Source organism: Deinococcus marmoris, assembly GCF_001949125.1.
Taxonomy (GTDB): domain Bacteria; phylum Deinococcota; class Deinococci; order Deinococcales; family Deinococcaceae; genus Deinococcus; species Deinococcus marmoris_A.
Window position 1 is genome coordinate 1 of sequence record NZ_MSTI01000151.1, and the last position, 46198, is coordinate 46198.

The window sequence follows — 46198 nt, forward strand, 5'->3', positions numbered from 1 at the left end:
GTGGGTGAGTTCAGCGGTCTGCTTGAAGCTGTTCCCGCGCGTCACGTGCTCCACGATGCTCTCCACCCGCTCCCAGGGGAGTTTCACGTTCCACAGGGCAGTGCCTTTGAGTTCACTAAATTCCCGGGTGCAGGTCGAGCAGCGGAGCAACCGGCGTGGCCCCGAGCGCGTGTTGTACCACTTGCGGTGACGAATATTCCCGAGACCTGACTGTCCAGCGGCTGGACAGGCGGGGTTAAGGCAGCGGAAACTGTCGAGTGAGGGTGATTGCATACGTCCGGGGATACGCCCCGGACGCCCCTCATGTCAGGCATGTCGGTTATGATTCCAGCCTTCTACTCGGGGCAGGTAGAGGTACAGTAGAGGTACTTAGCATGGGAACACCACGCTCTCCTCAACCCGCATCGTCGGGCCTCCTCCAGTCCCGAACTGGGCCTCTTGCCTACCTGGTCATGACAGCGTACGCGTCATTGTCGGGCGTCATCCGAGACAATGGAAAGCGATGAATTCGGGGTGGGTAGCCCACAACTCTTCTGTCAGGCGCTGCCTTCATTATTCCTTGAGTGGAGCTTCAGCGGATGCTCAGCGGGGCAAGTTGTGACATGCCTGGAATCAGGTCCTGATTAGCCTGGATCCATGGGAAAAGTTCCAGTCCGCAAGTTCACCTACCTGGACTACGAAATAGAGATCATCAGGGAACGAAGAAATCTACCACCCATCTCGAAGTTCGAACCCCGGCTGGGCATCGAAGTCCGCTACGGCCTGAAGTTCGGCGGTCAGATGACGGATTGGAGCGAGTTCGTCGAAGCCACGAATGATGAGGTGTCCGCGAACAGCCTGGTAGAGATAGGGCTGTGGCGGGCGCGGGAACTGAGGAAGAAAGCAGCGAGTGTCGTCTCACCCGCAGCCTGAGCAACCCGTCCTGGCCCACCGAATCATTGGCTTGCCCAAGCCGGGCAGTTGCCGAAGCCCTGACAGCGCAGGCCCAGCCCGTGCAGGCACATCGGTCCGCGCACCTTCGGACGGGTCTGTAGTGGCGGTGGACCAGGCCAGTTACGCCCGAATCTGCTGACAGCGGCGGCGGTGCTTTGAAGCTTCCTTCGGCACCGCTGCCACACCGAGCCAAAGAAAAAGCCCCACGCATTGTGGGGCGGTATTCCTGCCATCACGCGGGCAGGTCCTGCTGTTGGCAGCAAGTTAGCCCGCCCGGTGTCACAGAAGCATGACGTTCGTTCCCCGCATGAAGAATTGTTTTATGTGCTGCCCAGACATTGAAAATGCCCCGGAGGACGGCAGTTCAGTCGGCTCTTTCTCGGAACGCCAGCAAGACTGGGCCACCCTCAGCGTCCGAAGCGCGCTGGCCTCCGTTTTCTTCGGCCACACGCCGAAATCCGTCCAACACGCTGCGGTCAGAATCTACCTCCACACCTGACTCGTCCTCTGACCTGCACACCGCGACTGCTTTGCAGTGTGACATGGCAACGAGCAAAGGTGGATGCTTGTCCTCGCCTGCCCGTCGGATGCGGCATCCTGCGGGCATGACCGATCCCTCCATGCCCTCGCCAGGGGGGGCCAGTTCCTTCTGGAAAGGCCTGCGCGCCTTCTTGCCGCTGGTTCCGGGCGTCATGCCCTTCGGCATGGTCGCGGGAATCGCGGCGGTGCAGGCCGGATTCACGCCCCTTCAGTCCATGGCTTTTTCGCTGATCGGCTACGCGGGATCGGCGCAACTGGTCGCTTCACAGATGTTCGGCCAAACGCCTGTCCTCTTGATCGTCCTGGCCACCCTGATCGTGAACCTCCGCTTCGCCATGTACTCGGCCTCAATGTTGCCTCTCTTTGACGGTGTGCCGCTTGCACGCCGCTGGCTCCTCGCCTACGGCCTGACCGATCAGAGCTACGCGGTGACGATGGGGCGGCCCACTGCAGAGCCTGACCCGGTGGCGTACTACACGGGAGCAACCGCGCTGATGTGGCTCACCTGGCAGGTTGGGACGTCTGTCGGCGCGCTGCTCGGCGCGAAGATTCCCGCCAGTTGGCCGCTGGAGTTTGCCGTGCCGCTGAGTTTTATCGCGCTGCTCATTCCGGTGCTGAGAAGCAGACCACAGGTGCTTGCGGCAGGAATCTCCGCTGTGGTTGCGGTGGCCGCCCACAGCTTGCCGTTCCGCCTGAATCTGATTCTCGGGGCGGTGTGCGGCATTGCTGCGGGCCTGCTCGCCCAACGTTGGATGGGGCGGCAGCGATGAACACCTGGTTGTTGATCCTCGGCGTCGGTGTCGGCAGCGTTATGCTGCGCGCGTCGTTTCTGGTGTTGCTGCGTGACCGCAAGCTGCCAGAGAGTCTCACGCTGTCTCTGGGGCTGGTGCCTGCGGCGGTACTGGCGGCCCTGATCGCGCCGGAACTGCTGTATGCCAGGGGAACAGGTGTCTTCGATCCTTTCAGTCCACGTCTGGCGGCGGGTCTGCTGGCCGCAGCGGTGGCCTGGAAAACCCGGAATCTCCTGTTGACGCTGATCGTGGGCCTGGGTCTGCTCGTGGTCATGGGCTGACCCGCCCGCCTGGGGTTTTCGGTGGCCGGCCATGACGCGGTCAGGATTCGGCTGTACACCTTGATCTCGCCCTGCATGTCTCCCCATATGGAAGGACACCTGTCCGCTGGAGCGTTTACCAGCGTCTGCGGTACAGCAGTCGGCCAGCCACACCCGGGTCTACCAGGGAACACACGCTCACCTTGCCGCTCTCCAGCGCGTTGTGGCGGCTCATGGGCGTCACCGACTTGACGATCATGCGCCACATACCGTTGAACAGCGCCTCACCGACGTAGCCTTCCGGCGAGGCGCGCTGATTTGCGCCGCCGGGCGAGGTGTTCGGGGCCGCGTCGGTTCCCAGCTTCAGAATGCTGCCGGCCAGGCTGCTGGGAATCCCCAGTGTTTCGGGGGCCGGGAGCGGCAGATGTATGTGCCGCATCACGGCGACGGCTTTGGCTGGAGCAGGTTACCCGTCGTCCCCCAGCGAACAGCTCTGGGCGGCGGTTGCGGGAGTGAGGACGAGGGCGAGGAGTAGAAACAAGGCAACGGGTCTGCCGTCCAGGGGATAAAAGCCTCCCTGACGGCTTCTGCTCTAATTTTTCAATTTTATCAACAGTGTCCAGAACAGTGTTTTCCTCGAAATCTCGTTGTGGGGCCTGGAGAGAATATGGCCCACTACGGGGTGGGCGGAGGTACCTGGCCCAGGTGATCGACACTGCTGGGGCCGGGGGAATGCGCGGATACCAGAGGACTTGCCCATGTGGTCTGGCAAACCAGCACCAGGATCCCGAACTGACGGAATGCGGGTCGGGCTGCCACGCACTCAAGCTCCGCATACGCAAGCGTGTAGAGGCAGTCGAGGACAGGATTCCCCGGCGATTCCGGCTCGGCGTGCGCGACAAGCTACAACGGCATGATCGGATACGATCACATATATGGTTGCTTCTGATCGAATCAGGTGCTAAAGTTTTCTCAACCGATCAGTTCGATTACTCAAATCCTCCCTCTTTGAATGGCCTTCTCTCTGGCCAGGGGTACCCCATGCAGTCAGACCGCATCAACAAGATCCAGCACCACCTCTACAGCGCGGGCTTTGCCAACGTGCAGGAACTGGCCGAGGCGACGGGTGCCTCCATCGTGACCATCCGGCGCGATCTTCAGCGGCTGGAGGAAAACGGCATCGTCACGCGCACCCACGGCGGCGCGCGGCTGGCCGAGGCAGCGGGGCCGGAAATGGCCTTCCAGTCGCGCGTACAGGAAAATCTGGAAGCCAAGAGGGCCATCGGCGAGGTGGCCTACGGACTGCTCCAGCCGCACACCACCGTCTTTCTGGATGCCGGCACCACCGTGCTGCAACTGGCGCGGCGGCTGCGGGTCGAGCCAATTCCGCTGACCATCTTCACCAACGGGCTGGCCGTCGCGCAGGACCTCGTGAACGTGGATGGCCTGAGCGTCAACCTGCTGGGCGGCCAACTGCGCAACGAGAACCTGAGCATGGTCGGCCCCTACGCCGAGCGGCTGCTGGGCGAGTTCTGGTTCGATCAACTGTACCTGGGCACCAGCGCCGTGCGCGGCGACGCCCAGATGTACACCCTGAATCCCGCCGAGGCCAGCCTGAACCGGGCCATGATCGCCCGCACCTCGCAGACCATCCTGCTGGCCGATGCCAGCAAGTTCGAAAGCAGCGCGCCCTACGCGGTGGCCCCCATTTCCGACATCCAGACCGTGATCACCGACAGCGGGCTGGACGCGGCCTGGAAGGCCCGTCTGGCCAAACTCAAGATCGACACCACCCTCGTTTCCCTTGGGAGAAAATGATGAAAAATACAGTGAAATCCGCCGCCAAACGCACTGCCATGACCCTGGCCCTCACCCTCCTGACCGTCGGGCTGGCCCAGAGCGCCAGCAAGGGCGGCGTGCCCGAAACCAGCGTGGCGCAGGCGGTCAAGCGCACCATCACGCTGGGCGGTGACCTGAAGCAGTGGGACGGCCTGCCGCAGTACAAGGTAATCCTCAGCAACGGCGTGCCCAGCGTGCCCGTCAGCAACAGCGGCTATTACAGCGTGGCCTACGACGACCAGAACCTGTACGTGCTGGGCGTCTTCGATCAGCCCAAGGACACCGTGAAAGCCGTGCTGAAGACCGATGCGGGCGAGTGGTGGAACGACGACGTGATGGAGCTGTTCATCCGCACGCAGCCCTTCGTGAGCGCGCCGCAGGAGGCCCACTTTTCCATCAACCCGGCAGGCACGCGTTTCAAGGCTTACAACGCCACCACCGACTACAAGAGCGTGGGCCGCATCGAGGACAAGCGCTGGGTGCTGGAGCTGGCGATTCCGCTGAACACCGCCATTCTGCCTGCCGCGAAAGCCGGGGATATCTGGGCGCTGAAGGTGGGCCGCGAACACCAGAAGGCCGCCGAGTACCCGATCTGGCCAGTGGGCGGCGATTTCAACTCGCCCAACAATTACGGCTATCTGGCCTTTACCGAGAAGCCCGCCGAACCCAGCGCCCTGGCCACCGCCGTGACCGAGAAGCTGGGCAAGTCCCCGGCGGGAACGCCGCTGGAAAGTCGCGTGTCGGACATCGGCTCGTATGGGGTGTATTACGGCAAGAAGGCCGCCGACGTGCAGAAGCTGCTGAACTATGACCTCGCCATCGTGCAGCCCGGCACCGTGACTGCCGCACAACTCAAGATGCTGCACGACAACGGCACCCGCGTCGTCGCGTACATGACCATCGGCGAACTGGACCGCAACAGCGCCGCCGCGCCCACGGTGGACCCGAGCTGGATTCTGGGCGAGAACAAGAATTGGGGGTCCAAATTCATCGACGCCTCGCAGCCCGGCTGGCAGAAGATCGTGGCGGATCAGGCCGCAAGCCTGAAGAAGCAGGGCTTCGACGGTTTCTTCCTGGACACGCTGGACACCGCCGACGTGTACCCCAAAGTCGCGCCGGGCCTGGTCAAGATCGTGCAGGACCTGCGCGCCGCCTATCCCGACGCGGTGATCGTGCAGAACCGGGGATTTGCGCTGCTCAACCAGACTGCGCCCAGCATCGACGCGGTGATGTTCGAGAACTTTTCGAGCATGTACAGCTTCGACAAGAAGACCTACGGCAGCGTCAACGGCGATCCCAGCTTCGTGGAGTCGCTGTCCAAGCGCGGTCTGAAGGTGCTGACGATGGATTACGCCCTGCCCAACCAGCAGGACCTGATCACCCGTGATTACCAGCGCGCCAAGTCGTTCGGCTTCGTGCCTTACGTGTCCACCATCGGACTGGATCAGATCTACGAGGCCAACCCTTGAGGCGGGCCAGGATCAGCCATCAACTCCTGATCGTCACCGCGCTGATCAGTCTGGCGTCGTGCTCCTCAGGTCCGTCGTCACCTGTGGTACAGGGCCGAAGCGGGGCGGCGACGGTGTCCGCACAGGCCGTCAGCAAGGCCCCCTCACGCCTGCGTTACGGCGACGGCACCTCCAAAGTCGCCAGCTTCGCCACCTACTACCGCGTGCCCGACAACACCACGCTGACCGCACTGGGCCAGAAGGACTTCAACATCGTCCAGCCGGATATCACCGCAGACCAGCTCAGTGCCATCCAGAACATCAGTTACGGCGCGGTATACCTGGCGATTGGCGAGCTGGGCAACAACAACACCTACTACGAGAACGGCGTGGCCAGGACTGGCCAGACCATCTACGACGCCCACAAAAACGACAGCCCCAAGTGGTTTCTGGGCGTCAACGGCAACTTCGGCGCGTACATCCTGAACCTGACCAACCCTGCCGTGCGCGCTTTCGTGGCGCAGCAGGCCGACGCGCTGCTGGACCGGGGCTTCGACGGCCTGTTTCTGGACACTGCCGACGACGCCGAGTTCTTCAGCAATGCGGATATTGCCGGGAGCACGTCGCAGGTCTACGTGGAGGGCGCCGTCTCGCTGGACGCGGGCCGCCCGGACTACCCCACCATGCGCCGGGCCTACATCGACACCATCAAGGCGCTGCGCGGCGTGGCTGGAAACGCCCTGCTGGTGCAGAACGGCGGCTTTGACCTGCTGTTGGACCGCCAGAACGCGGGCGACGGCACGCAGGGCTACATAGATGCGTTAATGCACGAGGTGGCAATCACCAAATCCAACAAGCCGCTCCCGGTCGGTGGCGTTGCAGCCGACGACGCGGTCTGGCCCTTCCAGCCACAGAACTACGAAACCTGGGAGAAGTTCTACGAACGGAATCAAGCTGCAAATCCCAAACAAACCGACGCTGACCGGGCTTTCCGTGCCAACCGGGATGCCGTAGCACTGGAATACTTCAAGTATGGCGACGGCGTGGTCTTCCAGCAGGACTTCGGCCACCCGGAGAATTACGCAGTGCAGTGCGCGTCGTACAACTTTGCCCGCGATCTGCGCGCCACGCAACACAAGGACGGCTGGATTGCGGCCTACTCGGACGCGGCCTTCAACCGGGTCTACGACTATGCCGACAGCACGCCGCAGATCAGGGCCATTCCTGGCTGCGAAACCTACGACAAGGTGACAGCCCCGGATTTCACCACCACCTTCTCGCCGCCCTCGCTGAATACCGGCGTGGGCCGCAGCGCCACCGCCACGCTGAACCTTGCTGCCGTCAGCGGATACTCGGGCAAGGTCAACCTGAGCCTCGGCAACCTGCCTGCCGGAATCACCGCCACGCTGAGTCAGACGCGCGTGACGCCCGGTCCGCAGACCCAGGTGACGCTGACGCTGAATGTCGCGGCCTCGGCGGCGGCCAGCACGTACATCATCCCGGTTCGGGCGCAGAGCCAGGGCGAGAGCATGCGTTATGACCTGCGCCTGAAGACCTGGAAGACCACAGGTGACAGCGTGTTCGTCGCGCAGGCCGGGCTGGGCAAGGTGCTGGCCTTCGATTCCAGCGCGTCATTGACGTCCAACACCGCCCCGGCGCGCAGTCTGCCCACCGCCAGCGTGCAGCAGGCGTGGAACGTGGCGCTGGACTCGGCGGGCAACCAGTACGTCGTAGACAACGTGGCGGCGGGCAAGGTGACCCGCTTCCCATCGTTCAGCCTGAACAGCGGCGCGGGCGTCTCACAGATCCGCAACCTGAGCTATCCCACCGGTCTGGCTGTAGACGCGCAAAGTCACCTGTGGGTGGTGCAGAGCGGCAGCACGCCGGGCGGCGCAGCAGTCACGACGCCGCATGTCGGGCGCTACGACAACGGCTCGACCACCGAGAGCCTGGGCTTTAACGTGGACCGCGCCCTGGGCCTGGGCTTTCCGCAGATGCTGGCCCTGGACGGCAACACGCTGTGGCTGAACACCAACTTCGGCCTGATCCTGAAATACAACGTGACAGGTACGCCCGTTCTGAGCGGCGTGTACACCTTCCCTGGCACGCTCGACGATCTGGGCGGCGGCACCCTGACCGTGCAAAACGGAACGCTGTGGATCAGTGGCAAGAATGCGGGCGTCAGCAGCGTGATGGCCGTCAACATCGCCGCGCTTCCCGCCGCCAACGGCCCCTACTCGGTCAACGGGGATGCCGCCGTGACTAGGACCATCACCGCCGGCCTGTATGACCCGGCGGGGCTGGCCTTCGACAGCGCGGGCAACCTGTGGGTGGTCAATAAGACTGGCGCAGCGGGCGTGGCCGGGACCAATCCGAATGACCCCGGCTCGCTGATTCGTTTTTCCGCCGCCTCTCTTGCCACCAGCACGCCTGCTCCCAGCCTGAACATCGGCCTGGGCAGCCGCTACCCCGTCGGTCTGGCCGTCGGTAAGCCTTAAGGAGCCAAGCATGCAAAACGCCGCTCCACTCGCCACCCTGGCCGCCCGCAAGCGGCGTGTCTCGCCCATGCGGCGGCAGGAAACGCTGCTGGCAGCGCTGCTGATCCTGCCCAGCACCCTGGGAATTCTGGCCTTCGCGGTGCTGCCCATCGCGGCCTCGCTGGGCATCTCGCTCACCGACTGGGGCGGCCTGAGCAAACCCAACTTCGTGGGCCTCCAGAACTACGCCACCGCGCTGCAAGACCCCCGCGCCACCTCGGCCCTGTCGCACACGCTGATCTATGTGCTGCTGGCGGTCCCCACCGGACTGGCGATCTCGCTGACGCTGGCGGTGTGGATCAACAACCTGAAGGCGGGCTGGCTGCGAACCGTGTTCCGCACGGTGTATTACCTGCCAATGGTTACCATTGGCGTGGCCGTGGCGCTGCTGTGGCAGGTGCTGCTGGCCCCGCAGGGGCTGGTCAACCTGATCCTGGGCTGGCTGGGTGTCCACGGTCCCAACTGGCTGGGTTCGCCGTCCTGGGTGCTGCCCGCCGTGGCCGTATTCAGCGTCTGGCAGGGTTCGGGGCAGGGAATCATCCTGTTCCTGGCCTCGCTGGCAAGCGTGCCGAAAGACCTGTACGAGGCGGCGCAACTGGACGGTGCCAAACCCTTTGAAGCCTTCCGCTACATCACCCTGCCGATGATCAGCCCCACCGTCTTCCTGGTGCTGGTGCTGAGCCTGATCGGGGCCTTGCAGGTGTTCGAGGCCGTGCTGGTGCTGTCCAATGGCGGCCCCGGCGACAGCAGCACCACGGTGGCGCTGTACATCTACAAGACCGCCTTCACCTTCTTCAAGATGGGCTACGCCTCGGCGCTGGCCTGGCTGCTGGCCATCATTCTGATCGGCCTGATGGTGGTGCAGTGGCGCAACCAGAGCAAATGGGTGAACTATGACCAGGTCTGAACCTCTCCCGGAAGTCATGACCCGCCGCGACGCCTCACTGAAGGCGCGGGCACGGGGATCGCAGGCGGCGTTGGTGGGCCTGTTGACCCTGGGGTCCATCGCCATCCTGCTGCCCTTCGCGTGGATGATCCTGACCGCCTTCAAGACCCCCGCCGAGGCGTACACCTGGCCGCCGGTGTGGCTGCCCGCCAAATGGAGCCTGGCAAACTTCACGCAACTGTTCGACACCATTCCCTTCGCCCGGATGTTCTTCAACTCGGTGTGGACCAGCGTGCTGATCGCCAGCCTGAACATCCTGTCTGCCGCTCCTGCCGCCTACGCCTTTGCCCGGCTGCGCTTTCCGGGGCAGGGGCTATGGTTCGGCTCGCATCTGCTCTCGCTGATGATTCCCTGGCAGGTCACCATCATCCCGGTCTTCCTGCTGGTGCGCTATCTGGGCTGGTACGACAGCTTCACGGCCCTGATCGTTCCCAGCATCGCCAGCGGCTTCACCGTGTTCCTGCTGTTCCAGTTCTTCCGCTCGCTGCCCCGTTCGCTGGAAGAAAGCGTGCTGATCGACGGCGGCTCGTGGTTCACGGCGCTGAGGCATGTGGCGCTGCCTGCCGCCAAGGGCGCCATCGCGGCGGCGTGGCTGTTTTCCTTCCTGGGCAACTGGCAGTCCTTTATCTGGCCGCTGATCGTGTTGCAGAGCAGCGAGAAGATGCTGCTGCCAGTGGGGCTGCTGAGCCTGCAAAACCAGTATTCCGTCAACATCCCGGTGCTGATGGCGGGGGCCACCCTGTCCACGCTGCCCACCGTCATCGCCTACATGTTCGTCCAGCGCTACCTGACCGACGCCGCGATCACCAGCGGCCTGAAGGGGTAATCCAGCCATGCCGACTTTCGCTCTCTCCACTCCCGTTTCCAGCGTCCGAACCCTTTTCCGCCCTCTCACCCGTTCTGGAGGCACCACCATGAAAAAGACCCTGCTCCTGCTCGCCGCCCTGAGTCTGTCCACCGCTGCCACTGCCGTCAACATCGACTACGCCACCTGGGACGGCACCCGCCAGAAGGCCGACGAGGCGCTGATCGCCGCCTTCAACAAATCGCACCCCGACATCACGGTCAAGTACAACCTCGTTCCCTGGGGCGTGTACTGGCAAAAGGCCGCCGCGATGGTGGCCGGCGGCAGCACCTACGACGTGATGTGGATGAACCTGGACAACTTCCCCTTCTACCAGTCGCAGGGCGCGCTCTCGCCGATCAAGCTGAACGCCAAGACGACGGCGGCGCTGCCCAACGTGCGAACCGCGCCGTACAAGGTGGGTGGGCAACTGTACGGCGTGCCGCTGGGGCCGCAGCCGGTCACGGTCTACATCAACCGCGCGCTGTTCAAGGAACGCGGCGTCCCGATTCCCACCGCGAGCTGGACCTTTGACCAGATGGTGGCCGCCGCCAAGAAACTGACCTTTACCAAGGACGGCAAGCAGATCTACGGCATCAACGGCGCGGACCTCCAGTCGGATCTGGAATACGGCATGAGCTTTTACTACGGCGCAGGCGGCACGGGCCTGATCAAAAAGACCGGCAACAGCTACACGGCCAGCCTGGACGCCACCTTTGCCAAGACCTCGCAGAAGCTGCTGGACCTGATCTACAAGGACAAGGTGGCCCCCGGTCCACAGGCCGCCAGCCAGCAGGGCTACCAGATGTTCCTGGCCGGGCAGATGGGCATTCTCGTGCAGGGCAGTTGGATGGTCAGCACCTGGGACCAGAACAAGGACCTGGACTGGGCCTTTGCGCCGTTTCCCAGCGTGGACGGCAAGCAGCCGCGCCCGGTGGTCAGTGCCCACGCGCTGGTGGTTCCGGCAGGCAGCAAGAACAAGGAGGCCGCCCAGACGCTGGTGACCTGGATGAACACCAGCCCCCAGGCCCAGCGGATGCTGGCGCAGGAGGGGTTGCTGCCCACTCTGGCCGAGAACTACAAGAGCCAGTACCTCCAGGCGCTGCCGGGCCGCAACGCCCAGACGGTCTTCGCGCAGCTTCCCAACTCGGTGGTCATCAACGCCAGCCTGCGCAACGTGAAAGTGCTGCCGGAAGTACTGACGGTGCTGAGCCAGAAGATGAACCTGGCCTGGACCGGCAACGCCAAACTGCCCGACGCGATCAAGCAGGCGACCACCGAGATGGATACCCTGCTGAAAACGGCCAAATAATGACCGCGCGGGCCGGGACCAGTCATCCAGAGGCCAGTCATCCAGAACAGTGGGTGCTGGGCCTGGACGGCGGCGGCAGCAAGACCGCGCTGGCCTATGTCAGCGGCGCGGGGGAGGTGGTGGGGCCGTTTTACGCTCCCGGCATCAATCCCTTCGACCGCCCGGATTGGGAGGCCATCATGCGCGCTTTTCTGAGCGCGTGGCCTGCCCCTGGCCCGCTGGTCCACGCCTCTCTTGGTCTGCCCGGCTACGGCGAGTCCCCGGCCTTCAGCGCCCGGCAGGCGGGCGTGTGCGCCGACCTGCTCGGCACCTGCCCGCACAGCGTCATGAACGACGTGGCGGCCGCCTTCGTGGGGGCCTTCGCGGGTGGACCGGGCGCGCTGCTGCTGGCCGGAACCGGCTCGATGGTCTGGGCAGATGACGGCGCGCGCCAGATTCGCACCGGCGGCTGGGGTGAGGGCTTTGGCGACGAGGGCAGCGCGTACTGGATCGGGCGGCGGGCGCTGGGTCTGGCCAGTCAGTCGCTGGACGGCAGGCATCCCGACGCCGATTTTGCGCAGGCGCTGCTGACCCCCGTGCTGGACGGCCCCCCCACCCAGCCGGACCTGCTGATGTGGTACCACGGGCAGGCGCATGTCCGTTCCGCCGTCGCCATGCTGGCCCGCTCGGTGGATCATCTGGCCGAGGACGGGCAGCCCACCGCCTGCACCATTTTGCTGGAAGCTTCAAAACTTCTCGCCCAGCACGTCAGTGCCGCCCGCCAGCAGCTTGGCACACCTGATCTGCCCTGGAGCTACGCGGGCAGTGTGCTGGGCAGCCGCACGGTGCTGGGCGCGCTGACGACGCTGCTCGGCCAGCCACAATCTCCCGCGCTCCCTCCCCTGGGCGGCGCGCTGTTCCACGCCGCCTCCCGCGCCGGATTCACCACCGATACCGACTGGCAGGCACGGGTCCGCGCGCCCCTGCTCTCCACCTCAACCCCTCAACCTCTTCTTCAGGAGCAAGCATGAATCCCACCACCCGCAGCATCCAGGAACAATTCCCCCTGTGGAGGCAGGCGGCCCAGACCGATCTGCCCGCCCTGACCCGCGACGACATGCACGTCCTGATCGGCTGCGGCACCTCGTACTACCTGGCCCAGAGCGTGGCCGCCGCGCTGAACGAGGCGGGCTTCCAGGCGCTGGCCGTGCCCGGCGGCGAGTGGCTGCACCGCCCGCAGTCTTACCTTCCGGCAGGAACGCGCCCGCATGTGCTGGCCTTCTCGCGCAGCGGCGAATCCACCGAAACCGTGCAGGCCGCCGTCCGCAGCCGCAAGGATGGCCTGCACGTCACCGCCCTGACCTGTGAGTCGGGCAGCAGCCTGGCAAAGAACGCCGACACGGTGCTGTACGCCCCCACCCATCCCGAGGAAGGCATCGTGATGACGGCCTCGGCCAGCCTGATGCTGCTGCTGGGTCTGCGGCTGGCGGGGCTGGAGATGACTGGAGAGAAGATCACCGCCTCTGAACAGCTTCTGAACGAGGCGTACGGGGGCTTTGCCGCCGCCATCGCCGGGCGCTCGCATTTCGTCTTCCTGGGCGCGGGTTCGCTGTTCGGCGTGGCGCAGGAGGGGGCGCTGAAGCTTCAGGAAATGAGCCTGACCTACACCCAGGCCTACCATCCGATGGAGTACCGCCACGGTCCGATCAGTCTGGTGGACGAGCGCACCGCCGCCGTGGTGCTGTACCACCCCGACTCGGCAGCCGAGGAAGGCCGACTGGCGCGTGACCTGATGGGCAAGGGCGCGAGGGTCATCGGCTTTGGCGGACCCGGCGACGTGAGTTTTGAGCTGACAGGCGATGCCAGCACCCGCGCCCTGGGGGTGCTGCCTGCCCTCCAGATGCTGGGCGAGTGCGTGGCGCAGGCCAAGGGGCTGGACACGCTGACCCCCCGCTGGCTGACCAAAGTGGTGACCCTCGCGTGACCGTGGCGGCTCCTCAAACCTCTGCCGACATCATCCGCGCCGCCCGCGCTGGGGGCTACGCGCTGGCGGCCTTCAACGCCGTCAACCTGGAAACCGCGCAGGCCATCGTGCGGGCGGCTGAGGCCGTGCGCGCGCCCGTGATCCTCCAGTTCTCCCAGAACGCCGCCCGGCACGGCGGGCTGGCGCAACTGGCCGCGCTGGGCCAGAGCCTGAAATCGGATGAAGATGTGCCAACGTTCGTAGAGGCGGTGGGGCGCTGGCCCGGCGGCGCGTTTGACCTGCTGGTGGTGGATCTGAATCTGCCAGATGGTCTGGGCATGGACCTGCTGGCCCGCGCACTGGAACTGGCGGCTGGTGTTCCCGTGGTGGTGATGAGCGGCCATGAGAACCCCAGGCTGGCCGCGCAGGCGGTCCAGTTGGGGGCCAGAGGCTATGTGATCAAGGACCTGGAGGCCGCTGAACATCTGCACGACATCGTCGCGCAGTTGACTTGAGCCGTCCGAGGTGTACACCACGCTGGCCAAGGCCCTACGCGGTGCGCTGTTCGGAGAGGGCGACTACACGCTTGAGGGCAAGACCAGCCGGGTCAAGCTGCGTGAGCATGATGCCGAGGCCATGGAAGGCCAGCGGCAGGCGGACGTGGAGCGCGAGCTGGCGGAGAATCTCCCAGCCTAGTGGGGGCTCTGTCAGGGAAGCTGCGTCGAGGCGCAGCAGGACGAGACGATCTGACCAGAAGTGCCGCTTTGAACGGGTGTCGGCACTTCCCTACGAAGACTGGCGACCGTGACGTGTGCTGGACGGACACCCGTAGCGTACATCTCTGCCCAAAAACGTGGAAGTGCTGTTGCCATTCGGCAACACGGCACTTCTCTCCTGACGCTACAGCGCCCTGGATGCAAGTCCTCGTCCCATTCGACTCGTGAACCGTTTCACTTTGCGTTTGGTAGCAGCTTCCTTAAATTCCCCCCAGAGAGCAATCAGCATGGCGTCGGTGACTTTCTGGTGACGACACTTTTTTTGATCGCTGAAGTGCTTTTTAGCCCAGCGGTGAAGGGTGCGAATATTGCGCCGACGGCTTAAACTGTGATGGAGACGATATCTAGCCATATCGTCTCACTTTTTATCGTCTGGGTGCGGAAAAATCCACCCTGGTTCAAGCCCTAAACGGGGTAATGACGATCAATTCCTTTTCCAGCGGATGTGCCGGGGAATCGCTCAACACGGCCAGCGCGGGAGACAGGCAGGTGGAGCCGCCCACCTCAATGCCGGCGATCAGGGCCTGCGCCGTGAGGTACGGCATGGGTCCAGTAATCACGGCCTGATGCCGGGTGTTGAACAGGTGAACCTCGGCGCTGCTGCCACTCAGCGCGGCGGCGCGGACCACCATGCCAGCGGCGGCGCGGGCACAGCGGATGGGTTCACCGCCCATGCTGATGCTGATGTCGATCAGCAGCCGCACCCGGATGGGCATGGGCCGGCTGGCCACGGTTTTGCGGACAAAGACCCGCTCGGCGTCCCGCGCGTCCCGCCGGGCGTCGTAGCGGCCCTTGCTGCGGTGTGGACGGGTGCGCCCTGGACGCTCAGGAGGCTTCAGCAGGGGCGCGAGCCGCCGGGCGTGGCCCTCAACATCCTCCGCAATGATCGCGGCGCTGCCGGGGTCCGGCTGAGGCATGGGGGGCAGCGCCGTGTCCTGGGTGCTGGCGCGGCGTCCGTGACCCTGACTGGGCGCGTCCTGCTGCTCCCCGGACGCCTCGCCGCCTTCCTGTTCCTGGGCGCGGCGCTGTTCGGCGTCCCCGTCCCGCTCATCGGCGTCCGCACCGGACGCGCTGACCTGTTCCCACGCGTCCGGGGAACAGGTGTCGTCCGCATTCTCCGCCGCCTGTTGCTCTGGACTGACGTTGCTCGTGGGGCTGGGGATGCGCCCTGGCTGACCACTCTGGTCACCGCTGTCCTGGTCAGTGCCGCTGGATGGCCCATTGGCGTCACTGGACTCTTCCCCATCCGCCCCGGCCTGGCCGTCAGTGGATTGCCCTTCGCCGCTGTCAGGCGGCCTACTTTCATCACTGGAGCTTCCCTCACCAGTTGGGGCCTGATCGTCACGGGGTTCTGCTGCACCGCCATCAGCCTGACCATCCTCAGCACTGGGCCCATCTGGATTGGTGTCCGGCTGCTGTTCACCCCCGTCAGATGGTCCACGGTCGTCACTGGAATCACCCTGACCGCCACCGGGTTCCCCTTCACCGGATTCACCCTGATCGCCACCGGGTTCTGGTTCACCGCCGTCAGGCTGTTCACCTTCGGCAGCGGAGTCATCCCCGCCGGACGGAGCCTGATCACCATCGGGTTCTCCTGCACCCCCGTCAGGCTGTTCACCGCCTTCGCCAGAATCATCCTGCTCGCCACCGGACTGTGGTTCACCGCTCTCCGGCGGCCCCTCCCCATCAGCAGGGTCATCACTGAAACTGCCCCTGATCCTCGCCCGAATCCGTCTCAGGTTCGTCCTCCGGTTTCTGGCCGTCCTCCGGTTCAGTGGCAGCGGGGTCCTGTTCAGATGGCGGCGTTTGCTCTTCTGGTTCCGGTGCGGGCGGCGGGGTCAGGCTGCGCTGGTGCTGACGCAGCACCTCCAGGATTTCCCCGGCCACCGCAAGCACCCCCTCACTCGTCCCCAGCGTCCACGCCGACTCCACCAGCGGGCGAACCGTGCGGTGCCAGATGTCGTGGTCCTCCGCCCTGGGAGCCCAGTGCGCGTGAAAGCGGTCATGTTCAAAACGCCAGATCAGTGCGCCCTCCATCGCCGTATAACTCCACGCCCCTGCCCCACGGCCCGTCTCCGCCGCGATGTCGCCGATAAAGGTAAAGGCCGGACCCAGCTCGTGAAATTCCCTGGCCATCAGGCGCTCAATGCGTTCATCCTCCAGGCTGTTCCACAGCTCGCCCAGCTTGCCGCCCGGATTGGGGCCACTGAAGCGCACATGCCCCGCCTCATGGGCCAGCAACGCCTTGAGCAGCAGTTCCGTGCGGCGGTGTTCGTCCACCGGGTCAAAGCGGACATGGTCCGGGGGAACGGGCAACAGACTGCTGCTGATGTACACGCGGCGGGCTTCAGCATGGACCCAGGCCAGATGCCCGTGTGGATTGTTGCCGATGGTGACGTGGTAATTGCGCTTGCGGCTGCCCAGGGCAAAGAACTGGTTGACCCACTGCCGGACCTTGAGTTGCTCGTGCCAGGGCTGGGCGTGACGGAGTTTGGGAAGGGTAAACATGCGGGAACACCTCCAGGAGATGGGTCAGTAGTTGGGAAGCACGTCGTCGGTGACGATGCTGTAGATGCGTTCCAGCGCGACCGGGTCCAGCACGCCGTCCGCGCCACGGGGGCAGACGTGCGGCACCACGGTGGGCGCACACGCCATCAACACGGCCTCGTTGAAGCTGCGGCCCTCCGCGAGCAGGCCCCGGCTCTCCTTGATAAACGCGATCATCTTGCGGGGGTCCAGCGGGGATTTGAACAGGCCGTTGTCCTCTTTCATCTCCTCGTAACTGAAGTCCTCCAGCTCGGCAGCAAAGCGGGCCAGGTCCGGGTGTGGCCCGGCCAGGAACTCGTAAATCGGCAGAACGTCGTCAGGATCGGCGCGCGGCACTTCAATGACCAGGTCAAAGCGTGACATCAATGCCGGGTCTAATCCAGCCGCCGCCTGGATGTAACTGTCGCCGAGGTTGGTCGTTGCCACCCAGGTGAAGTGGCGCACCAATGCGAACATCACGTCCCCGGTGGGCAGTTTGAGCATGTGGTACCGCTCGCCTCGCTCGGGCAGTTGGAGGTCCAGTTCCTCCTGCACCTGCGCTGGACTGAGCTTCAGGCTGGGATGTTCCAGGCAGGGGCGCAGCAGGAGTTCACAGTCCTCGTAATCCAGCTGGTTCATCACCGTAATGAAGATGCTGGTGGTTTCCGGAATAAACCGCATGATCTCGTCAATGATGGCCATCACCGGCCCCTGCGCCGCGTAACTGAAGATCTGCGGCAGCGGGCCATCCACCCAGGTGGTCTCGCCGCCCGGCGCACGCAGGAAGGTGCCAAGCAGGTCACGGTCTTCCACTCCCGTGTTGCCCTGCATCTCCACCACAGGGAACTGCCGCGCAACAGCCACCTTGCGGGCCGCCGTAGTCTTGAACGTCGCGGGCGGCCCCACCAGCAATGCAGACCCACCCCGGTGCGTCAGCCGGAAAAGCTGTTCTTTCGGGGTGTTCTTGGGAATGACCACGGCCTCCCGCCACACGCCCAGCAACTTGGCGATCTCCTGGGGGCTCACGCCGGTCAATGTGGGCAGCCGGTTCTCCTGGGTCTGGGAGGCCACGACGGCCCGGCTGCCCATCAGCGCGCTCGCCTCACTGTACACCGCGTCTGAGAGGTGGTGGATGGCCCCGACGATCAGCGGGTTTTGCTCAGCCATGCGGGTGAGTTCGTCCTGGCGCACCGGAAAGCCGGTCAGCCCGGCGACGCGCCGCAGGGCCGCGTGGGTCAGGGGGAAGTGGGCGGCGTCCAGCAGTCCGGAGGCCACCGTCAGGGCGCAGGCGGAGGCCATGTGGAGAAAGGGCGTGGTCAGGTTGCTGCTCCACTGGATGGGCGTGCCTGCCCCCTGGGGAGGTCTTCTTGAGACGCCAATGACCGTCCCCAGGCTTTTGGAGGGGTAGCGGACGGTGAACTCGGTGCCTTCCGGGTTTTGGGCCACGGACAGTTCGCCGGTGAGCAGGAAGCCGATGGCCAGGCCCACGCCGGTGGCGTACATGCGGCGGGGGGGGTTGGCCGGATCGGCGCAGTCCTCCGGGGCGATCATCTGGCGGCCTTTGAGGGCGGGGACGGTTTTGAAGAAGCTCTCGGGGCGGTTGAACGCGGTGTCAAAGATGCTCATGGCTGCCGCTCACCCGTCAGGGTGAGTCTTTTTGCCCCCGTGTGGGGAGGACACGCACGCGGTCAGACCCAGACGGGCAACTGAACCGAAAGTCTCAGGAGTTGCACCTGCATAATCAGGGAAAACCTCTCCTGGTGGGAGAATCCCAGAGTCACTGGTCAATTGGTTTGGCAAAATTGAACAGGTGTGAATAGGTTGGGAAAATGCCGAAAGGCGTGATGACACTATTGAGACGCCAAGCTCTAGAGATGTGAGGGAGCGGAGAAGGGCGAGAGAATGGGAGAAACCGCCTCACGGAATCAGACCAAGATTTATCGTCTGGGACGATGCCCTTACGCTATTCATAGGTACAACTCCTGAGAATTCCCCATCGACAGGACGGGCTGACCCTGGAGGAATGTCCATTCCTGGCGCTGGTCACGGTGCTGCCCCATCTGCATCTCAACCGACTGCTGCACCTGTTCTCAAAAAACGCCGAATTCCTGCACCAGTACGGCTATTCACTCCGCTATGCAAGGTGCAACTCCTGAGGGAGACCCCTGCCGTATTCATGAATTTATGATGCCAAATGTTCCAGAACGCTGTCATTGTCCGAAACCCACGGGAGGCCACTGGACAGCAGCCGGGGCCGCGCCGCTACAGTGATCTATGTCCATCCTCTACGTCCACGGTGTCGCCATCCGCGAGGGCGATCAGCCGCAGTGGGCCACCCTGAAGCGCCTGACCCACGGAGCGCTGTGGGATGAGGTGCGGGCAGCCCTGCAAACCCATGTCGCGCCCAGCGTGAATCCCGCCGATCCGCAGGGCGTGAACACCGACTGGGTGTACTGGGGTGACCTGGGGGCCAGCCCCGCGCACGCAAGCCACCAGCAACCCGAGTGGTTCCCGCCGGATCACCCATTGACGCTGGACGCCGCTGCCCTGGCCGATGCGCTGGAACGCGGCCTGCGCCCGGAAGTTCCGGCGGACCGCTGGCCGGATCTCGTGGACGTGTGCTGGGCGGTGTCTCAGGATGCGGGCGTGCGGGCCGTGATCGGCAATGCGCCTGCTGCCGGTAGGTGGCCGGTGGCACTGTCCGCCGTTCGCGCCCGCCTGGGTCTGGACGGCGTACACCTGCCGCAGCGCCTGCGTCTGCGCCGCCGTCAGGATGTGCGCCACGCCATGCAAGACCTGCGCCGCCCGCTGAAGGGCTTCATCCCCTATTTTGTCGGGGACGCGCTGGAATACTTCACGTCACGCGGCAATCCGCAGCAGCCTGGCCTGATTGCTGTCCGCGTTCTGGCGGCCCTGAAGAAGTCCTGGCAGCTCAGCCAGGAGCGCAGTGAGCCGCTGGTGATCGTGACGCACAGCATGGGCGGCCAACTGATCTACGACGCCCTGACGGGTTTCATCCCCGCCGATCCCGAACTCTCAGACCTGCGGGCGGCGGTGTGGTGCGCGGCAGCCAGTCAGGTGGGGCCGTGCAAGGCACTGGGCCTGTTCCTGGATGACCAGACGGGAAATGGAGTGCCGCTGGACGCCTAGCCCCACCTGGGGTACTTCTGGAATGTCTGGAGCGAGGGCGATCTGCTCAGCTTTCCTGCCGGGGATAGCGTGCCGGGAGCGCATGACACCGCCTTCCCGCTGGGTGGGCGCTCCGCACATATGGCCTATCTTCACCGCCCGGAGTTCTACCGCACGCTGGCCGCCCGGGTGCGGGTCCAGGTGGCGCGGGAGGCGCTAGAAGCCAGATCATGACAGCGTTCTAGGGTCTGTCTGACTGAAGGATGGTAGGGTCATGGGATGTCGCGAACTGACCTCACGAAGGCGCAGTGGACGAAATTAGAGCCGCTGCTGCCCCCAAATCCAAAACGTGGACATGCCTATCAGCCCCACCGACCCATCATCAACGGGATTCTGTGGCGAATCAAGACAGGCGCACCCTGGCGAGATATCCCGGAACGCTACGCCCCCTGGCAGACGTGTTGGGATCGCCTGACGCGGTGGTCACGGCAGGGCCTCTGGCATCAGATTCTGGGCGTCCTACAGGCCAAAAAAGAAGAACAGGGACAGATTGATTGGTCTGGTGCCTCTCTAGACAGCGCCAGTGTCCATGCATGGCGCAGTGCGGTGGGCGCTCAAAAACAGCGTGCCAGGCTGGAAAAAAGGGGGGCGTCAAAAATGAGTGGATCGGGATCAGTCGGGGTGGGCGCACGACAAAAATCCATCTGCTGACCGATGGAAACCGTCGTCCTCTCGCTGTTCTGCTCTCTGCTGGTCAAGCCAGTGATCCCACGTATATGATTCCCGTCCTGGACGCCGTTTGCGTTGCCAGCCCAGGGCCGGGACGGCCCCGGAAGCGTCCACCTGTCCTACGGGTGGACCGCGCGTACGGACAGCCCAAGTACCGTCGGTTGCTGCGTCAGCGCGGCATTCGAATGGTTTGTCCAGAACGCGAGGATACGCGCAAAGCGCGTATTGCCAGAGGCCGTGCTGGCGGAAGACCCACCCATTTCGATGCAGAACTGTACAAGGGAAGAAATGTCGTTGAGTGCGCCATCAATCGGCTCAAGGACTTCAGGGCCATCGCGACCAGATACGAAAAGCGAGGTCACCAATTTCTTGCTGTGCTACACATCGCCCGCATCCTTCTGTGGCTCTAATTTTTAGTCAGACAGACCCTAGACCAGGTTTCGTAAGAAGGCTCTGCTGCACCAAGACCCCTCACCCAACCCGCTCCCCTCCGGCGTTGGGTGACATGGGGCGGCGCCGAGGATGTGCTGCGGACGTGCTGGCGGGAGTTCCGTACACGGTGATTTCTCGCCCTATGGCGTGGGCCGCCCGCCCACCAGCACGACTTGTTCAGGCGGCTTGCAAAACCGGGTCACCCTTACCTCACTGCGGGCCGCATACTTGTCTTCATGTCGTCCAGCGAAGTCGTCGGAGTGTTTATGGTGCTGCTGGCAGCGCTGTCGTTTGTCAACAGCCGCTTTCTCAAACTGCCAGCCACCATCGGTATTTTGATCGGTGGGCTGATTCTGGCGGGGGGCGTGGCAGTGCTGGAGAGCCTGGGCGTGGCGCTGGCTGGGCAGATTCAAGCCACCGTGACCTCCCTGCCCTTCGGCACGCTGGTGTTCGACTGGTTGCTGGGCTTGCTGCTGTTTGCCAGCGCCATTCAGATCAATGTGCGGCTGCTGTTCGAGGAGCGCCTGACGGTGGTGGCCGTAACCTTACTGACCACCCTGATCACGCTGCTGCTGATCGGGACGGGGACCTTCTACCTGCTGAACTGGGCAGGGATCCCACTGTCCTGGGCGGCGGCGCTGCTGTTCGGGGCCATCATCGCGCCCACCGACCCGGTGGCGGCGCTCCCTCTGCTGAAGGCCGCCGGAGTTCCGGAGAAAGTGGAGGCATTGATCGCCGGGGAATCGCTGTTCAACGACGGCGTGGGCGTGGTGGCCTTCGCCGTGCTGGTGGGGCTGCTCTCGCCCACCGCCGGGGGCGTGACCCTGCCCGCTGTCTTGCTGCTGTTTGGGCGTGAGATGCTGGGCGGACTGTTGCTGGGGACGCTTCTGGGTGGGGCGGCTTTTACGTTCATCCACCGGGCGGCCCTGGACGAGAATACCCGCCTGACCATCACGCTGGCGCTGGTGGTGGGCGGCAACGCCCTGGCCCAGCAATTGGAGGTCAGTGCGCCCATTACAGCGGTCATGAGCGGTCTGACCCTGGTGGCGCTGTTGCAACTGATCCGCAAGAAAAGCGAGATCAAGGCCCAAAGCAATTCTCGTGTGGCGCAGTGGAAAACCGAGAATCAAGGCACTCTGGACGACATCCAAGACCACCTGTACACCTTCTGGGGCTTCGTGGATTACCTGCTCAACGCCGCTTTGTTCACGCTGATGGCTTTTGAAATTCTCAGCCTTCAGATTGGCTGGGCGCTGCTGGCGCTGGTGCCGGGGGTGATCGTGCTGGGGCTGGTGGCCCGCGCGCTGGGCGTGTGGCTACCCATGACCCTGATCGCCCGGCGCGAACACTTTCCGCCGTACACGCGCCGCCTGATGGTCTGGTCCGGGTTGCGCGGCGGCGTGACGCTGGCCCTGGCCTTTACCGTGCCTGAGGGCGAACTGCGAAACACGCTGCTGGTCCTGAGTTACGGCGTGGTGATTTTCAGCCTGCTGGTGCAGGGGCTGACCATTCCCCGACTGGCCCGCCGCGCAACGGCTGCCTCAGAAGCTGAAGCAGCGTAGGCTGGCCCGTATACCTTCAAGCAATTAAAAGAGAGGGGTATCCTGCACGAGATTTTGCGGCTGGAGCCGGTCCTGCGGCGGCTGACCCGGCGCGTCACCAAGCCCATCACCCTCGTTCACGACGGCGAGCGCGACAGTCTCGTTCGAGATCAATGCCGCGAACGTGTAGGCCGAGGCCGTGGGCGAGGAGCCGCTGACCCTTTGCCCGGACCGGACGCTGGCATGCGGCGTGCAGGGCGGGTTTCGGCGACGGCCACCACCGCTGCCCGCCATTCAGGAGAGCGATATTTTCCTGACCCGCCTGCTGGCGCTGCCCATCCGCGCCGACGCGCCGCCCCGCGTGACCTTCAATGAACTCACCACCGGCTATGAGCTGGAAACATTTATGGTCCACCTGGCCTGAATATCTGCCGCACCCGCCCCCGTGGCAGTTCAATGGAGCGTAACGAGATTAAAAAGCGTCCTTCCCAGTCACCGCCCCAACTCAGCGGGTGTTCTCTGCACCCTGCGCGGCCTCGAAGAGGAACCACACCCGCCGCTCAGTTTCGTCGATCAGCACTTCCAGCAGGCTGGAGGTGGCGTAGTCGCGGGCGTCATCGCAGGTTTCGTGGGCGGCGCGCATGCTCGCGGCGATGCTCTGGTTGTCGGCCATCAGTTCGCGCAGCATGTCCAGTGGGGTCACAAAGTCTGCGTTGTTGTCCTGTACCGTCTGAAGGCTGAAGATGTGCGAGATGGAGCGCAGGGTGGTGCCGCCCAGCTTACGGACGCGCTCGGCCAGCGGATCGGTGCTGCCCAGCAGTTGTTCGGCCTGCTCGTCAAACATCAGATGGTAATCGCGGAAGTGGCTGCCGGACAGGTGCCAGTGGAAGTTTTTGGTTTTCAGGTACGCGGCGTAGGCGTCGGCGATGATCGGGTTAATGGCCTCGACAATCTTCTGAATGCCCTCGTCCTTCATATCCGAGGGCGTCTTCAGGGCGTCGGGGGCGGGGTAGGCGGCGGCCTTGCTGGGAGCAGTCTGGGTCATGCGGTTCTCCTTCGGCAAATGATTCTCGGTACCGGGGTGAGGGAGCAGGTGTCCGAACGCCAACCCAACGCTGCACTCTCGACGAGCGACAGACACGCAACGTGAAAATCGAATTTAGTCTGGTCTGTGACATTCTCAGGGGTAGGGTAAAACTGGGCCGTTGTGTGGTCTGGAACAACGTGTGCTGGTGGATCCAACCGGCCTACGCTCATCTGGGACAAAACCAACCCGTCTTCACCGCTGGAGGGCATCATCCGGCCAGTGCGGCACGGTGGCCCGCTTCAAGGGTCTTCAGGTCAAGCAATTCCTCGTTGCAGTCTCCGCCTCTGGCAAGCAGGAAAGCGCGGCGTTCGGCAATAAGACGTAGCACCTGACGGCGTTCCCCATCTGTCCGGGGCCACTGGCGGATTATTTCGGACCGTCTGTCCTGTTCGTCGTTCATGGCTGTTCCTCCCCCAGATGGCCTGCGGGTGTCCGTGCAGCAGTGGGTGAATGTCAGGCCCCTCCTGAGATCCCGTCAAGTACGGAACCCGAGATTGAGGAGGTGAAGCCTGACTCTGCCCAGGCAATCTGGCTGATCTTGCGCGCTCTTGTTCTCACCCGCCCCGCTATCTCCAGGCCCAGCCCACCAGCCCGGTCAGCACAGAGGTGGCCACCAGCCAGACGGCCAGCACCCGCCAGCCGCTTCCCTCCAACGGGTCACGCCTGGACCGGGCAAACCAGCGCCGGGACAGCCCCAGATAGCTCAGGACCGCCAGCACGAGGCTCAGCACGAACACCAGCGGCAAGCGCCCCGGCAGCAGCGGCACCAGCAGGCTGGGCAGCACCAGCAGCACCATCGGCGCGACGATCAGCCCGCTCAGGCCGCGCTGCAACTCACGTTCCCAGAACGAGGCGGAACTCTTCTTGATCATGACTGTCTCCCTCAAAATTGGATGTTCATGACGTTGTTCTCGTCGGCCAGGTACATCAGCAGCATCACCAGGTAGATGAAGGTGATTAGCCAGGCCAGCGGGCGCGAAGCCATCAGCGAGAACAGTGCGCCGCCGAACAGGGCGTACAGACCGTAAATGATGACGTGTTCGGCGGCGTGGGCCAGCGGATGCACGTCCACGTAGGCGTCCACCATGCGCGACATACTGAATAGGTCCAGCACCATCACGGTCAGCAGCACACCCCAGTGGACGGCGCGGGTGCGCGTCTGAAGAACTTCGCGGCCCACGCGGGGCGAGAGGTGGCTGACGGTCAGGTTGACCAGCCGCTGATAGATGCCCGAGAGCGGCACGCCCAGCATCAGCCCGGCCACCGCCATCATCATGTGTTCAGCGTTGTGAAAGTAGTCGTCCTGCACCGCGCTGGCCACCACCACCGGCAGCGCCGACAGCCCCAGGGCCAGCAGCGACGCCAGCGCCCAGACCGCGTGCGACGGGCGCAGATTGGTCTTCAGCGTGCCGGAAATCCCCCGCCACAGGGAAACGGACGAAAGCGTGGTTACCGGGCGCATCAGAAGCCCAGCCCGCCCTGCCCGGTGTTCACGGCCACCGTGGTCCACAGGGCGAAGGCAAAGCCCACCCCCAGCGTCATTTTCCAGTGTTGCCGCAGCCAGCGTTTGACCGTGTTGATGGGCTTGTCCTCATTCATGAAGTTCTCCTTGGCTGGGCGTTCAACTGAAGTGTTCATGGGGCGCGGCCCTGCCCGGCGGCGTTCTGGCGGGCCAGCGGCCAGGGGGCCAGGGCCAGCGGGCTGCGGGTTTCCAGCGCGTAAAAAGTGCGGCCCGCGCCCACGTAGACGTGTCCGTCCGGCCCGATCACCGGCGAGCCGAACACCGCGCCGTCCAGTTGCAACGCCCACTGCTCCTGTCCGGTCAGATTCACGGCGTGCAGCAACCCGTTTCCCGTGCCGACGTAGATCAGGTCACGGGCCAGCGCCGCTGATCCGCCGATGGTTTCGCCCACTTGCAGGGTCCAGGTCACCTCACCGGCTAGATTTAGGGCCGTGAGCTGTCCGTGCGTGTCGGCCACAAAAAGCTGGTTGTCCGCGCCGATGACGGGCGTGGCCTCCACGGGCGCACCCTCATGGCTCCAGCGCACCTTGCCCGCCGGGTCCAGCGAGGTCAGGCCGCTCCCCGTTCCCAGGTACAGGTTGCCCTGCGCGTCGATGGCCGGATTGGCGTACAGGGTGGAACTGGCTTTGTGCTGCCACTTGACCTTGCCCTGCGGCGTCAGGGCCAGCAGCAGCGCCTTGGCCCCCACATATACCGTGCCGTCCTTGCCCACCACCGGCGAGGCGGTGTAAAAGGTGGGGATCTTGTGTTCCCAGATCACCTTGCCCTGGTCATTCAGGGCATAGAGAAACGGGCCGCCCGCCGCGTAGACCGTGCCACCTTTGCCCACCGCCGGGGACAGCACCGGGGAATCGTCAATGTCCTTTTCCCAGCGGGTCTTGCCGTCCAGGCTGACGGCGACCAGCTCACCCACACGGGCCAGCAGGATCGTCTGCCCAGAGATGGCGGGGGTGTACAGCAGCCGGTCTTGCAGGTCAAAGCGCCAGTTCGCCTTGCCGGTGGCCGCGTCCAGCCCCGCCGCGATGCCCCTGGCGTCGGCCACAAACGCCTGTCCGCCTGGGGCCAGGGCCACCGACGCCCCGGCCCAGCCCTGGCCCTTGACCGTCCAGAGAATCTTTGGAATGCCGCCTCCAGGTGTTGCGGGCGTTCCCGGCTGCGCCCCCAGCAACGCGGCGGCCAGGGCCACGCCCCCCACCGCGCCGCCGAGCCTGGGCAGCCAGTACGTCAGCCAATGCCTGGTCATTGGCCACCTCCCGGCGGGCGTACGAATCGCCCGTCGGCCCGCTCCCAGGGGGCATTGAAGGTGTCGATGGGATTCTGGGCATTCACGCCCCCCTTGCTGATGTCCAGCGCACTGGGCGTGCCGGGGGCCGGGGCCATCACCGCGTTCAGGTAGGCCGTGACGTGTTCCAGGGCGAGCTGGCCCTGATCGTTGCCCCATTCGGGCATCAACCCGTCCAGGCCGTACTTGATCATCTGGGCCACCCGGCTGGGCGGCAGGGTCCACAGCATGGAGTCGCCCTGGAGCGTGGCCGCCGCCAGCGGGCCACCCCGCCCCTGACCGTCGCTGCCGTGACACTGGGCGCAGCGGCCCTGAAACAGCGCCGCGCCGTCCCGGAGCTGGGCGGTGGGCGCAGTCAGGGCAAAGACCGAGAATTCGCCGGTCAGGTCAAACTTGTCGGGGTGGGCTTCCACCGCTGGATCGGCGACAGCTTCCTGATAAGAGCGCACCACCGCTGGCCTGGCCTGCATCACCGAGGCCGGTTCCGGCTCGTTCAGCGGGGCCAGGTGAAAGGCGAAGTACCACGCGCCCCACAGCCCGAACATCACGAAAAACACCGCCAGAAAGCTGGGAATGCCGGTGTCGCCGGAACGGATGGTGTCCGAGTCATACTGCGCCTGTATCTGCTGGACGGTCCTGGCTTCGGCGTCGGGGCCACGCTGCGGCTGCTGGTTGTGGGCCTGGGCCAGCGCGTCTTTCTTCGCCGCCTCCTGCGCCTCGGCAGGGCGGCGGGGAGGGGGTGGGGTAGTTTTGGGCTGGGTTGGCTTTGGTGGGCTGGGCGGTGGGGGGCGCTGGTCATCAGGCATGGCTCATTCCTCCCCTGGCTCTTTCCAGGTGGGCGTTTCCTGGTTGACGCCGAACATCATGCGGTACTTTGGCAGCTCGGTCTGCTCAGGTTTGCCGGGGTTATGCACCGCCAGCATCAGCAGCATGGTGACGGTGACGAGGATGATCAGCGCCACCACGATCACGCCAATAACAGCGGTAGACATTAGCCTGACCTCCGAAGATGAATGCTCATTTGAGGGTCATCAGGTAGGCGCTGAGGGCGTCCAGGTTTTCCTCGGACAGGTACCCGAAGCTGGGCATCCAGGTGCCGGGATTCAGGCGTTCGGGATTCAGAAAATGAATCATCATCCACTCCTCGCTGGGCCACCTAGTGGCGACATGCATCAGGTCCGGCCCCCGGCGGTGCTGCCCGAAAAACGTCGGGTTCTGGTACACGTAATCGCCCGGATGACTGACCGCGCCGATATCACCCGCCTGGTGAATGGTCCCGATGCTGGACTCTGGCAGCCGCACGTTCTGACTGTGGCACTCCCAGCAGCCCGACTGCGCGTAGAGCTGGCGGCCCCGCTGTTGCTGCGCGGTGTACTGCACGGCCAGCGCCGTGGGCTGGTAGTGGTTGGTGGCGAAGTACGGCAGCACCACGGTGGTGAGAATTGCCATCGAGAAGATCAGCAGGCTCAGCGCCACCAGCAGCCCGGTGTTGCCCTCGATTCCATCAAACACCCGTTTCAGCATGCCTAGCCCCCCCTAATCCGTCGCCGTGGCGGGCGGAAAGGCGGGCGGCGAACCGGGGGCCGGGGCAGGATCGCGGGCTGTGGGGCCAGGCAACGAGGCCGGGTCCGGCGCGTGCTGCGGCACCCACGAGCGGTCATACACCGTGCGGACGATGTTGTACAGGTAGATCAGGTGCGAGGTGATGATCAGCACGCCGCCGCCCGCCACCGGCCACATCAGCGGCTGGGTGGGCCACACCGTAGAATCCATCCAGTCCTGCCCGCCTACCCGCCAGTTGGCCGACTGTACCAGTCCGGCGGTCTGGAGAAACAGCAGCAACACCACCCAGCCGAGGCCGAACAGCGCCAGATGCCACCACGCCAGCGCCTTGGAGTAGATCGGATGGCCGGTCACGCGCGGGATCAGGTAATAGCCCGCCGCCAGCACGATGGCGCTAAAGCCCGCGCCCATCGCCAGCATGGCGTGGCCCACCGTGAACTGCGAGAAATGCTCGTAGATGTTCAGGGTTCTCAAGGCCATGATGGACCCCTGCACCGAGGTCAGCAGGTAACAGGTCAGCCCGAACACCACGAAGGCCAGCGCCGGGTCCTGCGCCAGCATCTGCGTGTTGGGCTGCACCGATTTGTACAGGTTCCACACGGCGGCGAACACCGGGATGAACAGGAAGATGGAAAACATGATCGCCTCAGTCTGGAGCCAGTATGGCAGCGCGCTGGTCACGCTGTGGTGGCCGCCCACCGGCGGGTATACAAAGATCAGCGTCCAGAAGCCCACCAGTGACAGCCAGTGGCTGTAGATGGGCCGCTTGGTGATCTTGGGAATCAGGAAGTAAGCCAGCCCGATGCCGACCGGCGTGTACCACATCCCCAGGATGTTGTGCCCGAAAAACCAGTTGGTCACGTTGTCGTAAATGCCCGTATACGGGTTGTTCAGCGGATTGAGCCACAGCCCCTTGCCGATGATGATGACGATGGGCAGCGCGATCACGGCGGACAGCGAGTACCACAGGCTGACATACAGCGGACGCTCGCGCCGGTAGCGCACGGTGTTGACCAGATTCAGCGTGGCGCACAGCAAAGCGCCCAGCAGCAGCACGTCCACCGGCAGAATCGTCTCGGCGTACTCGCGGCCCCGGCTCATGCCCAGCGAGATGGTGATCCAGGTGGTGATCCCAGCGATGTTCCACAGCCACACGCTGGCGTGCGCCAGTCGCTCGCTCCACAGCGGGGCGCGGCACAGCCGGGGAACGATGAAGTACATGCCCGCCACCGATCCCATCGACAGCCAGTACCACAGCACCAGTTGCACATGCAGCTCGCGCATCTTGCCCCACACCAGAAATTGCTGCAAATCCAACGGAATGTAGGCCCAGACCTGTGGATGCGCCATGTAAAGGGCCATCAGCAGGCCGTAGGTCATGCCGATCAGCATCCAGATGGTGCCGGTCAGGAACATGCGGTAGGCGGCGGTGCCGGGCCGGGTGGGGAAAAACCAGTTGGGCCGGTCGGCAGCCGGGGCCGGGGTCAGGCGGGCGGTGTGGGTCATGGGCGGCTCCTGGGGATAGGGATAGGCGGCGTGAAGGGCTGCTTGACTTGGCTTACCGCTCCGGTACGTACTGGGTGGTCACATACAGGTACAGCGTGAAGGCCGCCACGAGGATCAGCGCCAGCACCAGCACCCACGCGGCCCACAGCGGCATCGGCTCGGGCAGGTCACTGATCTGGGTCTGGATGGACGGGGCGTCCTGCGCCTCCTGATGCGGCGCGGCGGGTGCCGGAAGAGCTGAGGCTGCTGGAACTGGGGTTGATCTGGCCTGGGTCAAGTCGCTCTCCTGGGGATAGGGTGCGGCGGGCAGATGGGGTCAGACACGCCGATCAGGGATCGGGCAGGGCCGGGACGTTCTGGGGCGCGGTGTTGTTGACCGATTGGAAGACAGGATACTGGCTGTAAAATCGGTCCTTGAACACCGGGAAGGCTTCCGGGTTGTCCTCGTCGCGGCCCAGGTAACGCAGATAGCGCAGGATGCTCCACGCCTGCTGTTTGTCAATCACCTTCTGCGTCACCCAGCCGCGCATGGGCGTGCCGACGATGCCGTTTTCCAGAATCCACATCAGTTGGCCGTCGCTGTACCGCTGCACTTCCGGGGCCGTCAGGTCTGCCGGACGGGGCTGCATGCTGCGCCCGGCAGGACTCAGGCCGCGCGCGTTGCTGCCGTGGCAGGCCGCGCAGGTCTGCATGTAGTTCTGGCGGCCCAGCACGATCTGCTGCGGGGTGTCGGCCAGCGGGTTGGTGCGGGTGTCCTCAGGCAGGATCAGCGTGCGGCTGCGGACATAGCGGGCCACCGCTTCCATCTGCGGGCGGGTCAGCAGCAGCTTCCAGGCGGGCATCCCCGTGCCCGGCACCCCCTCGGCGATGTAGCCCAGCAGTTCGCCGTCGGTCAGGTTGCCGATGCGCGGCGCGCGCAGGTCTGCCGGATGCGGCAGGATGTTCACGCCGGACAGCCCGCGCCCGCGCAGTTCGGGACCGTGACAGGCCGCGCAGGTGGCCGCGAAGACCTGCCTCCCTTCCAAGAGCGTCGCGTCATCGGCGGGCCGGGTCAGGGCAATGTCTTTGTAGCCTTGTGGGGGGCGCAGACCACCCGCGTAACTGCGGAGACCGCCGGACACGCCCTGATAGTTGGTTGGTCCACTGGCGCAGGCACTCAGGAAAATAAAGCCGAGTAGACCGAGCGTGGTCCGCAGGCAAAGGTGCCGCCTGACTGGTTTGGAAAAAACGATGGATGTGTCATCCACAGCAGTACCACCTGACCTTCAAATCTCGTTGAGAGAACGGGGTGAGGGATCACGGGCCTTCCAAGCTATGAGGGTGGAATTGGACTGTTCTAACTCGCGCTGGGCCTATCGGTACTGGCATCAACCCGGTGGATCTCAGCAGACGCGGTACGCCCAGGCTTACCGCACTCCATATGAAGCTCACCTACGGGAAATTCGCTCTGAGAGAAGGGCAAACTGCAATCGGTACTCTATAGCGAATTTACTATTTTACCAGAATCTCATCCAGCCAATCGAATACGGTTTGGTCCTTGAAAGCCAGTGCACCTGACTGACAGTGATTCTCTGCACCATCTTCTGCGGTGGTTTTCACCAGCTTCTTCGGGCAAAGCAGCGCGTCGTAGATTTTCTGGGGCTGTCCTTTGAAGAACATGTCGGCTTCGGCGTCCATGACCAGACACGGACACTCGATCTGGCCCGCAGTACCATCTATGGTGTAGTTCTTCGTTTCTTCCACAAAATCGAAAAGGGCAGGAACGCGGAAGGTCCATTTTCCCTGTGTCATATTCCAGCGCATGTTCGTATTGTTCAGCATGGCCTGTTCGATGACGTTCGCGAATGTGTCTCGGTCACCTGCATCAAAGACCTGTACTGCGGCGGGCGGAAGCGAAGCCCGCGTACTCTCATAAAAGCTGTAGACCCCATCGTAGAAGATGGCTGCTTTGAAGCGGTGTTCAAAGGCGACCGCGCGTGCGGCAAAGTAACCGCCCAGGCTCATACCTTGCAAGATCAGCGTGTTGCCGTCAACGTCTGGCCTGGTCAGCGCGTAGTCAACCACTGGCGTGACTATCTTTTCCCAGTCATAGCGGAGCGGCAATTTCCCGTCTCGAATCGGCATACCCTGGCCCGGACCATCGAAGGTTAGACAGTTGTAGCCGCGCCGAACTGCGGCAGCGGCACCAAAATAAAAGAGTTCTTCTTTGCTCGAATCGAAGCCCCCGAGGAAGATCAAGGTTGGGCGCGGCACGCCACTATTATCGACTTTGTAGAAGTAGCCCGGCAATGTGGTGTTTTCGTAAGGGATCTGGATAGGTTCCCAGATTGGCCCCATCAGCTCGGCGGCTTTGGCATAGGCCGATGCAGAAGCCTGAGCCTCAGTAAGAATGCGCGGATCGCTCGGATTGCCGTGGAGGTAGAATTCAGCCATCCGAAAATAGGTGGTGGCCCGCTGGTAGGCCTCGCGGGCGCTCACATCGTGACCCGCTTTCGCGGCGTTCTCGGCCTGAGACAGCACCCGCTGCGCACGTTTGTCCCAACCAGCGAACCAGCTCTCGAAGTCACCTTCCATGATCTGATTGGCCTTATTCACCATCTCGCCAAGGTCGGCACCACCGTGGTAAGCAAAGCCCAGATTACGAACCAACTCGAACCCAAATGAGTCGTTCTTGAAGATGATTTTCATAGCTCCTCCACGGGTCAAGATGGGGGTGACACACCATATAGTTTCAACATCTTGATCGGTGAATCGGCGGAACTGGCCGCGATTATTCTCTTCGTCAGCTGTCAGAGCAAAGATGGCACCTCTCGATTGATAGGCGGTGAAGGTTTTGTCGCTTGATCCCCTGGACCGCTACACCAACGCGGTCCAATGGCCGGGTTTTGGGCCAGAGCCAGCAACGCGATGGGGGTCGCCTATCGCCCGACTGTTAAACAGGCACCTGGGATACAGGCCATTGGACTAGTATTTCAAATGCCTGTGGCGTTGTCGTTCGCGCTTTTGCGCGGAGTTGCGCCAAATTGCGCTCAGTAGCGCGACTGCTCTCGATGTCTGCGGGGGGAGACACCCGCGAAGCGCCGAAAAGCCGTAGCGAAGTGAGCAGGGCTGCCGTAACCACACGTGAAGGCGATATCAGTGATGGATAGTTCGTCCTGGGCCAGAAGGCGCGCAGCCAATTCCATGCGCAGGCGCGTCAAGTGACGCATTGGCGTCTCTCCCCAGACGAGCTTGGCGGCCCGCAGCAGTTGAAAAGTCCCTAGCCCGGCCACAGTGGCCAACTGCGCGAGAGAAAGGTCTTGCGAGAGGTGCGTTCGCATGAATTCGTCGGCTTCTCCAAGGGCGCGGTCCCACCGACGGTCGCGGCGAAGCGGGGCAGGGCTGACGTAATGGGTGAGCAGATGACAGGCGAGAAAGTGCGCCGCCGTCTCGGCGTACAGGTCCGGTGCGCCTTGACCCATGGCCCGTTCCAAGGCAAGCATAAGGTGGGCAATGGCATGATCAGTGTGACCACACACGTCTGGTAAGCGTACTGGAAGGGTTGAACTTGGGTCTAGTTGTGTTGCGACCATATCGATGGCGCTGGCAGGTAGATGAAGTTGGAACATACGGTACGGCTGGGCGTGCCAGCGTACGCGGTCCTCTTTGCCAGATGGAGTCATGCCCAGGCTGCCGGGACGGTACGCAGCGCGCTGCCAGCGCCCCCCGCCGTGAATGTTAAGGTTAACCTCACCGGCTGTCACCAGAACGAGGGTATGGTCCGGCGTTGCTGCGGTCGTGACTTCTGCGCTGGCTGGCGTACCATAACAACGCAGTAGAAGTGAGCGCCAGCCCGCCTCCCAGCTGCACTTCATTAGGGTACATGGCAGGCGTTCGTATGCGTGTAGACTTACCGGTGAAAGCATCGGGATTTACCTCCGTGATCGCCTACAGGTCGAGTTGGCATGGCCCGGTTTTGTGCGTAAAGCTGATGAGAAGCCCGTCTCACGGTGAGTGTTGGGCTGGCCCCAAGAGTTGAAGGGTTTCGGGTAGAGACTTGACTCAGGTCAAAGGTACAACATTGGCTTCCCCTGCTCGTCCCCTGGTCCGTTCGGCAACCTCATCTGGAGTCCGGTAACCGGGTGACGAGTGTAGTCTGCGGGCGCTGTACAACGCCCGCCAACCATCGAGCAGCACTTGGGCGTGTTTGGCGGAATACAAGACTTCTCGATTCAGGCATTCCGTGCGCAAGCCGGTATGGCAGCTCTCGGCGAAGCCGTTGTGCAACGGTTTTCCCGGTTCGATGAACTTGGTTGTGATGTCCTGCACGGCGAGCCAGATACCCAGATCCCGGGCAATGAATTCGCAACCGTTGTCACTGCGGATGAAGTCTGGTGTCCCACGCTGAGCAATCACGTCCTGGAGGACGGCCTTCACCTCCATGAAAGTGAATGTTTCGGCCACCCGCAACGCCAGGGATGGTCTGGTACATTCATCCGTCAGGGTCAGCCCAGTGCGGTCCATCACCAGGGTCAGTCTGCCTTCGGGAAGGAGGGAAAGCAGGACGTCAAGGACGTCCTGTGAGGTGAACTGTGCATCGTGCAGGGTACGCGCGACGACACGGGTTTTGGATTCGAGGGTGGCATCCCGGGGAAGATGCAACGCGATCTTTCGATGGAGCGTGGATTCGGCCTGGAGCAGGGCCAGAAGGACTTCGGCGACTCGCCGAAGTGCATCAAGCCGCCCAAGTGGGAGCTGGATTTTCAGATGGGCGGCGAGCGTGTCAGCATGCAGGAGGGCGGTTTCTCTGTTCGTCACAGACTGAGATACTGCCCTTTGTGCTGCCTTCCGAAATTGTCGGCACCCTCAAGGTTGTGCTGGGAGCGGCAAGAATGCTGATGGGCAGACCAGTCTGTCATTTATGGTGAATCTGGGAGTGTCAGGAATGCTGCCACCACCTGCGGATCAAATTGACGCCCCGCCTGGGCGGCGATCTCCCGACGAGCGGCCTGAACCGTCCAGGCCAGTTTGTAAGGCCGCTCACTCGTCAGCGCGTCATATACGTCCGTGACGGCAAAGATCCGTGCTAGCAGTGCGATCTCTGCGCCGCGCAGACCGTCCGGATAGCCCGCGCCATCCCAGCGTTCGTGATGCGAGCGGATGACCGCCAGAGTGTCCGGTGACAGGATCGGCATCGATCCCGCGATATCTGCTCCCCTGATGACATGCGATTGCATCACCGAGCGCTCCTCAGGGGTCAGCGGCCCGGCCTTGAGCAAGATGCGGTCAGGAATGGAGAGTTTCCCAATGTCATGTAGGTACGCGCCCTGACGCAGTTGGTCCAGCGCTTGTGGGTTCAGGTTCAGTGCCTGGCCCAGTGCGCTGGAAAGGTGTACCACCCGCGCGGTGTGGCCCCGAGTCTCCAGATCCCGCGCTTCAAGTGCCGCGCCCAGGCCCAGCATGCCGCCTTCCAGGGTCCGGCGCACCTCCTGTACGGCCCCTTGCAATTCCAGAGCGTAGCCCAGACGCAGCGCTGCCTGTTCCAGCACCCGTTGAGGAAGCAGCGGCAGCGCCCGCTGGCGACTGATCTGGGCCAGAGCCAGAAGGCCCGTCACCGTATCAACCGGGATCACCGGGGTCATGATGACGCTCCGGGCTTTTAAATGGGTCCACGGTGGCGCTGCTGGATCCTGCTGGTAGTCCACACTGATCTGGGTGCGGCGTGTCTCCAGGGTTCGTTGAGCCAGCCCGTTCAGGGGAATGGGCTGGCTCAACCCCAGCGCTTCAGGCAATTTCAGGGACGGATCGTGGTCCAGGTAGACCGCCTGAGCGTCTGCGCCGTCCAGCAGATAATACCCTGCCACCTCAAATTGGAGGAGCTGCCGCACCTGACGGAGACCGCAGCCAATGATGTCTTCGGGCGTTTCAAGCAGTTCCAGTTGCCGCGAGAGTTCGAACAGTCCCCGGTCCTCCCCCGCTGCCTGGACCGGTCCCTCGCCTGCACTCCTGGCAAAGTACAGTTCGTGGTCAGCCAGTGCCAGGGCCGCTTCAAATCCAGCCGGACCTGTGAAAGGGGCAAGGCCGTACACCATGACCGGCTCCCCAGTCTTTTTCCTGGACAGCGTGTCTTGCAGCCGACACAGGGTTTCATCCAGCATGTCAAAGGTCACGCCGGGGACCACAGCGACGAAGTCGTCGCCATGCCAGCGGGCAACCACCGCATTGGCTGGCAGCACATCGGTGAGACCCCGGGCCACGCGGCGCAGGGCAGTATCGCCCGCTGTCCACCCCCGTTGGTCGTTCAGCCACTTCAACCGGGTGACGGCAATCAGGGCCAGAATGCCCGCCGCTTGAGGCGTGCGATTGAGGGTCCGCTGGAAGGCCGAGCGATTCAGGACCCTAGTCAGTCGGTCCCGGCCCACCGGACGACTCCACTTGCGCTGGAGCCTGCTCCACAAAAGGAAGGTGGCCCAACCCAGCCCGAAAGAGATGAGGGGCCTCCACATCGACGGGTCAGTCTTGCGTGGAACTGGCACACCGCAGTGTAGCTGGAACAGGTTCTGGACCCGGCGCTCAGGAGCTGGGGACCGTAAAACCTGATTTTACAGAAGGTGTCGCGCGGCCCGCCATGGCCGGTTCACGGTCCTCAACTGTTCGTCAAACCCAGTGCCGCCGCCGGGCCAGCAGCAGCGCAGCAATGATCAGCAGCGCTGTCCCCAGCAGCATCCAGAAAAACCCCAGCGGACCAGATTTGAAGAAGTCCAGCGCAAAGTTGGTCCCCATGATTCCAGCCACCGCGCTGATGATCCCCAGCGCCACCGTCACAACCGTGAGGACCTGCACCCCGTCATTCGTCTGATGGCTGTTCCAGGCGGTATACAGGTCAAAGGAGCCCAGCACCACCTCGCGGGTGTTCTCTGCGGTATCGACGGCCCGTTCGAACAGGCTTTCCAGTGCGCCGAACTGCGGCTGATCGTCCTGTCCAGCCACCGTCCAGAATTCGGGCCGCGTGAGGCCAGAAAACACCTCGCGGTGGGGGATCAGGGTTCGCCGCAGGCGACCCACCCGGCGGCGCAACCTGACCAGTTCGCTCAAAAATGCTTTGTCGAGTGGGCGTTCGAGCACTGCGGCGTCCAGGTCATCTACCGCCTCTTCCAGATTCTCAAGCACCTGAAAATAATTCTCCAGATGCCAGCCCAGCAGGACAGCCAGAAGATCGGCGCTGGTCAGCGTGCCCGCATTTCCATCCCGGCGAACGCGTCCTGCGAGTTTGTCCAGAAAATGCAGTTTCTCGGCATGGACGGTGACCAGGTAGTTTTTTCCGGCAAGAAACACCAGTGGAATGGGCGTAAAATCCGGCACACCGCTTCGCTCCGTCGGTTCAACAGCCGTTACATTCACCTGAATAGAGTCCTTGAACTGATTGAGGTCTGGACGCTCCAGGGGTGCGCGGAGCGCTTGAAGGGAGTCTGGGTCCAGGTGAATGGCGCTGGCGACCTGTTCAAGCTCTTGCCCGTCACTGCTGACCACATCAATCCAGAGAAGCTGCTGCTCGCTTAACCTGGGAAGACTGCCCGCGAAATCGACAGGGTGGTCCTGACCTTCAACGTCATAGAGGTAAGCGCGAATCGTCATCGGGACTCCTGAACGTTCTCATTGGGCGTTAAGGCGGAGGGGACGGAAAAGGACGCCAGGAGAGGTTAGGGCGTCCAAAGGCGTCACCAGCGCACGCTATAGGGCGACGGATCGGGGCGGCGAATTGCGCGTGGTGAGAGAGGCATTCACCATTTAACCCGTGTCAAGAATCTCCTCTGAGACGCCCTGACCATTGAGTTAACCGCCGGGCAGCAGGAAGCTACCTGGCTGAACATTCATATCGGGCCACTTGAGGTGATCTGCGGCGACTCCGGTAGGTCAGGGGAACCATTCTGTGGACAAGGCGGTGGAGACATTCATCAGGCCCACTCCGCTGAACAGGGGTGGAACAGACGGATCAGCCAACTGAACTTGCCTTGCGCCGCATGTCCTGAAGGGCCGCCGCCCAGAGGTGCAGTTCATCGAGCATCGGCACCACGCTGGCCTGCACGATGTCGCTGGGCTGGAACTCGCCGTCATGCATCATGCTGCCCACGAAAGGAATGCTGACAGCGGCGGCGATGGGCATCATGTTCAGCGCCGCTAAAACCTGCCGGGTGTGCTGCGCTGCCCGCAGGCCCGCCGACACGCCGCCGTAACTCACAAACGCGGCAGGCTTGCGGTTCCATTCCATCACCAGGTAATCCAGAGCATTCTTGAGCGGGGCGCTGATGCCGTAGTTGTATTCCGGCTGCACGAACACGTAAGCGTCGGAGGCCGCGACGCGCGCGCTCCAATCTTTGGTGTGCTGATGCTCGTATTTTTGAAAGCGTGGGTGGTTCGACTCGTCGAAGAAGGGCAAATTGATCTCAGCCAGATCGGCCACCTCCACCTCAAACCCCTCGTACTGCCGAGCTTCGGCAGCCATCCACTCGCCAATCGGCTTGCCGACCCGCCCAGGCCGGGTACTGGCGATCACGATTTGCAGGCGCAACTGCTCTTTGCCACCGTCAATCATATCCACACCCCCAACAAGTCCTGCACCAGTTCGAAGTTCTCAACCAAATCGCGGCGACACCTTCGGGGTCCACCGTATCACCACTGCTTTCTCGCAGTCTGCGCCAGTCCAGCCTGGCGGTCAGCGGCGGGTGAAATCCCGCCTGGGGCGTTAGGCCAGCATCTGCCGAAGAAGAGCCCTCGGCGGCGCACTGAAGCGTGAGGCCGGGCCACTGCGGGTGCAGGTCGCGGCCCGCAGTGTGAAAGTCCATGCCGTGTCTGGTCCTGCGATGAGGTGGCACCCGAGAACGTCTTCCTGTTTTTGCTCTTGTCTTCCCCTCCCCCAAGCGGTCTTGGGGCGGCGCAGCGACAGTCCCATCTGACGAAATGGCGAAATCAGGACCGTTCCTTCCAGGCGTCTTCCAAATGCTGCCGGGTCACCTGCTCCCCGGTCAGGCGCGTTCTTGTCGGTCTCAACCCATCGATGAAGATCTGGGCGCAGCGCCGTGCCAGCGCCTCATGCTCTGGCAGGTTGCTCAGGGATTGCGCCAGCAAAGCGCCCGCAACGATGATATCTGTCGAGTTCACGTCCGTGCGGATACGGTCTCTGGCCTGACCGTCGCGCAACAATTCGTCCAGCACCGCGCTGATGGCGTGACGGGTCTGGAGATCGGCCTCAGAGGCGACGGCTGGTGCACCGTGCAGCGGCAACACCAGCACATCCCGGTGGCTGATGGTCCCCAACAGGAAGTTGAGGAGAGCCTGAACTGGGTCTCGTTCGGTCCGTTGACAGGTCAGGGCAAGGTCCAGCACCGCACGGTAGGCACGGCTGCTCAAGGCAGCGAGCAAGGCGGTGCGATCAGGAAAATGCCGGTATAGCGTCCCGATTCCCACGCCCGCATCCTGCGCGATCCTCTGCATACTCACCCTGGGCCCCTCCCCCAGAAAGGTGACGGCGGCGGAGTTAAGCAGTCGGTTGTAATTGCGAACCGCGTCCGCGCGCTGGGCCGGACGGTCTAATTGGGTCTGCTTTGCAGGCATATTCACCTTCATCTTTTCATTAGGATAAACCCTTGCATCGATAAACGGATGATACCATCCGCTTAGATTGATCCTTGCATCTCTCGGTCAGACTGTACTGAAGTTGCTTCCAACTGTTGGGAGGGATTTGCGACTTCGGTCCGCCCAAGCTAAACATTTCATCTCCGAGTGTGAGGCACTGGAGGCTCTTTTTGGACGCTCACCTGTAGCACCAGACAGTCAAAGGCTCCCCCGCTCCTATTCATCCGCTGAGCCGTCCCGTTTCACAGACCACCCTCGTTTTATCCAGGAGTGTTCCATGAACACAGACCGAGTTGTAGTCATGACAGGCGCGGCAGGCGGCATCGGTTCCGTATGGGTCAAGCGCTTCCTGGGCAACGGCGATACTGTGATCGACACCGAAGACGGGGCGCTGAGCAAGCTGCGTGACGGTCAGAGCGACCCCGCCAAACTCGTGACCGTTGCTACCGAGACCACCTCGGATTCTGACTGTGACCGGCTGGCCGAGGCGGCGCGCAGCCAGTTCGGACGGGTGGACGCACCAATCAACTGCGCGGGCTTCTTCCCTGTGGTGGCCTCCAAAGACATGACCGGGACGCAGTGGCGTCAGGTCATTGACACTAACCTGACCGGCACCTTCCTGATGACCCAAGCCATCCTGCCGCTGATGAAGGCCCGCGCCTGGGGCCGGACCGTCAACTTCGGCTCGGGGGCGGTGTTCGACGGCACCAAGCTCCAGTCGCACCACGTGGAGGCCAAGGCGGGCGTGGTCGGGTTTTCCCGTTCGCTGGCCCATGAGATCGGCGGCAACGGCATCACCGTCAATGTGATTACCCCAGGTCTGACCGGTATCAATGCCGTGCGTGACCACTTTCCAGAGGAGTTGCTGGCGGCGCAGCGGGCGGGGCGCGCCATCGCCCGTGACGAGGTTCCTGAGGACCTGGTGGGGCCGGTGTTCTTCCTGGCCTCGCCGGACGCGGACTTCAGCTCTGGACAGATCCTCAACGTCGATGGCGGCCACTTCATGGTTTGAGCCGAGCGCGGCTGGAATCAGCGCCCAGACCCAATCGTCCGTTCTTTATTCATCGCCCTCTCCAGCGAATCTGGCCTGAGAAATCCTGGCCGCCAGGTTGCGCTCCCCACTCAACGGAGTTACACATGTCCACCATTTTTGATTCCTTTGATCTGCACGGCCTGGCCCTGCCCAACCGCATGGTGATGTCCCCGATGACCCGCACCCGCGCCACCGAGGACGGCGTCCCCACCGATCTGATGCGCGAGTACTACACGCAGCGCGCCACGGCAGGCCTGATCATCACCGAATGCACCCAGGTCTCGGACCAGGGGCACGGCATCATCCGTGCGCCGGGGATGCAGCGGCAGGATCAGGTGGAGGGCTGGCGGCGCGTCACCGACTCGGTTCACGCGGCGGGCGGGCGCATTTACAACCAGCTGTGGCACTGCGGACGGGTCTCGCACCCGGGTATCCGGGGCGGCGAGTTGCCGGTTGGTCCGTCGGCCATCGCGGCCAGCGGCGATTTCTTCCTGCCCTCGGGCCGGGTCAGCTTCCCGGTGCCGCGCGCCCTGGAAACGGATGAGATTCCCGCCATCGTTGAGACCTTCGGGCAAGCGGCCCGGCGGGCCGGAGAGGCGGGCTTCGACGGCACCGAACTGCACGGGGCCAACGGCTACCTGCAAGACCAGTTCCTTCAGGACGGCAGCAACGCCCGCACCGATCGCTACGGCGGCTCCGTGGCGAACCGCGCCCGGCTGATGCTGGAAACCACCGAGGCCATGATCGGCGCGTGGTCGGCGGACCGGGTGGGGGTGCGCCTCTCGCCGTCGAGCTTGCTGTATGGGATGCATAGCAGCGACAGTCTGGAGACGTTCGGCTACGTGATCCGCGCCCTGAACGCCCTGGGGATCGGCTACCTGCATCTGTGCGAACCCAACGCCAAGACCCTGGAATCCGGAAAGATTCAGATCAAACACGTGGCCCAGACCTTCGGCCCGATGGTGGGTGTGCCGTTGATCGTCAACGGCGGCTTTGACGGGGCCAGGGCGAACGCGGCGCTGGAGGCAAAGCAGGCCGATCTGGTGTCCTTCGGCGTGCCGTACATCGCCAACCCCGATCTGGTCGAGCGCTACCGCGCGAACGCGCCGCTCAACACCCCTGATCCGGCCACGTTTTACGGCGAGGGTCCTCGGGGCTATACCGATTACCCGGCGCTCGCCCAGCAGACCGCCGCGACCCCTTGAAGACTCCGGTCACTCGCCTCTCACCGCAATGAGGAGTCGTCATGTCCAATATCGCCAACCTGTTCACCCCTGAAACCACCGCCCTGGTGTTGATCGATTATCAGGTCGGCACCCTGCAACTAATCCGCACCATGTCGTCTGACGAGGCGCTTCGCAACGCCGTCTTGCTGTCCAAGGCGGCCAAGGCCCTCAACCTGCCGGTGGTGCTGACCACCAGCCAGGAAGACCACATCCAGGGGCCTCTGGCTCCTCGGCTTCAGCACATCCTGCCAGAAGCCTACGAGCGCCGCGTCAAGCGGGCGGGCATCGTGAATGCCTGGACGGATCCGGCGTTCGAGGCGGCGGTTAAGGCCACGGGACGCCACAACCTGATCATGGGCGGCGTCACCACGGATATCTGCCTGATCTTTCCCAGCATCAACGCGGTGCAAAGCGGGTTCGCCGTGCAGGCGGTCCTCGATGCGTCGGGCTCAACCTACCCTGATCAGGAAGAGCTGTCGCGCCGCCGCATGGAGCGGGAAGGCGTCGTGCTGACCACCACCAACACTGTAATCGCCGAGTTGGTTCAGGACTGGAGCAGCCCAGCAGGCTCCGAACTGGTCAAACTTCTGACCAGTACTGCACCAATGATGCAGCCCGCCGATTAACGGTCTGCTGCACAAATTGGCGGCCTCATCCGTACAGACCGCCACCTGCGTCCATGCTGAGAAAGGAGAACGATGCCATCAGCCAGCTCAGGCCGCAACGAGCGAGGGCGCGACCCCAGACAGGGACTTGACCTGGCGGAATCTCAGCCGGTGGGCTGGCCACGCGGGGGCGCACCCGGAAAGGAGTTCAGTATGACGACACCAGCGGCACAGATTCCGGGCTTCCCCAGTCAAACGGCCACGGTGGACGGGGTGCGCCTGCACTACCGCCTGGGTGGAAATCCGAGCGGCGCGCCGGTGCTGCTGTGGCACGGCTTCCTGGGAACGTCTTACACCTGGCGCAAGGTGATGGCGCTGCTGGCCGAGGCCGGATACGCTGTGCTGGCCCCGGACATGCGCGGCTACGGCGACTCGGACAAGCCCGCTGAGACGGAGGGCTACGACGGACAGGCCCTGGCCGAGGAATTCCGCACCCTGGTGAAACAGCTTGGCTTTGGGGCCGGGCGTCCGCTGATCGTGGCGGCGCACGATATGGGCGCGCCGCCCGCCCTGCTGTGGGCCGCCGCGTACCCCGACGAGATTGCGGGTCTGCTGTACCTCGACGAACCGGTGATGCTCGCCGAGGTGTTGACGAAGTTGATCGCCTACACGCCCCAGATCGCGGGCAGCGGCGGGTTGTGGTGGTGGACGCTGGCGCTGGCCCCCGGTATCCCCGAACGCCTGATCGTGGGCAATGAGCGGGCGTTCCTGAGCTGGTTTTACGAGCATTCCAGCGCCACACCGGGAGCCATCGAGCCGCGAGCGGTGGACGAGTACCTGCGAACCTTCAGTGGGGCGCGGGGCGTGCTGGGGGCGCTGGGGGTCTACCGGGCCAGCTTCGTCACCCAGCAGCAGACTGCGCCGCTGAGCCGCCAGAAAGTTCAGGTTCCGGTGGTGGCCTTGGGCGGTGAGAAAGGTCTGGGTGGTCAGGTGCGCGAGATGGTGGAGCGCGTTGCCACGCAGGTCACCGGTGAGGTGCTGCCCGGCTGCGGCCACTTCATTCCCGAGGAGCGCCCGGAGGAGGTGGTGCGGTATGTCCAGAACTTGACGACCTGACCGCCGCCCCCGTCCGTTGCCCATTCACCCCATTCAGGAGGCCCGTCATGACCAAGCCCGACAGCAGTTCCACGATTCCCGACGACGACCTGAGCCGCTCGCTCACCGTCGCCAAACCCGAGACCGATCAGGGCCTGACGCACCTGGCCATTGTGGGCGATACCTACACCATCCTGGTTTCAGGCCAGGAAACTGGTGGCAAATACACCATGATCGATATGCTGATCCCGCCGGGCGGCGGTCCCGGCCCCCATCGCCACGACTTCGAGGAGATGTTCAGTATTCTGGAAGGCGAGGTTGAGCTGACCTTTCGGGGGCAGACCAGTGTGGCCAGAGCGGGCGAAACCGTCAACATCCCGGCCAACGCCCCACACGTCTTTACCAACAAGACCGACGCCCAGGTGCGGCTGCTGTGCGTGTGTGCGCCGTCTGGCCAGGAGGAATTTTTTGAGGCGATCGGTACGCCAGTGGCAACCCGCACGACGCCCGCGCCCGAAATGAGCGAGGCCGAGAAAGCGGCGTTCAAGAAGAAATCTGCTGAACTCGCACCCAAGTACCGTACCGAACTGCTCAAGCACGCCTAGCACTTCAGGTGAAGCGTTCGTCAAATGGCTGTGGAAGAGTGCCGCAGCCATCCTGACACCTTCTCAGGCAGAACGCAGAAGGGGCGTCCTCGCGGGGAGCCGCTCGCGACGACACGCCCGCGCGGGATCTATCCGCTCCCCCCGGGCTGTGCTGCACTGGCTGCTCTATCAAGCCAGGCAAGTTTGATCAGTCATCAAAATCTCGCAATCTCTACCAGAACGGCTTCAAAGCGTATTCCAGGAGTTCTTTATGATTCTCGTCACTTCGGCCAGTGGCCACGTCGGTACCGCTGTTGTTTCTGCTTTGCTCAAGGCCAAACGCTCGGTTCGCGCCTTTGTCCACAGCGAGAAGGATCGCGGCAAGCTTGAAACCCTCGGCGCTGCCGACATCGTGGTGGGCGACTTGCTGAACCCCGATCAGCTCGGCGCGGCTTTTGAGGGCGTGACCCAGGTGTTTCATATCGGGCCGCCCGAACATCCCCGCGAACTCGCCATCGGTCAGGCCATGATCGATCTGGCCAGCGAACATCAGGTGGGGCAGTTTGTCTTTTTCTCGGTGTTGCAGCCCTACCTCTCCAGTTTGCGCCACCACTGGAACAAACTGCTGGTGCAGGAGTACCTGGTGGATTCTGGGGTGCCGTATACCGTCTTGAACCCCACCATGTTCATGTCGCCGCCGCAGCAGGCCGTCCAGAGCGGAAAGATGGCCCTGCCCTGGTCGCCGGATCAGCCGATGTCGGTGGTGGATTTGCAGGATGTGGCCGAGGTGGCCGTGAAGGTGCTGGGCGAGGACACCCACCTGCGGGCCGCTTACGATCTGGTGGGTGATCAGCCGCTCAGTCAGCGGGAGATGGCCGGGATCATTGGCAAAGTGGCAGGCAAAACCATCGAGGTGCAGCAGCTCCCCTTTGCGTCCGTGACCGCCAGGATGCCGCGCAGCACTCCGCTGGAGGCCTACGGGTCGGATTCGCTGGAACGGATGTTCCTCTACTACTCGCGGCATGGACTCACCGGCAGCCCGAATGTGCTGGGCTGGGTCTTGGGCCGCCCACCCACCAGCTACGAAGCCTTTGTCCGAAGGAGCCTGGGACGCTGAAGCGCGGTCAGACTGTCCGGGAAACCCCTGATGCTCAGCAGGACCCGCCTTATCCACTGACCCTTTGGCGGAGACGTTCGTAAATCCAACTCACGGTTTGTTCCTGACGGTCCAGCGGATTGTCGTCGAGAAGAGGCGCGATGATCGCGGGAACCTACCCCTTCACCTCACTTTTGGAGACTGAACATGGCACTAACTCTGGGAACTGGCCCCTTCAGCGAGCAGCCGTCTGGACACTTCGACGTTGATCCACCGGTCAGGCCGCTCCTCTTCTGGGAATCCTTTCCAAAACGCTTCCGGGTCGTTTCCGGCGGCGAGACGATTGTCGACAGCCGCAACGTGGTCGCCCTGCACGAGACTGGGCAGATGATGCGCCTGTGTGCGCCGTGGTCAGACGTTCGGCGCGACCTGCTCACGCCTGGGGCGAGTTCGCAGGGGGCAAGGATAGGCCCGCTTCGCTCATGGTCCCTGAACACCGCCCACAGCGGGACTGACGCCGTCGCCCAATCCATCGATGCACCCCCGCCAGCGGCGGCCCCGCTTCAAGATCTCGTCTTTTTTGACTTGAAGAAGGTGGACGCCTGGTACCTCGAAGATGACCTTGGCTACGCCCACCCGCGTGATCCTTACCAGCGCGTCGATGTCCAGCGAACGTCCCGTCATGTGCTGGTTCGTGTGGGGGACACGCAGATCGCGGAGACGTTGGCCCCGGCAATGCTCTTTGAAACATCGCTGGCACCGCGCTTTTATCTGCCGCCAGACGCCGTCCGGCCAGGGTTCCTGGTCAAGAGCGAGACGGTATCGGAGTGTCCCTACAAGGGCGACGGGCAACACTGGCATGTGGTGGTTGATGGTCAGCGGATTGCCGACGCCGCCTGGAGCCTGACCACGCCTCTGGGCGACGCGTTGATGATCCCGCACTGGTTTAGTTTTTATCCCGAAAAGCTTACCGTCGAGGTTGACGGTGAACAACTGCACAGTTGACTTGAAGAGATTGGCGCTGTGAGTCTGCAAACACTCTGAATGGTCAGCCAGCACTTCTGAACCACTTCCTCTTTGGTCCTCTTTCAAGGTCCAATTCTAGAGGTTTTGTATGTCCAACACACCCGGCGCTCCCGCTTCACGGCCTGTTCTCACCATTAGACCTCTTGCGAAAGTCGTGCGCTAGGGTAGGGGATGGTTGGCACGCTAAAATATCACCAGGCCCTGAAGCTAAATCGCACGAGTTTTCGCCGTCGCACTGGTGTGTACCCCGAAACATTTCTAGAGATGGAGACCGTGTTGCAAGAACGCCATGCCAACAAAGTCAAATCTGGACGGCCACCTGCACTCTCTTTGGGAGCGCAACTCCTGATGACGCTGGAGTTCTGGCGCGAGTACCGCACGTTGTTTCACATCGGCCAGGACTGGGGTGTCCATGAGGCCACGGTTCAGCGAACCG

49 protein-coding genes and 3 pseudogenes are annotated in these 46198 nt (G+C 63.4%); 26 read left to right on the top strand and 26 right to left on the bottom strand.

All coding sequences use genetic code 11. From position 1 onward, the window contains the following. Positions 1-273, bottom strand: a pseudogene (locus tag BOO71_RS28490) (IS1 family transposase); the annotation flags it as partial. Between the two features lie 363 nt (positions 274-636). Here BOO71_RS28490 and BOO71_RS21320 point away from each other — a divergent pair. The 3 genes from BOO71_RS21320 to BOO71_RS21330 all read left to right on the top strand — a co-directional run bounded on the left by BOO71_RS21320 (position 637) and on the right by BOO71_RS21330 (position 2545). Next, a complete protein-coding gene (locus tag BOO71_RS21320) occupies positions 637-912 on the top strand; it encodes a hypothetical protein (protein ID WP_075835842.1) in 276 nt (91 codons plus the stop codon). A 626-nt stretch (positions 913-1538) separates the two neighbouring features. Further along, complete coding sequence (locus BOO71_RS21325; protein ID WP_254843244.1) at positions 1539-2243, top strand: AzlC family ABC transporter permease; 705 nt, start codon at positions 1539-1541, stop codon at positions 2241-2243. Continuing rightward, positions 2240-2545, top strand: a complete 306-nt coding sequence (locus BOO71_RS21330; protein ID WP_075835845.1) for an AzlD domain-containing protein — start codon at positions 2240-2242, stop codon at positions 2543-2545. Before BOO71_RS21325 ends, BOO71_RS21330 begins: the two co-directional genes overlap by 4 nt. A gap of 115 nt (positions 2546-2660) precedes the next feature. Here the strand turns inward: BOO71_RS21330 and BOO71_RS21335 are convergent, their stop codons facing one another. Next, positions 2661-2963 carry a hypothetical protein gene (locus BOO71_RS21335; RefSeq protein ID WP_075835848.1) on the bottom strand — a complete coding sequence of 101 codons (303 nt, stop codon included), beginning with the start codon at positions 2961-2963 and terminating at the stop codon, positions 2661-2663. A 602-nt stretch (positions 2964-3565) separates the two neighbouring features. Between BOO71_RS21335 and BOO71_RS21340 the strand changes: the two genes are divergently transcribed. The 10 genes from BOO71_RS21340 (at position 3566) to BOO71_RS28040 (ending at position 14088) form a co-directional block, all read left to right on the top strand. Continuing rightward, positions 3566-4342: a DeoR/GlpR family DNA-binding transcription regulator gene (locus tag BOO71_RS21340; protein WP_075835851.1), complete on the top strand. Its 777-nt coding sequence runs from the start codon at positions 3566-3568 to the stop codon at positions 4340-4342. Continuing rightward, positions 4342-5832 carry an endo alpha-1,4 polygalactosaminidase gene (locus BOO71_RS21345; protein ID WP_075835853.1) on the top strand — a complete coding sequence of 497 codons (1491 nt, stop codon included), beginning with the start codon at positions 4342-4344 and terminating at the stop codon, positions 5830-5832. Before BOO71_RS21340 ends, BOO71_RS21345 begins: the two co-directional genes overlap by 1 nt. Beyond that, entirely contained in the window at positions 5829-8309 is a 2481-nt protein-coding gene (locus BOO71_RS21350) for a hypothetical protein (RefSeq protein ID WP_217694927.1), read from the top strand. The genes BOO71_RS21345 and BOO71_RS21350 overlap by 4 nt, the downstream gene beginning before the upstream one ends. A gap of 10 nt (positions 8310-8319) precedes the next feature. Further along, positions 8320-9255 carry a carbohydrate ABC transporter permease gene (locus BOO71_RS21355; protein WP_083653713.1) on the top strand — a complete coding sequence of 312 codons (936 nt, stop codon included), beginning with the start codon at positions 8320-8322 and terminating at the stop codon, positions 9253-9255. Beyond that, complete coding sequence (locus BOO71_RS21360; RefSeq protein WP_083653714.1) at positions 9242-10120, top strand: carbohydrate ABC transporter permease; 879 nt, start codon at positions 9242-9244, stop codon at positions 10118-10120. The genes BOO71_RS21355 and BOO71_RS21360 overlap by 14 nt, the downstream gene beginning before the upstream one ends. Positions 10121-10208: 88 nt before the next feature. Continuing rightward, on the top strand, positions 10209-11450 hold the full coding sequence (locus BOO71_RS21365; protein ID WP_075835859.1) for an ABC transporter substrate-binding protein: 1242 nt from the start codon (positions 10209-10211) through the stop codon (positions 11448-11450). Further along, a complete protein-coding gene (locus tag BOO71_RS21370; protein WP_075835862.1) occupies positions 11450-12460 on the top strand; it encodes an N-acetylglucosamine kinase in 1011 nt (336 codons plus the stop codon). Before BOO71_RS21365 ends, BOO71_RS21370 begins: the two co-directional genes overlap by 1 nt. Then, positions 12457-13413 carry an SIS domain-containing protein gene (locus BOO71_RS21375; RefSeq protein ID WP_075835865.1) on the top strand — a complete coding sequence of 319 codons (957 nt, stop codon included), beginning with the start codon at positions 12457-12459 and terminating at the stop codon, positions 13411-13413. The genes BOO71_RS21370 and BOO71_RS21375 overlap by 4 nt, the downstream gene beginning before the upstream one ends. Next, on the top strand, positions 13410-13907 hold the full coding sequence (locus BOO71_RS28495) for a class II fructose-bisphosphate aldolase (protein ID WP_254843245.1): 498 nt from the start codon (positions 13410-13412) through the stop codon (positions 13905-13907). Before BOO71_RS21375 ends, BOO71_RS28495 begins: the two co-directional genes overlap by 4 nt. Before the next feature lie 10 nt (positions 13908-13917). After that, the gene (locus tag BOO71_RS28040) at positions 13918-14088 is read left to right on the top strand and encodes a hypothetical protein (RefSeq protein ID WP_175607500.1); all 171 of its coding nucleotides are present in this window, start codon (positions 13918-13920) and stop codon (positions 14086-14088) included. Between the two features lie 294 nt (positions 14089-14382). Here BOO71_RS28040 and BOO71_RS21385 read toward each other — a convergent pair. The 4 genes and pseudogenes from BOO71_RS21385 to BOO71_RS21400 form a co-directional block, all read right to left on the bottom strand. Then, positions 14383-14520, bottom strand: a pseudogene (locus BOO71_RS21385) (IS982 family transposase); the annotation flags it as partial. Positions 14521-14566: 46 nt separating this feature from the next. Continuing rightward, a complete protein-coding gene (locus BOO71_RS21390; protein ID WP_075835867.1) occupies positions 14567-15085 on the bottom strand; it encodes a VWA domain-containing protein in 519 nt (172 codons plus the stop codon). A gap of 781 nt (positions 15086-15866) precedes the next feature. Next, positions 15867-16676, bottom strand: coding sequence for a hypothetical protein (locus BOO71_RS21395; protein ID WP_075835869.1), 810 nt, complete (start codon positions 16674-16676; stop codon positions 15867-15869). 24 nt (positions 16677-16700) lie between these two features. After that, positions 16701-18320 carry an AAA family ATPase gene (locus BOO71_RS21400; protein ID WP_075835871.1) on the bottom strand — a complete coding sequence of 540 codons (1620 nt, stop codon included), beginning with the start codon at positions 18318-18320 and terminating at the stop codon, positions 16701-16703. Between the two features lie 648 nt (positions 18321-18968). Between BOO71_RS21400 and BOO71_RS28045 the strand changes: the two genes are divergently transcribed. The 5 genes from BOO71_RS28045 to BOO71_RS21425 all read left to right on the top strand — a co-directional run bounded on the left by BOO71_RS28045 (position 18969) and on the right by BOO71_RS21425 (position 22949). After that, complete coding sequence (locus tag BOO71_RS28045; RefSeq protein WP_075835873.1) at positions 18969-19844, top strand: hypothetical protein; 876 nt, start codon at positions 18969-18971, stop codon at positions 19842-19844. Between the two features lie 69 nt (positions 19845-19913). Next, complete coding sequence (locus BOO71_RS28050; RefSeq protein ID WP_175607501.1) at positions 19914-20057, top strand: hypothetical protein; 144 nt, start codon at positions 19914-19916, stop codon at positions 20055-20057. 45 nt (positions 20058-20102) lie between these two features. Beyond that, a protein-coding gene (locus tag BOO71_RS26525; RefSeq protein ID WP_139323103.1) for an IS5 family transposase occupies positions 20103-20962 on the top strand; the annotation gives its coding sequence in 2 pieces (ribosomal slippage) (positions 20103-20475 and positions 20475-20962; 861 coding nt in all). Positions 20963-21220: 258 nt separating this feature from the next. Then, positions 21221-22546, top strand: a complete 1326-nt coding sequence (locus BOO71_RS21420; RefSeq protein ID WP_075835879.1) for a cation:proton antiporter — start codon at positions 21221-21223, stop codon at positions 22544-22546. Between the two features lie 178 nt (positions 22547-22724). Further along, positions 22725-22949 (top strand): hypothetical protein, encoded by a 225-nt coding sequence (locus BOO71_RS21425; protein WP_075835881.1) that lies wholly within the window; start codon positions 22725-22727, stop codon positions 22947-22949. 81 nt (positions 22950-23030) lie between these two features. Here the strand turns inward: BOO71_RS21425 and BOO71_RS21430 are convergent, their stop codons facing one another. From BOO71_RS21430 to BOO71_RS21520, 20 genes and pseudogenes are all read right to left on the bottom strand, one after another. After that, positions 23031-23570, bottom strand: a complete 540-nt coding sequence (locus BOO71_RS21430) for a Dps family protein (protein WP_075835883.1) — start codon at positions 23568-23570, stop codon at positions 23031-23033. Between the two features lie 250 nt (positions 23571-23820). Continuing rightward, the gene (locus BOO71_RS21435; protein ID WP_075835885.1) at positions 23821-24012 is read right to left on the bottom strand and encodes a hypothetical protein; all 192 of its coding nucleotides are present in this window, start codon (positions 24010-24012) and stop codon (positions 23821-23823) included. A 166-nt stretch (positions 24013-24178) separates the two neighbouring features. Further along, positions 24179-24484, bottom strand: a complete 306-nt coding sequence (locus tag BOO71_RS21440; protein WP_075835887.1) for a hypothetical protein — start codon at positions 24482-24484, stop codon at positions 24179-24181. Between the two features lie 11 nt (positions 24485-24495). Then, on the bottom strand, positions 24496-25074 hold the full coding sequence (locus BOO71_RS21445; protein WP_075835890.1) for a hypothetical protein: 579 nt from the start codon (positions 25072-25074) through the stop codon (positions 24496-24498). Next, a complete protein-coding gene (locus BOO71_RS28055; protein ID WP_175607502.1) occupies positions 25074-25211 on the bottom strand; it encodes a hypothetical protein in 138 nt (45 codons plus the stop codon). Before BOO71_RS28055 ends, BOO71_RS21445 begins: the two co-directional genes overlap by 1 nt. 35 nt (positions 25212-25246) lie before the next feature. After that, positions 25247-26377 carry an outer membrane protein assembly factor BamB family protein gene (locus tag BOO71_RS21450; protein WP_075835892.1) on the bottom strand — a complete coding sequence of 377 codons (1131 nt, stop codon included), beginning with the start codon at positions 26375-26377 and terminating at the stop codon, positions 25247-25249. Further along, a complete protein-coding gene (locus BOO71_RS21455; protein ID WP_075835894.1) occupies positions 26374-27222 on the bottom strand; it encodes a c-type cytochrome in 849 nt (282 codons plus the stop codon). The genes BOO71_RS21450 and BOO71_RS21455 overlap by 4 nt, the downstream gene beginning before the upstream one ends. A gap of 3 nt (positions 27223-27225) precedes the next feature. Next, positions 27226-27408 carry a hypothetical protein gene (locus BOO71_RS21460; protein ID WP_075835896.1) on the bottom strand — a complete coding sequence of 61 codons (183 nt, stop codon included), beginning with the start codon at positions 27406-27408 and terminating at the stop codon, positions 27226-27228. A 25-nt stretch (positions 27409-27433) separates the two neighbouring features. Next, on the bottom strand, positions 27434-27940 hold the full coding sequence (locus BOO71_RS21465) for a cbb3-type cytochrome c oxidase subunit II (RefSeq protein WP_075835898.1): 507 nt from the start codon (positions 27938-27940) through the stop codon (positions 27434-27436). A 12-nt stretch (positions 27941-27952) separates the two neighbouring features. Continuing rightward, positions 27953-29485 (bottom strand): cbb3-type cytochrome c oxidase subunit I, encoded by a 1533-nt coding sequence (locus BOO71_RS21470; RefSeq protein WP_075835899.1) that lies wholly within the window; start codon positions 29483-29485, stop codon positions 27953-27955. A gap of 52 nt (positions 29486-29537) precedes the next feature. Further along, entirely contained in the window at positions 29538-29762 is a 225-nt protein-coding gene (locus tag BOO71_RS21475) for a hypothetical protein (RefSeq protein ID WP_075835901.1), read from the bottom strand. Between the two features lie 52 nt (positions 29763-29814). Next, complete coding sequence (locus BOO71_RS21480; protein WP_083653718.1) at positions 29815-30732, bottom strand: cytochrome c; 918 nt, start codon at positions 30730-30732, stop codon at positions 29815-29817. Between the two features lie 244 nt (positions 30733-30976). After that, positions 30977-32173, bottom strand: coding sequence for an alpha/beta hydrolase family protein (locus BOO71_RS21485; RefSeq protein ID WP_075835905.1), 1197 nt, complete (start codon positions 32171-32173; stop codon positions 30977-30979). A 341-nt stretch (positions 32174-32514) separates the two neighbouring features. Next, on the bottom strand, positions 32515-32967 hold the full coding sequence (locus tag BOO71_RS28060) for a helix-turn-helix domain-containing protein (protein WP_175607503.1): 453 nt from the start codon (positions 32965-32967) through the stop codon (positions 32515-32517). Positions 32968-33526: 559 nt separating this feature from the next. Beyond that, the gene (locus tag BOO71_RS28880) at positions 33527-33988 is read right to left on the bottom strand and encodes a transposase (RefSeq protein ID WP_368482892.1); all 462 of its coding nucleotides are present in this window, start codon (positions 33986-33988) and stop codon (positions 33527-33529) included. Continuing rightward, a pseudogene (locus BOO71_RS28885) lies at positions 33977-34282 on the bottom strand (IS4 family transposase); the annotation flags it as partial. The gene BOO71_RS28880 and the pseudogene BOO71_RS28885, both read right to left, overlap by 12 nt. 101 nt (positions 34283-34383) lie before the next feature. Beyond that, positions 34384-35886 (bottom strand): HD domain-containing phosphohydrolase, encoded by a 1503-nt coding sequence (locus tag BOO71_RS21505; RefSeq protein ID WP_075835909.1) that lies wholly within the window; start codon positions 35884-35886, stop codon positions 34384-34386. 235 nt (positions 35887-36121) lie between these two features. After that, complete coding sequence (locus tag BOO71_RS21510) at positions 36122-37099, bottom strand: magnesium transporter CorA family protein (RefSeq protein ID WP_075835911.1); 978 nt, start codon at positions 37097-37099, stop codon at positions 36122-36124. Positions 37100-37457: 358 nt separating this feature from the next. Then, positions 37458-38057 (bottom strand): NADPH-dependent FMN reductase, encoded by a 600-nt coding sequence (locus BOO71_RS21515; protein ID WP_075835933.1) that lies wholly within the window; start codon positions 38055-38057, stop codon positions 37458-37460. 374 nt (positions 38058-38431) lie between these two features. Further along, positions 38432-39088: a TetR/AcrR family transcriptional regulator gene (locus tag BOO71_RS21520; RefSeq protein WP_083653721.1), complete on the bottom strand. Its 657-nt coding sequence runs from the start codon at positions 39086-39088 to the stop codon at positions 38432-38434. A 286-nt stretch (positions 39089-39374) separates the two neighbouring features. Between BOO71_RS21520 and BOO71_RS21525 the strand changes: the two genes are divergently transcribed. The 8 genes from BOO71_RS21525 to BOO71_RS29110 form a co-directional block, all read left to right on the top strand. Then, positions 39375-40109 (top strand): SDR family NAD(P)-dependent oxidoreductase, encoded by a 735-nt coding sequence (locus BOO71_RS21525; RefSeq protein ID WP_083653722.1) that lies wholly within the window; start codon positions 39375-39377, stop codon positions 40107-40109. A 125-nt stretch (positions 40110-40234) separates the two neighbouring features. Further along, positions 40235-41335 (top strand): alkene reductase, encoded by a 1101-nt coding sequence (locus tag BOO71_RS21530; protein WP_075835915.1) that lies wholly within the window; start codon positions 40235-40237, stop codon positions 41333-41335. A gap of 41 nt (positions 41336-41376) precedes the next feature. Continuing rightward, on the top strand, positions 41377-41982 hold the full coding sequence (locus BOO71_RS21535; protein ID WP_075835917.1) for an isochorismatase family protein: 606 nt from the start codon (positions 41377-41379) through the stop codon (positions 41980-41982). 192 nt (positions 41983-42174) lie between these two features. Next, entirely contained in the window at positions 42175-43077 is a 903-nt protein-coding gene (locus BOO71_RS21540; RefSeq protein WP_075835919.1) for an alpha/beta fold hydrolase, read from the top strand. 47 nt (positions 43078-43124) lie between these two features. Further along, positions 43125-43661 (top strand): cupin domain-containing protein, encoded by a 537-nt coding sequence (locus tag BOO71_RS21545; protein ID WP_075835921.1) that lies wholly within the window; start codon positions 43125-43127, stop codon positions 43659-43661. Positions 43662-43911: 250 nt separating this feature from the next. Further along, positions 43912-44757: an SDR family oxidoreductase gene (locus BOO71_RS21550; RefSeq protein ID WP_075835923.1), complete on the top strand. Its 846-nt coding sequence runs from the start codon at positions 43912-43914 to the stop codon at positions 44755-44757. Between the two features lie 186 nt (positions 44758-44943). After that, positions 44944-45741 (top strand): DUF427 domain-containing protein, encoded by a 798-nt coding sequence (locus tag BOO71_RS21555; protein ID WP_075835925.1) that lies wholly within the window; start codon positions 44944-44946, stop codon positions 45739-45741. Positions 45742-46026: 285 nt separating this feature from the next. Further along, the coding region (locus BOO71_RS29110) for a helix-turn-helix domain-containing protein (protein ID WP_303046766.1) at positions 46027-46198 on the top strand (172 nt) is incomplete at its 3' end.

Excerpts from the sequence above, each read along its gene's own strand:
- BOO71_RS21450 (WP_075835892.1), bottom strand. The coding sequence starts at position 26,377 with ATGACCAGGCATTGGCTGACGTACTGGCTGCCCAGGCTCGGCGGCGCG.
- BOO71_RS21460 (WP_075835896.1), bottom strand. The coding sequence starts at position 27,408 with ATGTCTACCGCTGTTATTGGCGTGATCGTGGTGGCGCTGATCATCCTC.
- BOO71_RS21335 (WP_075835848.1), bottom strand. The coding sequence starts at position 2,963 with ATGCGGCACATACATCTGCCGCTCCCGGCCCCCGAAACACTGGGGATT.
- BOO71_RS28880 (WP_368482892.1), bottom strand. The coding sequence starts at position 33,988 with ATGGACCGCACTGGGCTGACCCTGACGGATGAATGTACCAGACCATCC.
- BOO71_RS28045 (WP_075835873.1), top strand. The coding sequence starts at position 18,969 with ATGTCCATCCTCTACGTCCACGGTGTCGCCATCCGCGAGGGCGATCAG.
- BOO71_RS21515 (WP_075835933.1), bottom strand. The coding sequence starts at position 38,057 with ATGATTGACGGTGGCAAAGAGCAGTTGCGCCTGCAAATCGTGATCGCC.
- BOO71_RS21400 (WP_075835871.1), bottom strand. The coding sequence starts at position 18,320 with ATGAGCATCTTTGACACCGCGTTCAACCGCCCCGAGAGCTTCTTCAAA.
- BOO71_RS21465 (WP_075835898.1), bottom strand. The coding sequence starts at position 27,940 with ATGCTGAAACGGGTGTTTGATGGAATCGAGGGCAACACCGGGCTGCTG.
- BOO71_RS21340 (WP_075835851.1), top strand. The coding sequence starts at position 3,566 with ATGCAGTCAGACCGCATCAACAAGATCCAGCACCACCTCTACAGCGCG.
- BOO71_RS21320 (WP_075835842.1), top strand. The coding sequence starts at position 637 with ATGGGAAAAGTTCCAGTCCGCAAGTTCACCTACCTGGACTACGAAATA.
- BOO71_RS21395 (WP_075835869.1), bottom strand. The coding sequence starts at position 16,676 with ATGTTTACCCTTCCCAAACTCCGTCACGCCCAGCCCTGGCACGAGCAA.
- BOO71_RS21540 (WP_075835919.1), top strand. The coding sequence starts at position 42,175 with ATGACGACACCAGCGGCACAGATTCCGGGCTTCCCCAGTCAAACGGCC.
- BOO71_RS21330 (WP_075835845.1), top strand. The coding sequence starts at position 2,240 with ATGAACACCTGGTTGTTGATCCTCGGCGTCGGTGTCGGCAGCGTTATG.
- BOO71_RS21365 (WP_075835859.1), top strand. The coding sequence starts at position 10,209 with ATGAAAAAGACCCTGCTCCTGCTCGCCGCCCTGAGTCTGTCCACCGCT.
- BOO71_RS21485 (WP_075835905.1), bottom strand. The coding sequence starts at position 32,173 with ATGAAAATCATCTTCAAGAACGACTCATTTGGGTTCGAGTTGGTTCGT.
- BOO71_RS21555 (WP_075835925.1), top strand. The coding sequence starts at position 44,944 with ATGGCACTAACTCTGGGAACTGGCCCCTTCAGCGAGCAGCCGTCTGGA.
- BOO71_RS21550 (WP_075835923.1), top strand. The coding sequence starts at position 43,912 with ATGATTCTCGTCACTTCGGCCAGTGGCCACGTCGGTACCGCTGTTGTT.
- BOO71_RS21545 (WP_075835921.1), top strand. The coding sequence starts at position 43,125 with ATGACCAAGCCCGACAGCAGTTCCACGATTCCCGACGACGACCTGAGC.
- BOO71_RS21430 (WP_075835883.1), bottom strand. The coding sequence starts at position 23,570 with ATGACCCAGACTGCTCCCAGCAAGGCCGCCGCCTACCCCGCCCCCGAC.
- BOO71_RS28060 (WP_175607503.1), bottom strand. The coding sequence starts at position 32,967 with ATGCTTGCCTTGGAACGGGCCATGGGTCAAGGCGCACCGGACCTGTAC.
- BOO71_RS21440 (WP_075835887.1), bottom strand. The coding sequence starts at position 24,484 with ATGATCAAGAAGAGTTCCGCCTCGTTCTGGGAACGTGAGTTGCAGCGC.
- BOO71_RS21435 (WP_075835885.1), bottom strand. The coding sequence starts at position 24,012 with ATGAACGACGAACAGGACAGACGGTCCGAAATAATCCGCCAGTGGCCC.
- BOO71_RS21325 (WP_254843244.1), top strand. The coding sequence starts at position 1,539 with ATGACCGATCCCTCCATGCCCTCGCCAGGGGGGGCCAGTTCCTTCTGG.
- BOO71_RS21455 (WP_075835894.1), bottom strand. The coding sequence starts at position 27,222 with ATGCCTGATGACCAGCGCCCCCCACCGCCCAGCCCACCAAAGCCAACC.
- BOO71_RS21535 (WP_075835917.1), top strand. The coding sequence starts at position 41,377 with ATGTCCAATATCGCCAACCTGTTCACCCCTGAAACCACCGCCCTGGTG.
- BOO71_RS21355 (WP_083653713.1), top strand. The coding sequence starts at position 8,320 with ATGCAAAACGCCGCTCCACTCGCCACCCTGGCCGCCCGCAAGCGGCGT.
- BOO71_RS21470 (WP_075835899.1), bottom strand. The coding sequence starts at position 29,485 with ATGACCCACACCGCCCGCCTGACCCCGGCCCCGGCTGCCGACCGGCCC.
- BOO71_RS21390 (WP_075835867.1), bottom strand. The coding sequence starts at position 15,085 with ATGCCTCAGCCGGACCCCGGCAGCGCCGCGATCATTGCGGAGGATGTT.
- BOO71_RS21375 (WP_075835865.1), top strand. The coding sequence starts at position 12,457 with ATGAATCCCACCACCCGCAGCATCCAGGAACAATTCCCCCTGTGGAGG.
- BOO71_RS21345 (WP_075835853.1), top strand. The coding sequence starts at position 4,342 with ATGAAAAATACAGTGAAATCCGCCGCCAAACGCACTGCCATGACCCTG.
- BOO71_RS21360 (WP_083653714.1), top strand. The coding sequence starts at position 9,242 with ATGACCAGGTCTGAACCTCTCCCGGAAGTCATGACCCGCCGCGACGCC.
- BOO71_RS21525 (WP_083653722.1), top strand. The coding sequence starts at position 39,375 with ATGAACACAGACCGAGTTGTAGTCATGACAGGCGCGGCAGGCGGCATC.
- BOO71_RS21530 (WP_075835915.1), top strand. The coding sequence starts at position 40,235 with ATGTCCACCATTTTTGATTCCTTTGATCTGCACGGCCTGGCCCTGCCC.
- BOO71_RS21370 (WP_075835862.1), top strand. The coding sequence starts at position 11,450 with ATGACCGCGCGGGCCGGGACCAGTCATCCAGAGGCCAGTCATCCAGAA.
- BOO71_RS28055 (WP_175607502.1), bottom strand. The coding sequence starts at position 25,211 with ATGAATGAGGACAAGCCCATCAACACGGTCAAACGCTGGCTGCGGCAA.
- BOO71_RS21520 (WP_083653721.1), bottom strand. The coding sequence starts at position 39,088 with ATGAAGGTGAATATGCCTGCAAAGCAGACCCAATTAGACCGTCCGGCC.
- BOO71_RS21420 (WP_075835879.1), top strand. The coding sequence starts at position 21,221 with ATGTCGTCCAGCGAAGTCGTCGGAGTGTTTATGGTGCTGCTGGCAGCG.
- BOO71_RS21510 (WP_075835911.1), bottom strand. The coding sequence starts at position 37,099 with ATGACGATTCGCGCTTACCTCTATGACGTTGAAGGTCAGGACCACCCT.
- BOO71_RS21445 (WP_075835890.1), bottom strand. The coding sequence starts at position 25,074 with ATGCGCCCGGTAACCACGCTTTCGTCCGTTTCCCTGTGGCGGGGGATT.